This window comes from Flavobacterium sp. ZB4R12 (assembly GCF_048276375.1).
GTDB classification, from domain to species: Bacteria; Bacteroidota; Bacteroidia; order Flavobacteriales; family Flavobacteriaceae; genus Flavobacterium; species Flavobacterium gawalongense.
Genome location: NZ_JBLNKS010000009.1, coordinates 115343 through 160012, shown reverse-complemented (window position 1 = coordinate 160012; position 44670 = coordinate 115343). Strand labels below are relative to the sequence as shown.

Here is a 44670-nt window from a genome sequence, read left to right as displayed (position 1 = left end):
ACTATCTGCCGACGTTCCATATTAGAAATTTCTATCGGCCTTTTAAATCCTAAAATAACTTTACTTGTTCTCATTTAATTGTCGTTTAAATGTGTAAACCTATTTTAGGACAAGACAAACAGTTTGATTCACCGAGTAAAAAAATCCGTGCAAATCGGTATAATCTGTACAATCTGTGGGCTAATATTTATGCTTTATAAATGTACAAACGACGAAAATTGTATTCGAAATGATTTTAGTCCGCATTACGGATAGTCATATTATTTTTTAAAGAAAAAAGAAAAAGGATGCCGTTGCAAATGAAATTCATTGAACTCCTATTAAAATAAAAGTCAAGTGAAATAATCGGGGCTAAGCTAATGGAGAAATTTGGGGATTTTTGAGGAAATTGTTTTGCTCTTTTTATAATTCCGACGAAGTAATAATCTAAACCATCATCAACAATCTTTTTCCGTGCCATAAAACACTTGGATTGATAAGCACAATGCAAAATACACCAGCCACAATAAGGAATTTCAACACATTATGGAGTAAAAGGAATTGCGCTTTGGTAGTTGATCTCCACAAGTAAAGTAAGAAGAAAATTAAAATTATTAGACAGGAATAAAAATAGATATCCATATAACCGACATCGTAAATTTCGATTAAAACGTAAACTGGCAATACAGTTAGAATTGTCAATGCTGTAATGGTTTTTTTTGAAATTTCTTCACCATAAACAATCGGAATCGTTTTGTAATCATTAACTAAATCGCCTTTTAGGTTCTCCAAATCTTTGATCATTTCTCGAATCAACAGCAATAAAAACAGAAAGGATGCGTGCGCAAAGATTACTCCGAGCTGTCTTTTGTAATTTTCGATTTCTTCAAATGGAATCTTATTGTAGAAATACAACAGTATCGCAAAAAAAGGTAAAACAGCCAGTAAAGCCGCTGTCAAGTTTCCTATTATTGGATATTTTTTTATTTTATGGGAATAAAACCAAATGGAAAATATATACCCTGAAAAGAATAAAAACACACGCCAAGAGACGAACATAGCCATTAAAGCCACAATGAAATTGAGCGAGAAATACACAGTCAACTTTGTTTTTTGACTCACCAATCGGTCCAGCATCGACTTATTGGGGCGATTGATTAAATCTTTTCGACTGTCATAAAAATTATTGATGATATAACCTGAAGCTATCGTAATTGAAGAAGCAAAAACAAGTATAAATAAATTGAAATCCAGTAGGATATCCAATGCTCTTTTTTCGGGTGCCAGAATAAATATCGCCGAAAGGTATTGCGCCAAAATAATGATTGGAATGTTATACCCTCTAACTACAGAGAACAAACTTGCAATTTTCATTATAAGAAGTTTGTGCTGCCTGCTTAACATTATGGGAGTTTAAGGTTTAAAGTTTAAGGTTTAAGGTTTTTAAAACTGATAAACTACCTCTAGTTTATAATCTTTCAAGGAAACTCTGGCTTTTTCTAAATCTTCAGTAAAGCCCAAGATGTATCCGCCACCGCCAGAACCACATAATTTTAAGTAGTAGTCATTGCTGTCAATTCCTTGTTGCCAGATTCCGTGAAATTGTTCCGGAATCATAGGTTTAAAGTTATTCAAAACTACTTTTGATAATTTTTTGGTATTCATAAACAATGATTTCATATCACCACCAAGGAAGTTTTCTACACAAGCATCGGTATGTTTTACGAATTGATTTTTAAGCATGGCACGGAAACCTTTGTCTTTCAGGTTTTCCATGAAAATATTCACCATAGGAGCCGTTTCGCCTACAATACCTGAGTCTAACAAGAATACAGCGCCTTTTCCGTCAAAACTTTGATTAGGAATTCCGGTTGCTTGAATATTATCTTTAGAATTGATAAGAATTGGAATACTCAAATAGCTGTTTAAAGGATCCAAACCAGAACTTTTTCCGTGGAAAAAACTCTCCATTTGAGAAAATATATTTTTTAATTGCAGTAATTTTTCACGAGTCAAATTCTCCAGAACCGTGATTTTATTTTGTGCATATTTATCATAAATAGCTGCTACAAGTGCGCCACTGCTTCCTACGCCATAACCTTGTGGAATGCTGGAATCAAAGTACATTCCTGTTTCAACATCATTTTTTAAAGTAGCTAAATCAAAAGTAACTAAGTTGGGTTGCTCATTTTGTAACGTTTCCAGATAGGTAACAAAACGTCTCAAATTTCCATTTGATTTTATGGCTTCTTCAGATGGATTTTCATCTCTTTTAAGTGCGCCATTATAAAAATTATAAGGAATAGACAACCCTTTTGAGTCACGAATAATTCCGTATTCTCCAAAGAGTAATATTTTTGAGTAGAATAAAGGTCCTTTCATATTAGATTGTAAATTAACAATTTGGGGTTGATAATTATATATTGTAACAAATGAATTTTTTATAAATCAACTTTGTCTCCACGATTTGCCTCTTGAATTTCAAGATTAATTTCTTCTTGTTGTTCAGGAGATAATTCTTTCCAGACATCTTTTTTTTGTGACTTGAAAATGTTTTTTACAGCTTCAATTAGGGCCGTGTCGTCAGTTTCTAACAACAATTTTATCAATTCTAATTTCTCTGATTGAATGTCCATAATTTCAGCTCTTTAAAACTTAAAGGTAGGAAAAAAACAAATTAACTCAACACAGCTCCTTTTCCAATTTCGTCACAAATGTACTGACCATTTTGACAATAGCCAACTAATTCGTCCTTAATAAATTGTAAAACGGTAACCGCTACATTTTCAGGATATAAAACGTGAACATTTGCCCCCGCATCCAGCGTGAAACAAACAGGAATTTTAGACTCATTTCTAAATTTCCAAATCGCATTAATGATTTCCAACGTATTTGGTTTCATCAATATAAAATAAGGCATTGAGGCCATCATCATTGCATGTAAAGTCAAGGCTTCGCTCTCCACAATTTTGATGAATTCTTCTAGATTCCCGTTTTCAAAAATAGTTATCAGTTGGTCTAAATTTTCATGCGCTTGCGCAAATCGCCTTTCGGCAAAAGGATGGTTGTGCATCAAATCGTGTCCAATAGTGCTGGAAACTTGTTTTTCGCCTTTGTCAACCAACAAAATGGTATCTTGAAAATTCTTGAAATTAGCATGAATAGCATTTGGAAATTCGACACCAAATAAATCTGAACTTCCGGAGATATTCGCATGATTTCCCCAAACTACAACACTTCCTTTTACACTTCTACAAGCACTTCCGGAACCTAAACGGGCTAAAAATGATGCTTTTTGAAAAAAGTATTCTTCAGTCATTTCTGGGTTTAATGTTTTTTCCAAACTCATTAAATTCATCGCCAAAGCTGCCATTCCTGATGCTGATGAGGCAATTCCTGAACTGTGCGGAAATGTATTTTGAGTGTCAATGGTAAAATGGTAGTCTTTCAAAAAAGGCAAATACACTTCGATTCGTTCCAGAAATTTTTGAATTTTTGGTTTGAAATCTTCTTTTGGTTTTCCTTCAAAAAGCAAATCAAATGAGAATGCACCATTATTTTGTTTTTTGGCGAAAGCCAATTTGGTATTGGTTTTACAATTATTCAATGTGAAACTAACCGAAGGATTCGCAGGGATTTGGTTGTCCTTTTTTCCCCAATATTTCACGAGTGCAATATTACTGGGCGCGCTCCATTGGAAATTTCCTTTTTCAACTGAATGTGTATATTTTGATGGAATAAAATCGTTTGCTGAAATCATGAACTTAAAAATTTACGCAAAGATACTTTTTTTGGTTTATTTGTTTATTTGTTTGTGCGGTTAATCGTTAGAAAGATTTAAGTAAATTTGGACGATAAAAAAATTACCATATAAGTTATATCAGTCCATTTAAGGGTTTGTTTAATAAAGGATTTATTAAACTTATATTTTCTTAAATCGCTTATATGGTTAAAAAAGATATATTGTTTAGAAATTTTTAAAAATATAAAAATGAACAAGATTACCCGAATATTAGCTGTTGTTGTTACCTGTCTTGCTATTGGTTATTTTTCTGGGGAGGTGACTCGTTCTGCAATTACCACTTGGTATCCTACTTTGGTCAAACCAAGTTTTAATCCACCCAATTGGATTTTTGCACCCGTTTGGAGCATGTTGTATGTAATGATGGGCGTTGCTGCAGGATTAGTTTGGGGCCGAATAGAAGTTGAAAAAGAAGCCGTAAAAAAAGCATTGGTTTTCTTTGCAATACAGCTCGCACTAAATGCGCTGTGGTCGTATTTGTTTTTTGGATTGCACAACCCAATGTTAGCCGGTTTAGAAATTATAGTATTGTGGTTGATGATATTTGAAACGTACATTCAATTTGCCAAAATCAATAAAATTGCGGGCTATTTATTCATTCCGTATTTGGCTTGGGTAAGTTTTGCCGCGGTTTTAAATGGAAGTATTTGGTGGTTGAATAGATAGTTGGCGGTTTTCAGTCTCAGTTTTCATTTTATGATTAAAAACTAATTTTTAAAGTCTCATAACTTCTTAAATTCAATATTCTTGGTAGATAAAAAATCCATCATCGATAAAACATTACTGTTTTCTATTAGTGTTTTCGATTTTGGGTCAGCATCACAAAACTGGAGGAAAAGAGGTATTTCTTCTGGTTTTAATTTTAAAGTTTCGATATAAAACTTCTGATCACAAGTGCTTTTAGCCAATGCTGTAAATTCAATTTTTGGGGAACTTTTTTTGACTTCTTCTTTTTCTTTTCGGAATAAATCTAAAATCATACCGGCCACCCGGAAGAAATCCACTCCGTTTTCAATACTGCCATTGTACACCCCCGTTTTTAAACTTCTTGCTGCTTTTTCTAAAGCTAATTTATCCAACTTTCCTTGCTCGTACGCTTTGTCAGTGTTTAATTTTATTGACGGCATTTTTGTAATTAATACTTCTTTTAATTGTTCTGGTTTAAGGATTAACGAAATTATCAGGTTGTTTTTATCAATGGTCTTTTGATCTAATACTATTTTTTTGATGTCATGATTTTTTGAAATAAAAATGAGTTCGTCGCCCGCTTTTACCAAAATAGAAAATTCCCCAGCTGCGTTTGTAATGGTGACTTTTTTGGAACTAAAATTAGCAATCTCAACTTTTTCCACTGGAAATTGTTCGTGTAAAACTTTCCCGCTGATTAATTTTTCGGTTTGTGAGAAACCAGATTGAAGTACAAAAAACAGTATGGAAACAAAAAAGTAGATTTTAATCATTGGTAATGTTTGGTTACCAAAAGTATATAAAATGAAAATGAAATTTCTGTTTTTTGTTGGCTTTTTTTCTTAATGCAAAAATTAGTTTTAAAGGAGTACTTTTTGTCAAAATTTTTTTGATTCGATTTTTTTTGATTCGATTTTTTTGAGTTTTTCTCTAAGAGCAGTATTTTCATTTTTTAATGACTCAATGTATTCTATAATAAAATTTGGTAAGTTAAAGGAATAAACGTTAGCGGAGTTGTTCACTTTTGTGCTTTGATTGCTTGTTTCATAAAGATCTTCCTTTTTTACCCCTAATTCTTTGGCTATTTTTGTCCATTCCGTATCCGAAATTTTCTTGAGCCCTTTTTCCCTTCGGCTGTAGCTAGATTGATCCATGCCAATTAATTCTGCTAGTTCTTCTTGCGAAAATCCTTTACTTAAACGCACCTCTAATAATTTATTTTCGGACATTTTGTTTTTTTTTCTTACAAATAAAACAAAATAAAATTTTAATAACAATACCCACTTTTAGTGATATTTTCAATATTGGTAGATGTCCATATTTCTATAAAAAACGGGACTTTTTTGCACGAAATTTTTATGCGTTTAATTCGCATAAAAATGCATTAGAATTATTTTGTTTGTGTGCTATTTTTGATGAAAATTATCTTACATTCTTGCTTTTGCAAAAAATCAAGTGCACGTGGTTGATTGAAAAGAGGATTGTTTTGAAAGTTTTTAATTGAGTAACAAAATATTTATTAATCATCTAAAAACAGAAAGATGAAAAAAATTAGTTTAAAAAACGTTGAGAATGTTTTATCAAGAAAAGAAATGAAAACTGTTGGTGGTGGATACAGTAGATTGTATTGTGCTGTACATTCTGTTAGAGTTGTAATTCAAGGGATCATAACTCATGAGGGTCTTGATTATGATGATTGCAGAAATGGATTAGTATCGCACTAATAATTTTAAAAGTCATAAAATAAGACGTCTTATTGAATGGAATATTAACTAAAAGCGGTAGTCTTTTGAGACTGCCGCTTTTCTAAAAGAATGATTTTTAAAATGATAAATTTCATTAAGTCGATTGTATTATTGTTTCCTTTACTTTTGAGTGGACAAAATGTTACAGTTAAAATTGTAGGGGATTTAGATAAAAAACCTCTGATGGGTATACAAATTCTTTCAGAGACGGGGAGCTTTATTTCTGAATCAAATTCAAATGGGGGCTTTGATTATAACTTAGCTTTGTTAAAAGATGAAGGTGTAAAAAATGTAGTTTTTTATGATTCAAATTATTTACCCGTTGAATATAAAATTGATGAAATTCCATCAATCATCTATTTAAAAAAGATAAAATCGTATGAGTTGGAGTCTGTACTTGTTACCAATCCACATTCTAAAAAGTATTTTATTTTAAAGGGTTATTGCAGAAGTTGGAAATTAGTAAACAACAAATTAGTTAAATATGGTGATGGGTTAATAGATTATAGAATCCCTTATTCAAAAAGGGACGAGAATGTCGAGTACAATATAAAGAATTATGTTTCTGCTTATAGAACATTTATGATAGATAGCATTAAACCAAAATCGCGAATAGTTAGTATCTCCATACATGACCGTTTTTTGGATTGTTATTTACCAAAGAGCGATATTTTAAAGAGCGCACCTCACTATTATAAATCTGTTAAAGAAAAAGATAGTTTGTATGTGGTTTTACATGAAGGGGAAAAGACAGGATATGCCATATATGATAAAAATGATTTACCAGCTGAAATTAATGTTAGTGAAAGCTTTGAAAAAGAGGAGGAAATTAAACTCTTGATTTGGAAAATTTCAGGTAAATTTAAAAATATTGAAAAATGGACTGGGGAAGGTAATACAAGACATCCCTCTTATTTATTTAGTAGCAAAAAAATAATGGTGAAAACAAAATTTGAAGGTAAATTTAATAATGTCGAAACTGTCACTGAACTTTTTATTGATGACTTTGTTTATAACGACGAGAAGCCTCTGGTATATAAATCGTATATTGATAAGGATCGAAGTTTCTATAATTCAAACTATTGGGACGAACAATTAGTAAAACATCCTTTACTTAGTGAAATCAAAGCTCAGTTGACAAATGTTAATGAAAATAAAAATAATTATTAATGCAAATGATTGAGAATTTTAATTTTATTTTTCAATATTTGGGAAAGAAAAAAATAATCATTGATAAATCTGAATTTGAATTTCAGATGCATTCGCATCCAGACTACCCAAGTATATTAGCGATTTCAGATACTTTAAGTTTTTATAATATTGAAAACGGAGTGATTCAAGTCGAAACTTCAGAAATAGATTTATTACCTGACTGTTTTGTTGCTCTTCTAGACAACGAAAAAAGTAATCAAGAGTTCTGTTTTATTGAAAAAAAAGATAATGCTTATTTTTATACAATTGACAAGAAAGCTATTGAAATATCTAAATCAGAATTAGAATCCCGATGGGGTAACGTAGTGTTGCTGGTAGAAAAACCAGAAATAGAAAACGTTATACATACAAATAAAGATAAATTCTATTGGGTTTTACCATTGTTGTGTTTGGGGTTGTTTTTGCTAACACTCTTGCAATTTCAGGAAAACACACAAACAAAATTTTTTTTTGTATTTCCAACGATTGGTCTTTTGTTTTCAGTTACAGCATTAAAGGACTTGTTCGGGACAAAAAGCGAGTTACTCAATAATTTTTGCAAAATCTCAGTATCTACAAATTGTAACACTGTAGTTGGCTCCAATAAATGGAAGGTTTTTGAATTTATTAATTTTAGTGATTTGAGTATTGTGTTTTTCAGTTCTCAATTTTTGGGACTATTAATATTCTTATTCGCTGGCGGTGCAAATACTTATTTTTCGATTCAAAAAATATTGCTTTGTGGAGCAATTCCTGTTCTTTTACTTTCGTTGTATTATCAAAATTTTGTAGAAAAAAAATGGTGTCCTATTTGTTTGGTTATTATAGTGATAATAATGATTGAGTTAGGTTACGGTGTTGTCTTTCAAAATTACATCTTTACTATTTCGAATAAATCATTAATTATTTATGGATTCATTTTTTTGTTAGTAACGGTAATCTGGTCTTCATTAAAAAATTTACTAAGACAACAAAAAGATTTAAAAGAATTTCAGATAAAAGGGATTCGTTTTATGAGAAATTATGAGATTTTCAAAAATACATTATTAACTTCTACTAAAACAGATTATAAAGTAATATATTTTGGAAATATTATTTTAGGAAACGTTGATGCAAGTTTGAAAATAATTATTGTTTCAAGCCCTTTCTGTAGACATTGTGTCGATGTTCATGCCATTATTGAAGAAATATTAGAAAAATATCAAAACAAAGTATGTTTTGATATTCGTTTCAATTTTAATAGTGAACAAAACGATGACAAATCGAAAAGAGTACATCAAGAATTAGTTCGTATATATTATGACAAAGGGCAATATGCTTTTATAAAAGCATTACACGATTGGTTTAAAAATAAAGACGAAGATAAACTAAATTCTACTGGTACATCGCAATTGAACGAATTGAAAATAAATGAAATACTTGATGAACAATATAACTGGAACCAAGAAAATAACATACTATTTACTCCAGAAATTATTATTAATCAGTATGTATTCCCTAAACAATACGATAGAAAGGAGTTAATCTATTTTATAAATGATTTACTCGAAGACGAAGATTTTCAATAAACTACAGCTAAATAACAAAAAATAAACTTTTGAAAAATTTTCCCAATTATATACAAGCTGATTACAAAGATTGTGGACCAACTTGCTTAAAAATTATAGCAAAAAGTTATGGTAAATTGTTAAATATAAAAGAATTAAGAATTTTATCTGAAACTACAAGAGAGGGCAGTAATTTATTGAATCTTTCTGATGCGGCTGAAAAAATCGGCTTTAGAACTCTTGGCATAAGAACATCATTAGAAAAACTAGAAGAAGTTCCTTTACCTTGTATTTTGCATTGGAATAAAGAGCATTATATAGTGCTTTACGATATAAAAAAAGAAAAATATTTTGTTTCGGATCCTGGTCATGGATTGATAGATTATACTAAAGAAGAATTTATTAAATACTGGATAGGCAATAATGCCAATGAAACCACTGAAGAAGGCATTGCGTTGTTGTTTGAACCCTCTCCAAAATTTTATCAGTCAGAATTTGACAAAGAGGATAAAAAATCTTTTGGTTTTTCTTTATTATTCAAATATATCTTACCTTATAAATCATTTTTGACTCAATTAATTGTTGGATTAATAGCAGGTAGTCTGCTACAGTTAATCTTCCCTTTTCTAACTCAAAGTATTGTAGATGTTGGGATACAAAATCAAAACATTCATTTTGTATATCTAATTCTATTTGCACAGCTATTTCTTTTTGTTGGTAAAACCGCATTGGAATTAATAAGAAGTTGGATATTATTGCATCTTTCTACTCGGATAAATATCTCATTAATTTCTGATTTTTTTATCAAATTGATGAATTTACCCATTTCGTTTTTTGATGTGAGAATGACAGGTGATATTATGCAACGTATCAATGATCATCATAGAATTGAAAAGATACTTACTACTTCTTCATTGAGCGTTTTATTTTCTCTAATCAATATGTTTATAATGGGTGGCGTTTTGGCTTATTATAACTTAAAAATATTTGCTGTATTCTTTATTGGCAGTTTTTTATATTTTTTATGGGTAACTTTATTTTTAAAACGTAGAGAGAAACTGGATTATAAGCGTTTTGCAGAAGTAAGTCAAGAACAAAGTAAGGTTATTGAACTCATCAATGGAATGCAAGAAATAAAATTGCACAATGCTGAAAAACAAAAACGTTGGGGTTGGGAATATGTGCAGGCACGATTGTTTAAAGTCTCAATGAAAGGTCTAGTTTTAGAACAAACTCAAAATATAGGTTCAAATTTTATTAATGAGATAAAGAATATTATAATCCTTTTTCTGTCAGCGAAACTGGTTATCGATGGACAAATTACTTTAGGAATGATGATGGCAATTAGTAGTATTGTGGGCAGTTTGAATGGACCCATTTTACAACTTATTAATTTTATTCGTGAAGCTCAGGATGCCAAAATATCATTAGCCAGATTGTCGGAAATACACGAGAAAGAAGATGAAACTGAACAAGAGGAAACACAAACGCACGAAATTCCTAGTGATAGTGATATTGTGATAAAAGATTTGAGTTTTAGATATATTGGTTCTGATGTGAATGTTTTAGAAAATTTAAACTTAACAATACCTGCTAATAAAGTTACTGCTATTGTTGGTACTAGCGGAAGCGGTAAAACAACTTTGATGAAGTTGTTGCTTAAATTTTATGAGCCAAATAGTGGTGAGATAATCCTTAAAAATAATGAGATTGCTTCGTCCCTCGCAATGACAGCTCAAAAAACGTGGCGCTTGCACGTGGGAACTGTGATGCAAGAAGGTTATATTTTTAATGATACCATTGCCAATAATATTGCGATTGGGGTTGATATTGTCAATAAAGAACGTTTGGTTTATGCTGCCGTTGTGGCTAATATTAAAAATTTTATTCAAGATTATCCGTTAAGTTATAATACCAAAATTGGAATGGAAGGTGTTGGAATGAGTACTGGACAAAAACAGCGTTTACTGATAGCAAGAGCAGTTTATAAAAATCCTGAAATGTTATTTTTTGATGAAGCAACTTCTGCGCTTGATGCCAATAATGAAAAAGAGATTATGCAGAAATTGGATGTCTTCTTTAAAAATAAAACTGTTGTTGTTATTGCCCATAGATTGAGTACGGTTATGAATGCTGACCAAATAGTTGTTCTTGAAAAAGGCAAAATAGTTGAAATGGGAAGTCATTCAGCATTGGTTGAACAAAGAGGAAATTATTTTGAATTGGTTAGAAATCAACTACAACTTGGTAATTAATTTGTTGATTTTAGATTTAAGAAGTAAAAGAAGAAACAATGACTGAAAATGTAGTAATAGAATTAAGAAGTGAAGAAGTACAAGAAATCCTTACAAGAGTCCCTCATTGGATGATTCGTTGGGGTTCGGTTGTGGTTTTATTGATTTTAGTATCGTTATTTTTTGTTTCTTGGATGGTTAAATATCCGGATGTTATTTTAACACAAATTATTATTACAACTAATATTCCGCCTGAAAAATTAGTTGCAAAAGTATCTGGTAAAATTGAAGTAATTTTGATAAAAGACAGGATGCTTGTTTCTAAAAATACTCCATTAGCAGTTATAGAAAACGCCTCAAATCACAATGATGTGTTCTTGTTAAAAAGCATAGTAGATACAATCAATATAGACAAAAATAAATTCCCATTTGATAAATTAAAATTGGCTCAACTTGGTGAAATCGAAAGCTCGTTTGCCGTTTTTCAAAAAGAAAGTATTGCAGATGATTTAAATGCTAAATTACAGCCTTATCAAGTGGAAGGTACTGCTCAAAGCTATGAAGCTATTCAGTTAAAAGAGCGATTGAATTTATTAGAATCTCAAAAAAATAGTAGTCAAAATGAATTGGCATTACAAAAAATAGATTTGGAGCGGTATCAAGGTTTATTCAATAAAGGAATAATTGCTGCGCAAGAAATAGAAAAACACAATTTAACGTATCTTCAAGTTGATAAAAGTTACAGAAGTTTGTTAAGCACTATTTCACAATTAAAATCATCGCTTAATGAATTAAACAGAAATAGTAAAACCACTCAAATTAACGAAAGTAAGGAAAATGTAAACTTGGAGCGCAATGTAATTCAAGCTTTTTATCAACTCAAAAAAGCGATTAAAGATTGGGAGTTAAATTACGTTTTACGCTCTTCTATTGATGGGAAAGTTAGTTTTTTGCAACTTTGGGCGGAAAATCAAACTGTAAATGCTGGAGACAATGTGTTTGCTGTTATTCCTACAAACGAAAGTGGTTATATTGGTAAGGTAAAAGCTCCTGCGCAAAATTCGGGAAAAATAAAAATGGCTCAAACGGTCAATATACGATTGGCAAATTATCCCGATAGAGAATTTGGAATTATTAAAGGAAAAGTAAATGCTATTTCCTTAACACCTGACAAAGAGGGCAATTTATTGATTAATGTTTCGTTACCTGATGGCTTGGAAACTTCCTATAAAAAACAAATTATTTTTCAACAAGAAATGCCTGGCACTGCTGATATCGTAACCGAGGATTTACGATTGATTGAAAGATTACTGTATCAATTCAGGGATATTTTCAGAAGATGAGTTTGACTAAACTGCACTCGCCACAATAAACCCACTCGTCCAAGCATTTTGGAAGTTAAATCCTCCCGTAATAGCATCAATATTGACAATTTCGCCGGCAAAATATAGATTTTCATGCAATTTGCTTTCCATGGTTTTGAAGTTAATTTCCTTTAAATCAATTCCTCCCGCAGTTACAAATTCTTCCTTAAACGTACTTTTTCCATTCACTTGAAAAGTGCCATTTGTCAACTGATTCGCTAAATTTTGCAATTGAATTTTTGATAAATCAGCCCATTTGGTTTCCGATTCAATTCCTGAAGCGAGTACCAAACTTTCCCATAATCGGTTAGTTAATTCGAAAGGGGATTTCTTAGAGACCGATTTTTTAGCATGTTCTTGTTTTAATTCTTTTAGGATTTTTTCGGCATCTGTTGCGTCTACATCATTTAACCAATTGACGAAAATAGTAAACTGATAATTTTTGTCATGCAAGATTCGGGCACCCCAAGCGGAGAGTTTTAAAATCGCCGGGCCGCTCATTCCACAATGGGTAATCAATAAAGGCCCAATTGACGTGAGCTTGGTGTCTTTTACCTTAACGGTAACCTGAGCTGTAACTCCGGGTAATTCTTTTATTCGGGCATCTTTGATGTTGAAAGTGAATAGAGAAGGAACCGGACTGACTACAGCGTGTCCAAAAGTTTGTAACATTTCCCAGATTTTTGGGTTGCTTCCAGTAGCTAAAATTAGTTTTTCGGTAAGATAATTTTCATTTTGGGTTTCGATTTTCCATAAATTATCCTTTTTGAAAATGGATTGTACACTTTGTCCAGTTAGAACAGCAATTCCCAGTTTTTGTGTTGCTTTTAGGAAACAATCAATAATGGTTTGTGATGAATTCGAAACCGGAAACATGCGTCCGTCAGCTTCAATTTTCAACTCTACGCCGTGTTTCTCGAACCACTCAATCGTATCGCCAGAACAAAACTGATGAAAAGGACCACGTAATTCTTTTTCGCCACGCGGATAAAACTTCACTAATTCATTAGGTTCAAAACAAGCGTGTGTCACGTTGCATCTTCCGCCACCGGAAATACGAACTTTATTCAGTACTTCTGTACCACGTTCCAGAATGGCTACTTTTAACTTCGGATTTTTTTCTGCAATATTAATCGCTGTAAAAAAACCTGCTGCGCCACCGCCTACTATTATTATATCGAAATTTTGGTTCATATTCTATTTGGAAAATCAGTGATGATTCCGTTTACGTTGAATGTTTTTATTTTTTGAATGTCTTCTGATTCATTGATGGTCCAAGGGAAAACTTGCAATCCTTTTTCCTGTATTTGCGCTGTATTTTCTTTTGTCAATAAATGAAAATGCGGGTGAATGGATTTAGCCTGAATAAATTTGGCGAAAGCCATCGCTAATTCTAAATCGGTTTCCGTTAAAACGCCAATTGGAATTTTATCATTTAAAAAAGCGACTTGCTGCAATGCATTCCAATCGAAACTGGACACTAAAAAACGGTCATACTTCCAGTTTTTTTTAACGACATACTTCTCAATAAGCGAAACCACTTTTTCTGCCGCTTCATAACTTTTGAGTTCAATATTGATAAAACAGTCCTGGTTTACCAAATCAAATACTTCCTTCAGCGTTGGAATTTGCTGCACCGGTTCTGCTAAAAGCCTCGGGTCATGTTTGCCATCTATTCGAAAAGCCTTCAATTCCCGCAAAGATAATGTATTTACAAAACCTTTTCCATTGGTGGTTCTGTCAATGGTTTCATCATGGATAACCATTAATTCCCCATCAGCACTCAAATGCACGTCGAGTTCAATCCCGTCTACTTGCATTTCTAATGCTTTTTGGAAAGAAATTAATGTGTTCTCAGGTTCATAACCTTTAGCGCCACGATGTCCAATTTTGAGCATTGTTGTTTATTTTTTGTAAAGGTAAACATAAAAAAACGCCTTCATTTCTAAAGACGTTTGGATTATTATGTTTCCTTGAATAAATATACCTGCAAGGTTTTGGAAACCTTGCAGGATAAAAAGGAGTCGTTTAATTTTTCGTTCTCGTCTCCCTCTCCTTCGGAGAGTCCCGAGGCTTCGGGATCGGGAGGGGAGAGGATTTCTATTTTTTCAGTTCCAATAAAACAATATCAAATTCGGAATCGATTGTCACTTTTCCATTGATGACGATATTTTCTTTTCCGGAATATGCATCTTTTAATGGTGTACCGTCTGCAAAAAATGAACCTACAGAAAGTTCTTTTTTGCCAATCGCTAAATCCAATGCAACAACTACTGCATCTGAATAATCTCCTTTTGTAAAAGTTCTGGAAAAAGCATATGGTTGAACCGAAATTTGCTTGTGAATTCCTGCTCCAATGGAAGGATGTTTTTTTCTAAACTGTCCTAATTTTTGCCAATGCAACAGTATTTTTTGTGTTTCAGGATTCGACTTGATATCATCCCAATTCATAAATGAACGTAATGTAGCATCGCCTTGAGTTCCTTCAACTACTAATGAACGCGCAGATTCATCACCATAATAGACTTGAGAAAGTCCAGGACTTAACAGCAATTTTGTACCTGCTTCTTTGCTTTTTGTTCTTTTAGCATCAAAAGGTCCGCCGTCATCATGTGAAGACAAATAGTTCAAAACACTGTATCCTTTCAGTTCATTGTTGAGTTTGTCAGAATATTTCGAGAATATAAATTCATAGTCTTTTTGCGCATCCCATTTGAATTCGAAATTGATCATGTTGTTGAAACCATTTTCATAATAGTTTATTTTTTTGTCTCCAAAATCAAAATTTTGTCCACCACTGATGCCATAATTGTATACTTCGGCAATAGTATAAAAGGGATTGTTATCCAGAACTTTGGTTGGATTGTTTTTCTTCCAAGTTTCAAAAGCATAATTACATTGGGTTTTGAAATCGGACCAAACCGTTTCGTCAGTATGTTTTACGGTATCTCCTCTGTAGCCGTCAATTCCATAATCAGCGATATAATCCGTCAACCATTTGATAATGTAATATTTAGGTGCTCTTGGATAACCGGTACGAGCAAAAAACGCATCCAATTCTTTGATTTCTTGTTCGTAGCGTCCTTCTTTTTTCCATTTTTCGATTAAAAAAGGTGGTAATTCCACGTTTTGATTGCTCTCTGTTTTTACATCCGGAAGATTGGCCACCAACGTGCAGGCAGTTGTATTTTTGAAAGATTTATAATCGCAAGTTGGTCCCGTTCTCACCCAGTCATTTGACCAAACCATATCCTCAGTTGTTACCGGTCCGGTATGATTGATAACGCCATCAAGAATGATTCTAATTCCGTGGGCATGCGCTTTCTCGACTAATGCAGCCAAATCTTCTTTTGTTCCAAAGTTAGGGTCTAAATTTGTCCAATCTCTTGCCCAATACCCATGAAATCCATAGCTTAATCCCGTTCCTTCGTCTACGCCATCGTGAATTTGTTCCACTATCGGTGTAAACCAAATCGCATTGATTCCTAGTTTGTCAAAATAGCCGTCATCAATTTTTTTCGAAATTCCTTTGATGTCGCCACCTTCAAAACCACGAAGTTTTCCTGTTGTTTTTGTTCGGTTTAAGGTAACATCATTTGAAGTATCACCATTATTGAAACGGTCTGTCATTAGAAAATACACATTAGCTCCTTCCCAAACAAATAGGGTTTTATTACTCTCAGAAATAGTTTTTGTACTGGAGCAGCTGGTAAAAATTGTCATTACTGCTATTAAAAGCGGAATTAAATGTTTTTTCATTTATTAGAATTTAATGATTGTTTTTTCGGTAGTTGTTTTTTGAAACACATAAGAAATATAAGTTCATTTAAGTTTTGGGGTGTTAATTATTCGTTACAGTACCTTATGTTTTCTTAGATGTCTTATGGGATTTAAATTACTTCAATTCTAAAATTATAACTGATTTAGGTTCAATTATTATTTCGTTTGTAATATCAAATGTTAATTCTGAAATCACATCCTTTCCCGTTTTGTAATCTTTGATGTTTTCTTTAAAACGATGTGTATTTATGGTATGGGTTTCATTACTGTTGTTCATTAAAACCATCACCGTTTCATTAGTATTGTATCTAAAATAAGCATAGACATTGTTTTCAGGGATGTAATGGGTCGTCTTCCCATAATGAATAACCGATTTTATTTTTCTCCAATTAAATAATTTAGAAGTATAATTAAAATAGTCACTTTGTCCCGGAGTTCTCCCTTCACTTATAAAAGCATTGTTTTTATCACCTTCCCAGCCACCTGGAAAGTCTTGACGAATATCGGCATCGCCTTTACCTTTGTCACCAGTCATACCAATTTCACTTCCATAATACAATTGTGGAATTCCGCGCACCGTTGCTATCAAAGCCATTGCCATTTTGTATTTTCTGATATCATTCCCATAAGTCTGATTAAAACGATTGGTATCATGATTTTCAACAAAAACCAAGAGATTATTGATATTTGGGTAGAGAAAATCATTCGTGAAATTGTCATACAGTTTTATAATGCCTTTGTCCCAAGAAGCTTCGTCTTCATTAAAAGCTTTGCTGGTTGCCTCATGTAATGTAAAATCCATCACACTCGGTAAATAGGAGTTGTAATTTTGTATTTTGCTTATTGGACTGTCTTTTTGCCAAAACGCCATTTGTGCCTGGCTGTGCATCCAAATTTCGCCTACAATATTAAAATTGGGATATTCATCGGTTATGGATTTAGTCCATTTTGCGATTCCTTTTGGATCTGAATAATTATAAGTGTCTACTCTAAAGCCATCCAAATCAGCGTATTCTATCCACCAAATTGCATTTTGAATAAGATATTTTAAGGCTAAAGGATTGGTTAAATTTAAATCAGGCATTGATGGAACAAACCAGCCATTTACACAGGTTTCCGTATCAATTTTAGATGCATTAGTATCGTGAATAACGGTTCTTTTATGATTGGTTTGCGTGTAGTTTTCAAATTGATTAATCCATTCGCGAGTGGGCAAATCTTTAATCATCCAATGTTCGATACCCCAATGATTGGTGACGTAATCCATCACTAATTTCATGTCCCTTTTATGCATTTCTGAAGCCAATCGAACATAATCTTCATTGGTTCCATAACGCGGATCTATTTTATACACATCAGATTGACCGTACGTATGATAGGAAAAAGCAGCGTCATTATCTTCGCAAAGTGGCGTACTCCAAATGGTTGTTGCCCCGAGTGAGGAAATGTAATCCAAGTTTTTTATAATTCCTTCAATGTCGCCACCATGTCTTCCTCCAGGCAATTCGCGATTGTATTTTTCTGTAGTAATTTCACCACTGTCATTATTCCTGTTTCCATTTGCAAAACGATCCGGCATCAGTAAATACATCATGTCCGAGGAATCGAAACTTTTGCGTTGCGCTGAATTTTCTCTTCTTTTCTTTAAACTGTATTTTTGTGTGAATGTCTCTTTATTGTTGCTTTTAAAAGTAAAAACCAGATCAGTTGCCGTAACTTTTTTGGTGTCAATAGTAACAAAAATGTAATTAGGATTTTCTGTTCTCTTAACGTTGGTAATTTTTATGCCATCAGATACTGAAACTTGATATTGTGCAATGTCTTTTCCGTAAAACAATATTTGCAATTCGGGATTTTTCATACCTGCATACCAAAAAGGCGGTTCAATTCTGTCAATTTGAGCATTTAAAGTTAAAGACATAAAAAAAAGGAATAAGGTTGTTTTTTTTAGAAAGCTCCTATTTATGAACGGTAAAGAAATAATTTTATTCATTATGAAATACGTTTTATTAGCATTAAATTTTTTAGCAACATTAACATAGAGGCGATGTGCTTTAAAAGAAATTATTGATTTTAACAATTTTTGATAAAGTAGATCTAGATTTAAGAACTGTTATCAATTAAACAATCCCAATGTTTATTGGGATTGTTTGTAAGCCCAGCAAGGCTTCGGATCAAATGATAGAATTAACTACAAGTTCTAACAATTAATTTTTTTAAACAGTAACTAAATTTTCAGCCGTAACAATTACGTCCTTGCCATTCACTACTATTGCTAATTCTTTGTTGCCATCTATTGAAAATGTTGTTTCATTATGATTAATGGCAACTTTTAGAATTTGATTTCTAAAATTGATTTTAAAGGAATAACCGTTCCATTCTTTTGGAATTTTTGGAGAAAAATGAAGTTTATCTTCTTTGATTCTCATTCCGCCAAAACCTTCTACGATACTCATCCAAGTTCCAGCCATCGAAGTAATATGACAGCCTTCTTCAACTTCTTTATTATAATCATCCAAGTCTAAGCGAGAAGTTCTCAAATAGAACGTATAGGCCATATCCATTTTGTCTAGTAAAGCGGCTTGAATGGAATGTACGCAAGGCGAAAGTGAACTTTCATGAACCGTAAAGGATTCGTAAAATTCAAAATTGTTTTTAAGTTCTTCTTTCGAAAAATGATCTTCAAAGAAATAAAAACATTGTAAAACATCGGCTTGTTTAATATAAGGAGAACGTAGAATTCTGTCCCATGACCATTTTTGGTTGATTGGTCTTTGGCTTTTGTCTAAATCAGCTACTCTAACTAAATCTTTATCTAAGAATCCATCTTGCTGTAAGTAAACATTCTGTTCTTCAGAAAAAGGAAAGTACATATTATCCGAGACTTTTTTCCAGGATTGTAATTCGGAATCCGTGATTTTTACTTTCTCGGTAATTCTTTTGTGGTCCGAAGGATATTCTAACGATACTTTTTGAATTTGTTCGTAGGTATATTCCAAACACCATTTTGCAATATAATTGGTGTAGAAATTATTGTTTACGTTGTTTTCATATTCGTTTGGACCGGTAACACCAAGAATTACATATTGGTTTAAATTAGTCGAAAAGTTGGCTCTTTGATGCCAAAAACGAGCAATACCTATTAATACTTCCAGTCCTTTTTCAGGAATATAGCTGTAATCACCTGTATATCTGTAAAAGTTATAAATGGCAAAGGCAATGGCTCCGTTTCTATGAATTTCTTCAAAAGTAATTTCCCATTCATTATGGCATTCTTCCCCATTCATTGTTACCATTGGATACAAAGCAGCACCGTTAGTAAATCCTAATTTGGCTGCATTTTCAATGGCTTTGTCCAATTGATTGTAGCGGTACGTCAATAAATTTCGTGCCACTTCCTGATCTTTGGTCGCCATATAAAACGGAATGCAATACGCTTCAGTATCCCAATAAGTTGATCCCCCGTATTTTTCACCGGTAAATCCTTTTGGTCCAATATTCAATCGGCTGTCTTTCCCTAAATAGGTTTGATTTAATTGAAAAATATTGAAACGAATTCCTTGTTGTGCTTTTACATCGCCATCAATTGTAATATCTGACATTTCCCAAATTTTAGCCCAAGCGTCAATTTGATCTTGTAACATTTGATTGTATCCTTTTGCTAATGCTGATTGGATTACTTTTTCGGCAGCGGTAATTGTGTTTTCATGATTTAAGGAAACGGTATAACCTCCAATTTTTTGGATACTTGATTTTTCACCTTTAGCGATAATAACGCCATATGAAAATTGAATTTTATCGGAAAAAGCATCGATAGAAGAAGGAGAAACGTGGATGTTTTCGCCATTTGTCCAAATGCTATTTTGCATAAAAGTAGTCACCTTGAAGTGCGTTTTGAACGTTTGAGCCGTTACAAAAGCTTCGTTTCCTGATTTTTTAACATCAAGTGGTTCCCAGAATTTTTCTTCCCAGTTGGCATCTTCATTGGTTACACCAGCATCAATATAAGGTTTGTAAATTATTTTTGAATCTTTGTTTAAAGGTGTAATTTCGTAATTAATAACCCCAACTTCGTCTAAAATGATAGAAAGGAAACGACGGATATTCACCGAAACTTCTGTTCCGTTTTTCAAAGTGGCTTCAAAAGAACGATTATACCAGCCTTCTTTCATGTTCAATTCACGGCGAAAATTTTTAACAACTGTACAGGTATTCAAATCAAGTTTTTCCCCGTTTATTTCTATATCTATTCCAATCCAGTTTGGTGCATTCAAGACTTTGGCAAAATATTCCGGATACCCATTTTTCCACCAACCCACTTTGGTTTTGTCTGGATAATATATTCCGGCAATATAACTTCCCTGAAACGTTTCTCCAGTATAATTTTCTTCAAAATTAGCACGTTGTCCCATGGCACCGTTACCAATACTGAACAGACTTTCAGATGATTTTACGCTCTCTACATCAAATCCTTCTTCTATGATACACCAATTGTCTGGTTTTATATAATCTTGGTTCATTCTTTTCTAATTTAAAAATTCAATGATTTAAAAATTTAAAGATTGTTCTGATTCGTATACAATCTTGTCCTTTTTTTACTTTTTTGAATCTTGTTTCTTTATTTTTTTGACTCTATTCTTTAATTAAATCTTCTATGAAGCTCGTGTCTATTGCTGTGAAATCTTTAAAGATGTATTTTGCTTCATGTAGAATGGCTGTTGAGCCAATTCCTATACTAGTCATTTTTCCAATATTGGCTGCTTGAACTCCTGCAACTGAATCTTCAAAAACAATGGCATCTTCTGGATTTATATTTAATAATTTAGCAGCAATCAGGAAAACTTCCGGATCCGGTTTTGCGTTTGTCACATCATTACCATCTACAATAGCATCAAAATAGGATAGTATTCCTGTTTTTTCTAAAATTGGTCTGGCATTTTTGCTGGCAGAACCCAAGGCTATTGATTGATTTTTGTCTTTCAAAAACTTCAAAATTTGAAAAACGCCTGGAAGAATTTCACTTTCATCCATGTCAACTAAATAGGATAAATAATCCTCATTTTTTTGAACTAACCATCTGTCTTTATCTTCTTGTGAAGCTTCCACTTTTCCTAATTCTAATATAATATCCAAAGAGCGCACACGGCTAACTCCTTTTAATAATTCATTATGTTCAAGTGTAAATCCAATATTTAATTCATTTGCGATTTTTTGCCAAGCTAAATAATGGTATTTAGCCGTGTCTACAATCACTCCGTCCAAGTCGAATATAAATGCTTTTTTATTCATTGATTATTGTTTTATTACGTCATCAACATCCTGTACTTTAACTACTAAAACAGCAGCAATCAAGAAGCTGATTCCACTAGTGACTAATGCAAATATGGCATTGTCATTGTATAAATATTTAACTAATGGTCCGCCAATTAAGGCATTGATAATTTGAGGGATAACGATAAAGAAGTTAAAAATACCCATATAAACTCCCATTTTCATTGGAGATATTGATCCGGCTAATATGGCATAAGGCATAGATAAAATACTCGCCCAAGCAATACCAACGCCTATCATGGATAGGACTAACCAGTTTTCATTGGGTACGAAATAGATAGAAATCAGTCCAATACCACCAATAATTAGTGAGATAGAATGCGTAAGTTTTCTTCCGAATTTTTTTGCGATATAGGGTAAAGCAAAAGCATAGAAAGCAGAAACCAAATTGTAAATACCAAATAGTACGCCAACCCAGTCTCCTGCATTTTGATACGCTTCACTTTTGCTATCGTTAATAGGTAAGCCATAAATGTGATGGGCTATGGCAGGAGTTGTAAAAACCCACATTCCAAAAAGACCAAACCAAGAGAAAAATTGTACCCAACTTAATTGTCTCATTGTTGTTGGCATTTTTCTAAAATCGTCAAAAATGTCTAATAAACTCGATTCTTTTTGATTGGTATCAGAAACTCTAGTCTCTTGATGTGCCATTTCATCTTCAAATTGTGCTAATTCTTCAGGAGCGTATTCTTTAGTAGTAAAAATGGGAACAAGAATAGAGCCCACAAGAATGATTGCTCCAATGACAAAAGATAAAATCAAATGCATAGGAACTCCACCATCTTCGTTTCTGTTAGTAACTCCAAACCAATTAGTCAGGACATACGGTAGCCAAGAGCCAATAACGGCACCAAAACCAATTAAAGCCGTTTGTACACTAAATCCTAGCGTTCTCTGATCTGTTCTTAAATTGTCGCCTACTAATGCCCTGAAGGGTTCCATAGCAATATTGAAAGAAGCATCCATAATCATTAACATTCCTGCACCAACCCATAAAGCAGGTAGAAACGCAATAAAAATTTCGGCTTGTGGCATTAATATTAAACCAATCGAGGCTAATAAAGCACCGACTAAAAAGAAAGGTTTTCTTCTCCCAAATTTACCCCAAGTTTTGTCACTGTAGTGTCCTATAATAGGTTGTACAATAAGTCCCATTAAAGGGGCAATTATCCAAAACCAGGATAGTTCGTGGACATCGGCACCAAAAATTTGAAGAATTCTGCTGGCATTAGCATTTTGAAGGGCGAATCCCATCTGTATTCCCAAGAAACCGAAACTCATGTTCCAAATTTCCCAGAAACTTAATCTACGCTTTTCCATTATCGTAATTTAAAAATTAATACGATAAGCGCTATGCTTATCAAAACTTGTCTTATTTTCGAAGTAAAAGTAAAAGCTTTGAGGGGGTAAATATAAAAATTTATTTTAATCTTTTACTTTTTAGAATCAAATTATGGTAAACATTTTTAACTACAAGGTTGTAGTAATGAATAAATTACATAATAATGTTAATTCGTAGATTCTCTTTCTATTAAATGTGTTTCAATTACTTCAGTTTTATAATTTTCTGCTTCATCATCCTCATGTTCTGCTTCTAATCTGTCAATGAGCATTTTTGCGGCTTTATTTCCCATTTTTATTCCGCTTTGGCTTACGGTTGTAATAGTTGGGGTGGAATACTTAGAAATAATTCCGTCTGTAAAAGCAATGACAGACAAGTCTTTAGGGACATTTAATCCTATTTTATTAGCAGTTTTAATTATGGTTACTGCAAAAAGTTCATTTACTGCAAAAACTGCGTCAATGGCCTTGTCTTCAAGTAATTTGCCAATGGTAATTTCGCAGGTGTCTACATCTTCTATTTTAATAATTAAATTTTCATTAAAGGGGATGTCGTTGTCTAGTAAGGCTTTGATGTAGCCATCAGTTCTTAGTTTTCCTACGCTTACATAATCAACAGTCGTAACAAGGGCGATTTTTTTCTTTCCTTTGTCAATCAAATTTTGAACAGCTTCATAAGCGGCTAATTTATCGTCTATAATTACTTTGTCACACAATACTTCGTTAGTTACTCTGTCAAACATTACGACAGGCATTCCTTGGTCGATAACTTCCGTAATATGATGAAAATCACCCTTGAATTGGGTTTCTTTTGAAAGCGACATAATGAATCCATCGATGCTTCCGTTAGCAAGCATTTCCATGTTAAGTACTTCTTTATCAAAGGAATCGTCAGATAAACAAATAATGACACTATACCCATTTTCATTAGCCACCTGTTCTATTCCATTAATAACTGTTGAAAAGAAATGATGGACAATTTCCGGAATAATAATTCCAATAGTTTTTGTTTTTCTGTTTTTTAAACTAAGTGCAATATTGTTGGGTTTGTAGTTGTAAAATTTTGCAAATGCCTGCACTTTTAATCTGGTTTCTTCTCCAATTTCTAAACTATTTCTTAGGGATTTTGAAACGGTTGAAATCGATACATCAAGCTCTTTTGCAATTTGTTTAAGGGTGACCTTTCTTTTCATGATAATAGTATTGTAATATTCAATTCATAATAAAGATAAGATTATTTTTTATTTATTGTATTTTTTCTCATTAAAATCAATATAAAACACAAAGTTTTCAACACTATCACGTTTTCGTAACGTGATTTGAATTGGGCTTTGTCGGTGGTTTCAATATTTACCTAAATTTGAAATTCGAAGTAAAATTAAAACTTAAAAAAACAACCAAAACTAAAATTAATTTAAACAAAAAGTATGAAAACAATTTATAAAAAGTTGTTATTTTTATTACTGTTACTGCCTTTTAGTATTCTGGCTCAGAATACTCTTAATGGGATTGTTCTTGACAAAGTATCAGGACAACCAATTCCGGGAGTAAATGTAAATGTTCAAGGCGCCACAAATGGTGTTTCAACAGATTTTGATGGTAAATATCAGTTATCAAATGTTAAGAAAGGCGATAAAGTCGTTTTTTCTTATATTGGATACAAAAATGCTGTAGTGAACTATGATTCTCAAAAATCATTAACTGTTTCTTTAGGAGAAGATGAAAATCAATTGAAAGAAGTCGTAATTCAAGTGGGTTACGGTACCGTTAAGAAGAAAGATGCGACAGGTGCAGTGACTGTATTGACAGCAAAAGATTTTAATAAAGGACCGGTAACTTCTGCGGATCAAATGATTCAAGGTAAAGTGGCTGGTTTGCAAATCATTAATGGAGGTGGTTCTCCAGGTGAAGGCGCGACAATAAGAATCAGAAGTGGTTCTTCATTGTCTGCAAATAACGACCCTTTGTATGTTATAGATGGTGTTCCAGTTGCGGCTGGAGGTGTAGAGGGTAGTAGAAACCCATTGTCAACAATCAATCAAAATAACATTGAATCCATTTCGGTATTGAAAGATGCTTCGGCAACTGCGATTTACGGTTCTCGTGCTTCGAATGGGGTGATCATTATTACTACCAAAAAAGGAAAAGCAGGTGATTTACAAGTGAATTACAATGGAAACCTCCAAGTTTCTGAAATTACTAACAAAGTAGATGCATTGACATCTACTCAGTTTAGAGATTTTATTACTGCAAATGGAAATACTGCTCAACAGGCTTTGGTTGGCGCTGCTGATACGGACTGGCAAAATGAAATATACAGAACAGCTATTGGTACAGATCATAATATTGCATTAAGCGGTGGTTCTGATAATGTAGTGTACAGAGCATCTGTAGGGTATGCGAATTTGAATGGTATCTTGAAAAGAGACAACATGGAGAGAACGACTTTAGGTGTTGGTGTAACGGGAAATTTCTTGGATAAGCATTTAAAAATTGAATTGAATAACAATACCTCTCTTATAAACAGTAATTACAGTAATCGTGATGCTATTGGTTCGGCTATTCGTTTTGATCCAACTCAAGCAGTAAGAAATGCTGATGGCACTTTTTTTCAATGGTACACCTCTCCAACTGAAATCAATCAACTAGCGGGTTTAAACCCAGTGGCTATGATTGATCAGGTTAACAAAACAGGTAATGCTTACAGAAGTATTGGAAATATTCAAACCGAGTACAAAATGCATTTTTTACCTGAATTGAAAGCAGTGGCTAATTTTGGTTACGATCAATTGAGGGGTAATTACAATGAGGTTACCGCTGCTGATTATCGTAATGGATTGAAAGGTTCTGGATTTAATAATACTGTTGAAAGAACGCAATCACGTTTTAATAAATTAATGGATTTATTCTTGAATTACAACAAAAAAGTAGAATCTATTAATACCCAATTTGATGTAACAGGTGGTTATTCGTATCAAGATTTTAGAGAGTCACTTTATGTTGCAAATTATAATTTCGAAAGTAAAAACACTACTGTTGATCCTAATTTCCCGACACGTATCAACTTGCAATCTTTCTTTGCGAGAACAAACATCAGTATTGCGGATAAGTATTTATTGACTTTGTCTTACAGACGTGATGGTACTTCAAGATTTACAGAATCTAATCGTTGGGCAAATTTCCCTGCGGTAGCTTTAGCTTGGAAACTAAATGAAGAAAATTTCTTGAAAGATGTAGCTAGTATTTCTACATTAAAAATTCGTGGTGGTTGGGGTATTACTGGACAACAGGATATTGGAGTAAGTTATCCTTCTATTCCTTTGTATTTAGCATCTAATACTGCTGCTCAATACCAGTTTGGAAGTGATTTTTACACTACCTACAGACCACAGCCATATAATAGTAATTTGAAATGGGAACAAACCACAACTGTTAATGCAGGTTTGGATTTTGGATTTGTGAACAATAGAATTAATGGTAGTGTTGATTTGTACAAGAGAACTACCGAAGATTTATTATTGTACACGCAAAATCCTTCTTTCTTCGGATTTTCAAACTTTGATAATTATAACGTAGGAACAATCGAAAATGAAGGGATTGAAATTGCTGCGGAAGTTATTCCTGTTCGTACTGAAGATTTTGAATGGAGAATAGGTGGAAACGTAACGTTCCAAGATTCTAAAATCACTAAGTTGACTACTACGCAACCTAATACACCAGGTATTAATATCGGAGGTTATGAAGGAGCTACAGGAAACACGATTCAAAATCACCAAGTAGGTTATTCACCAAGTTCTTTTTATGTTTATGAGCAAGCGTATGGTGTGGATGGAAAACCATTAGATGGTGTGTATATCGACAGAAATAAAGATGGACTTATTACACAACAAGATAAATATCGTTTTCATAAACCTGCAGCTGATGTTTTTTACGGATTTAATACAAGTATAACCTATAAAAACTTTGATATGGGAATGAACTGGAGAGGATCTTGGGGTAATTACAATTACAATAACGTAGATTCTAGCAAAGGTTCTTTCAATAACATTTTGATAAGAAATACAGATTTGTCAAACGGTGTTGAAAATGTTTTGGAAACAGGTTTTAGATCAAATGACACAAAACGTTTTGAATCCGATTATTACATTCAAGAGGCCTCTTTTGTTAGGTTAGACAATGTAAGTGTTGGGTATACTTTCAATCAAAAAGAGAATGCCTCTTCATTAGTTAAATTGACAGTATCAGCTCAAAATGTTTTGGTAATTACTAAATATGAAGGGTTAGATCCGGAAAAAGCGGATGGTATAGATGGTAATTTATATCCACGACCAATTACTTTCACGTTAGGTTTAAACGTTAATTTCTAATACAAATAACAAGAAAAATGAAAAAGACACAAATAAAATTATTGGGTATTTCTTTGTTACTGTTGGTGATGTTATTCCCATCGTGTACAGATGATTTGAACCAAGCCCCAGAAAGCTCAGTTGCGGTTCCAGGCGATGAATTTTTTAGTACTCCAGAATCGTATAAACAAAATCTGGCTAAATTATACGCAGGATTTGCTACCTCAGGTCAAACAGCTGCAGGTTCTCCTGATATCTCCGGAATTGATGAAGGAGAAAGCCAGTATATCAGAGGATTTTGGTTAATGCAGGAATTGACTACTGATGAGGCAGTTATTGGATGGAATGATGGAACAATAAAAGATTTACATTCGCAAACATGGACTTCTTTGGACCGTTTTATTACAGCCACATTTGCACGTTTCTCTTTTCAGATTGTAAACTGCAATGAGTTTTTAAGACAAACTACGGATGAGAAATTAGCGACAAGAGGTCTTGATGCTGCTTTGATAGCTGAAATTAAAACCTACAGAGCAGAAGCACGTTTCATAAGAGCATTAACATATTGGCATTTAATTGATATGTTTGGCGGAGGTTCTTTGGTTACTGAAAATTCTCCAAGTACTTTTTATTATCCTGAATATGCTACAAGAGCAGAATTGTACAAATTTGTTGATGAGGAATTAACAGCAATTATTCCAGAATTGAAAGCACCAAAATCAAATGAGGCGTATCGTGTGGATCAGGCTGCTGCCTGGATGCTACAAGCTAAATTGTACATGAATGCTAAAGTATACATTGGTACTGATAACTATGCGGGAGCGCTACCATTAATTACGAAAGTAATCGGTTCTAGCTATTCTTTGCATACGAATTACAACCAATTGTTTTTTGCAGATAATGATAAAAATGGTGCTCAAAACGAATTTATTTTTGCAATTGCTTTTGATGGTCTTCACACACAAACGTATGGTGGAACTACTTTCTTAACGCATGCGCCAGTTGGTGGTACTATGAAAGCAGCTGAATTTGGAATCAATGGTGGTTGGGCCGGAATCAGAACGACATCGGCATTTGTAGACAAGTTTAGTGAAAATACTACAGATGCAAGAGGACAATTTTATACTGATGGACAAACGAAAGAAATCGTGGAAATTGGTACATTCACTGATGGGTATGCTATTCAAAAATTTAGAAATGTAGATGTAAATGGAGTTCAGGGTTCAGATAAAGCTGGTAACTTCTCTGATTCAGATTTTCCAATTTTCCGTTTAGCCGATGCGTATTTAATGTATGCAGAATGTGCCGTAGTTGGTAAAGTAGGGGATCTTGCAACAGCTAGAACCTATGTAAATGCTTTGAGAACAAGAGCAAATGCTTCAACTATAGCTTCTCTTAACGCTGATGCAGCAGGTGCAAACTTGATTCTTGACGAAAGAGCGAGAGAATTACACTGGGAAGGACACAGAAGAACGGATTTAATTCGTTTTGGTAAATTTTCAGGTGGTAGTTATTTATGGCCTTGGAAAGGAAATGTGGCTGGAGGATCTCCAACACAATCGTACAGAGATTTATTCCCTATTCCTGCTACAGCTTTAGCATCAAACAATAAATTACAACAAAACCCTGGATATTAATAATATTAAAAATAAATAAAAAATGAAAAATATAACTAAATCAATAATTGCTTTATTCGCGGTTCTTGCCTTGTCTTGTAGCGTGGAAGATGTAGAAGATAGACCGGTAATTCAAGGAGTTGATACTCCTGAATTAGTTGCGCCTGAAAATGATAAATCATACGTATTGCTTGAAGAAAATGCTGATGACGTTGCAGAACGTTTTGTTTGGACTGCAGCCACTTATGGTGGAGATGTAGAGATTGGATATAAACTTTTGATAGATGTTAAAGGTGGTGATTTTACAAATGCAATTGAATTAGGAGGAACTTCTGGTGCAACTCAAATTGAAGTTACTGTAAGAACTTTAAATCAGGCGGTAATTGAATTAGGCGGTATACCTGATGAATTAGGTTCTTATGATGTAAAAGTGATGTCAAGTCTAACAGGAGTTGAAAAAATGATTTCTGAAACTCCATTAACTATTTTGCTTAATGCTTACACAGGATTAATTCCTTACGAGTTTACTGATTGGTATTTTGTAGGTGATGCTACTGCTGCAGGATGGAACAATAACAATAAAAACCAACCTTTATTTAGAAGCGGAACAAATCCTAATTTATATAAATTTACAGGATTTTTTAAAGCTGGAGCATTTAAATTAATTTCTACACCTGGACAATGGGCACCAATGTATGGTAAAGGTGATGGGGATGCTATTGTAGCTAGACCTACAGAAGCTGATCCAGATCCAGCATCTTTTAGTATTGCAACTGATGGATATTATACTTTCACAATGAATACAGAAACATTAAAGTATACTTTAGAAGCTTATAATGCATCTGCTGCTGCAACTTTCACTACAGTTGGTATTATTGGAAGTAGCACTCCATTAGGATGGGATGCTTCAACTGCATTGACTCAATCTGCATTTAACTCACATGTTTGGTCATTGGATTTGTTACCATTAAATGATGGTAAAGCTAAATTTAGAGCAAATAATGCATGGGATGTGAACTGGGGTGGTGATACTGCTTTCTCTGGATTTACAAACAATGGTGCAAGTGGAGGGGATCTACCGGTTGTAAAATCAAAATATAAAATCTATTTCAATGATTTAGATGGTAGTTATTTAATGATACCTAATCAGGAATAATTTATTATAACAAAGAAGGGGCTATCTTTGTGATAGCCCTTTTTTTATAAAATAAAAAGCCATGAAAAAAACTATACTTTTATTTTTGTTTTTCCTTTCAATTGCTGCAGTTGCACAGCAACAAACGGTTACGTACAGTATTAGTCCAGCCACTTTTGAGGAAACGACGGCAATCACTATTACTATCAATGGGAATAGTATAAATGAAGCGACTTGGGGAGTAACAGGAAATGCATTATATATGTGGGGATGGGCTTTTGACATAAATGACACCACTCAAAAAGGAACACCTCTTAATGGTTCTTGGACGGCTTCTGACGAAGCAAGTAGATTTACCTATAATTTGGCTAATGATACTTATACAAAAACGATTACACCTACAACCTATTACAGCACAACAGGAATAGGGAAAATAGGATTTTTGATAAAAGCCAAAGATGGAACTGGGGATAAAAAATCGCAGGATATCCTTGCAGAAGTTGGTGCTTTTCAAGTTAATTTAACAGCTCCTTTACAAAACAGTTCCTCTATTATTACCTCAGGAGGGAGTTTAAGTATTGCAGCTAATAATACCAATGGAGTAGCTGCTTACAATCTAAAATCGAATGGTGTAAGTATTAATACAAACGGAAGTACATCCGGCTACTCTTTTACTCATACAAATATTACAGGCAATCAAAACTATGAATTGGAAGTTACTCAAGGAACTACAGTTATTACTAAAAAATTCAGTGCCATTGTAAATCCGGGAACTGTAAGTGCTACTATGCCTGCAGGTTTGTTGGACGGAATCAATTACAATACTGGTGACGCGACAAAAGTAACACTGGTGCTGGATGCCCCGCTAAAAGACTTTGTCTATGTAGCAGGAACTTTCAACAGTTGGCAGCCTACGGCTTCTTATTCGATGAAAAAAGACCCTGTGTCAGGTAAGTTTTGGTTGGAATTGACAGGTTTAGTTTCGGGTACAAATTACACCTATCAATATTGGGTGGTTGATGCAACGCCTATCGCTAATACACCTTCTTTGGTAAAGACGGCGGATCCTTATTCTACTTTGGTTTTGTCTCCTTATGATGATCCGTATATTCCAGCTTCTACATATCCGAATCTTCCGGTATATCCCGTTGGACAGGAAAGAGAAGTAACCGTTTTACAAACTGGACAAACGCCTTACGCATGGAGTAGTGCAACGACTAATTTTATTAAACCAGCCAAAGAAAAACTAGTAGTTTATGAACTTTTGGTTCGAGATTTTGATGCTAATAGAAGCTATCAAGACTTGATTAATAAAATCGATTATTTCAAAAACCTGAAAGTGAACGCCATTCATTTAATGCCTGTCATGGAATTTGAAGGCAACGAAAGTTGGGGGTATAACACCTCCTTTCATATGGCTTTGGATAAATTTTATGGGACTTCGGAAAAATTAAAAGAACTCATTGATTTATGCCATCAAAACGGGATTGCCGTGATTTTGGATGTCGCTTTGAATCATGCCTTTGGACGAAATCCTATGAACCGAATGTGGATGAATGACCCTGATGGCGATGGTTGGGGAAGCCCTTCATATGAAAACCCTTACTTTAATACGGTTGCGAAACATTCCTATAGTGTCGGGGAGGATTTTAATCATCAACAACCCAGAACTCAATATTACGTTCATCGCGTAATCAAACATTGGATTGAAGAATATAAAATTGATGGATTTCGTTGGGATTTGACCAAAGGATTTACACAAAATTGCACTTCTGGGGATGATGCCTGTACGAATGCCTATCAGGCCGACCGGGTTGCCATTTTGAAAGACTATGCCGATTATTCCTGGGGTTTGGATCCGACACATTACACTATTTTCGAACATTTGGGAACAAATACTGAAGAACAGGAGTGGGCCAATTATAGAATCTTTGAAACGCCAAGCAAAGGGGTGATGATGTGGGGAAAAATGACGGATCAATACAATAATTTGACGATGGGTTATGCCAGCAATATTTATAATATGACTAGCACTAGCCGTGGATTTACCGCAAACAGATTGATGGGTTATGCCGAAAGTCATGATGAAGAACGACTGATGTACAAAAATTTACAATTTGGGAATAGTACGAATGCCTCCCATAACGTGAAAACATTGAATGTTGCCCTGTCGCGAATGTCTGCTTTAGGGGCTGTTTCATTGTTGGTTCCTGGGCCTAAGATGATTTGGCATTTTGGTGAATTAGGAATGGAGAACTCCATTTACAGCTGTAATAATGGAACCGTTAACGACAATTCTACCACAATATCGGGTGATTGCAAACTGGACACCAAACCACAGCCGCAATGGACAAACAACTGGCTTGGCGATGCCAATAGAAATAAGGTCTATACCGATTGGACAAAAATAATCGCTCTGAAAACAACAGATCCCGTGTTTTTAGGAACGGCAACCATAAACAACACCAGTTCGTTGTATCCAAATATTAAAATTGCCAATAGCGCTTTATTACCAACGCAGCTCAAAGATGTTTTGATACTGGCCAACTTTGATGTGACAACACAAAATGTGGCCACTGGTTTTCCGTACACCGGAATTTGGTATAATTTGATGGATGATACGTCCATTAATGTTACCAATGTTAGTGCAACGATTGCCATTCCGGCCGGGGGGTATAAAATATATGGAAATAAAAAATCCTTATTAGCCGATAAAGATTTTACCTTGCCGTCAAATAATTTTACTATTGAATCAAAAGGCGAATCTTGTGTAAATGAAAATAATGGGGAAATAACTATCAATGCCACTATAACTCATCCCTATGTGGCCACTATAAATAATAAAACTTACGATTTTATCAATAATAGCTTGTCAGTCTCCAATTTAGCTCCTGGTATTTATAATGGATCTATTTCTGTTCTGGGAGAAACTTTTGAACAAGGCTTCACGATTGTTATTCCAAAAGGGACAACCGTTACGGGAAAATCAAGTGTTGTTTCGAACAAGGTTGCTGTTGAAATAGTTGAAGGTACGGCCCCCTATAAAATTTTTGTAAATGGGAATGCGCAATTTGAAACCCCTTCTCCCACTTTTTCAGTAGAGATTAAAAAAGGGGATTTGTTGGAAGTAAAAACAGCTAAACCATGTGAGGGAATTTATTCAAAAGGAATAGATGATTTAATAGGGTTCGTTTCATCCTATCCAAATCCTACAGCCGGAAGATTTGAAATCACATTGCCTATCTCCAGAAAAGAAGTTGTTATAGATTTGTACACCTTAAGCTCTCAATTAATTTCAAGAGGAACCTATTCTGTTGTAAACGGAAAAGTTCAGCTAAACTTGGAAAACGAATCTGCAGGAATTTATATTGCAAAAGTCTATTTGGACACCCCTGTATATCTGAAAATCATAAAAAAATAAAAATGAAAATGAAAAAGTTTATATATGTAGCTGTCATTGGGTTTTTGTCAATTTCTTGTGGAGGAGGCGATGATCCAGTGCCTACGCCTAAAAACGAAGCGCCCACAGTACCAACATTAGTTGCTCCGGCAAATAATAAATTATGTGTAGATAATTTGGTTAGTTTTCAATGGAATGTGTCTACAGATTCTAATAATGATCCCATAACCTATCAAACCCAAATAGCAAAAGACAATCAATTTTTGCAAATTGTAAAGACATTGGAAGGCCCCGCTAACTCTCAAAATATCTCATTAGAGAAGGGTGTAGCTTACTATTGGAGAGTTAAAGCAACGGATAATGAAAATTTATCAAGTGATTATTCCTCCATATACAATTTTTATACACAAGGAGAAGCAGTAGTAAATCATTTGCCTTTTTCTCCAGAACTTGTGCAGCCTGTTTTAAACGCCGTATTAAATACAGCAACAGCAACATTGAAATGGAATGCAAGTGATGTTGATGTAAATGATACCCTTGTTTTTGATGTGTATTTTGGGACAGACAATCCGCCTATATCAAAAGTAAGTGAAAACTTGGTAACCAATACTCTAGACGTACCATTAGCTGCTTCAAAAGAATATTATTGGAAAGTCGTAGTTAAAGATGATAAAGGAGGAGAAACGATAGGTCAAACATGGAAGTTTAAAACAAATTGAGAATTTTTTTAGCTTTGACTTTGTTAAAAAAGTACTTAAAGAACAACTGTACGCCTTCAGATCTATCTCGTGAAAGTGCATAACGAAAACAATCCGGTAAAAGTGATGAAGTTTGTGAAAAAATAAAACATTTAGTAAGGGAAAAAGGCTGTCAAGAAAGGAGGCCACTGAAAAACATCGCTTATTTTGATTAGCGTCGTTTTTTAGACAATAAAAAAACGCTTGTAACAGGATTTTTAAACATCCCTTACAAGCGTTTTTCTTTTTGTAACTGTTTTTTATTGTAGGTTGTGTCAGCCGATTTTTGACTGATAGAGGTTCATTTTGCATAATGCGCGTGTAGCTTGCATTTCCTACATTAATTTCAGTATTCTTTTTAAGTTGACTGCAAAAATTGCTATTGCTCCTTGCATTTGCATATTGGTAATGCCATACGATATTGCTCTATCATAACCATGTACATTTTTTAATTCACTGTTTTTCGCTTCTATTTTGTATCGGTGTTTTGCTTTTTCTTTGCAATAGTCAGTGTCTTGAAAGCTGATTTGTTCTTGGTGTAAGTCTGATTTTATCGATACAGAATATGTTTTTGTCTTGGCTCCGTCTTTATAACAACCCTCTTTTAAAGGACAAGACTTGCATTTTTCGACATCAAAATAGTAGGTTTGTACTTGATTCGTTCCAATGTTTTTTTTACCCTGAAGAGCCTTTCGTATAGCCATATGACCTGCAGGACAAACAAACATATCGGCATCTTTATTGTAATCAAATTTATCTTCGTCTTTTCTAAATCCTTGTGTTATGGAAGGATTTAGACGCGCTACTACTTTAATGTTTTGCTCACTTGTGAGTTTAAGATTTTCTTTCCCTGAATAGGCTGCATCGCCAATAATTGTATCTACATCAATTCCATTTTCTTGACTAATTTCTAAAAGTTTAGGTAATTCTGGTCCATCTCCTTTTTCTCCTGATGTTACTACAGCTGCTGTAATGATACGTTCTTCAGTCATTGCTAAATGAGTCTTATATCCAAAGAAGGAACTATCAGCGGATTTATGACCCGTTTTAGCATCTGTATCTTTTGATAACGTAAAATTTTCCTGAGTGTCTTCTATCGTTTCTTTTAGCAAGTTTAATTTTTCTTTCACGGCAGGTATGGAACATAAAGATTGTTCTTTTTCTAGCCGTTTCTCCAACTCTTTACAATAGGCCAATTCCTTTTCCAATTCATTGGTGTTGTTCTTCTCTGGCATGCGTTCTTTCCATTGGTCATCAAATAAATAAACCGTTTTTCGTAGTAGTTTGGAACGTTCACGCAATACTTCAATTGCCGAAAATGGATTTGATCTCGATAAAGTATGTGTGGCATCAACTATAATAGACTTGGAGCGTATGATGCCCTTTTCAACGGCTATAGATACCGTTTTACCAATCAATAGATTTAGTAAGTCGGTGTCTTTCAAACGGAGTTTTCTAAATTTTGTCAACGAACTAGAATTTATGACATCTTCTTCTGGTGCCATTTCCAAAAAATACTTAAAGGACATATCAAAACGGGAACGCTCCACTACATCAACATCTGAAACGGTATAAATCGTTTTCAGAAGCAAATACTTGAACATACGCACAGGACTTTCTGCTGTGCGACCATTATTTGTACAGTATTTATTTAGCAACTCATCGTAGATAAATGAAAAATCTATCAATTCATTGATTTTCCTTAGCATATTATCCTTGGGAACAATTAAATCATATAACGAAGAATACGGACTGAACTGAATTTTTTGTTGCTGAACTAACATCTAAAAGGCCTTATGGTTACAGTTAAAAATACGAAAAAAAGGAGCAGAAAACTTTGATTTCTACTCCTTTTTATTAACAATATATTCTTAAAAAGACTTTTCAGTGGCCTCCAAGAAAGACAGCCTTTTTTATAGCTAAAAACTAAAATTTAAATTTTGCCGTCTTTGATTTCTTCCACAATTTCGGGATTCAACAATGTTGAGGTGTCTCCAAAATTCGAATAATCTCCTTCTGCTATTTTGCGTAGAATTCTACGCATGATTTTTCCGGAACGGGTTTTTGGTAAACCAGAAACAAATTGAATTTTATCCAACTTGGCTATTGGTCCAATGTGATTGGAAATTTGTTGATTAATCTCTTTGGTTAGATTTTCTCTATCACGATATTCCCCAGTTTCTTTCAGTATTACAAAGCCATACAAGGCATTTCCTTTGATATCATGAGGGAAACCTACAATCGCACTTTCAGCAACTGCGGGATGTTCATTAATCGCATCTTCTATAGGTGCAGTTCCTAGATTGTGCCCAGAAACAATAACTACATCATCTACACGACCTGTAATTCTGTAATACCCTACTTCATCACGCAAAGCACCGTCACCAGTGAAATATTTCCCTGGAAAGGTAGAAAAGTAAGTGTCTTTATATCGTTGATGATCTCCCCAAATGGTTCTGGCAATTCCAGGCCAAGGGAATTTAATACATAAACTTCCGGTAACTTGATTGCCTTCTATTTCATTGCGTTTTTCATCCATCAGCACGGGCTGAATTCCGGGTAATGGTAAAGAAGCATAGGTTGGTTTTGTTGGGGTCACAAAAGCAATTGGTGAAATCATAATTCCTCCTGTTTCGGTTTGCCACCAAGTATCCACAACCGGACATCTTTTATCTCCAACATGGTCATTGTACCAGTGCCAAGCTTCTTCGTTGATGGGTTCTCCTACAGAGCCAATTACTTTGAGAGACTTTAAAGGATATTTTTGCACATATGCTAAGCTTTCTTTTGCCAAAGCACGAATAGCCGTTGGTGCGGTATAGAATTGTGTTACTTTGTGTTTTTCGATTACTTCCCAAAAACGACTAAAATCAGGATAGGAGGGAACGCCTTCAAAAATAACTGTTGTCGCACCATTCAATAATGGACCATAAAGAATATAAGAATGTCCGGTAATCCAGCCAATATCAGCCGTACACCAAAAAACGTCATTTTCTTCATAATTGAATACATTCTTGAAAGTATAGGCGGTATACACCATATAACCTGCAGTGGTATGTACCATTCCTTTTGGTTTTCCGGTAGAACCAGAGGTGTAAAGGATAAATAATGGGTCTTCAGCATCCATGATTTCAGCTACATTATTATCAGAAGCTTCTTCTAAAAGGGGTTGCAACCATTGGTCACGACCTGCTTTCATATTTACGGAAGTATTGGTTCTTTTTACTACCAAAACGTTTGAAATACCAGGACAGTTTGCTAACGATTCGTCAATGATTCCTTTTAAATCAATGGTTTTGTTACCGCGATAACCACCATCTGAAGTGATGACCATTTTACAATCGCTATCATTAATTCTGGTGGCTACAGCTGAGGCCGAAAATCCTGCAAAAACAACCGAATGGATGGCTCCAATTCTGGCACAAGCCAAAGTGGTTATGGCCAATTCAGGAATCATTGGTAAATAAATACAAACACGATCTCCTTTTTTTATGCCTTGTTCGCGCAACACATTTGCCATTTTGCAAACACGTTGGTGTAATTCATTATAGGAAATATGTAACGCTTCTTCCTTTGGATCGTTAGGTTCAAAAATAATAGCGGTCTTATCGCCTTTTTTGATAAGATGCCTGTCAATACAGTTTTTAGTCATATTTACTTTAGCTTCAGTAAACCATTTTATTTCAGCTTCGGCCATATTAAAATCGACAACTTTGTCCCATTGTTGGTACCAAGTGAAATTTTCGGAAGCAATTTTGTCCCAGAATTTTCTAGGCTCACGGACTGATTTTTTATATTCTTTAAAGTATTCTTCTAAATTGTTAATTTTATAGCGACTCATATTTTAGATAATTTAGTTATTCTTGTTTTTTATTATAAATGCCAATTTCATATTTCTTTAGTACCGCGGTGATTTCGCCAACAATGTTTTCATCGTCAATTGTTGATGGAATTTGAAAATCGTCACCATCTGCAATGCTGCGCATTAGTTTTCGGAGCGTTTTACCCGAACGTGTTTTGGGTAATCGTTCTATAATTACTACATTTCTCAAGGAAGCTACAGCGCCAATTTTTTGACGTACTAATTTTATTACTTCTTGTTCCAACTGGAAATGCTCTATATCCTCATTTAATTTGGTTACAACCAAAGCCAAAGGAATTTGCCCTTTCAAAGCATCATTTATTCCAATAACGGCGCACTCAGCAACCGATTGATGGGAGGCAACAATTTCCTCCATTTCGGCTGTAGAAAGACGATGTCCGGCAACATTGATGACATCGTCAACTCTACCGGTAATGAAAATATAATCTTCATCATCTTTAAAACCACCATCACCAGAGAAATAATACCCGGGGAATTTATCCAAATAACCTGCTTTAAATCTGGGATTGTCATTCCATAAATCAATCAAAGTTCCGGGAGGTAAAGGCAGTTTTAGCACTACATACCCTTCTTCATTTGGGCCTAATTCGGTTCCGTCTTCACCAAAATTTTTAATGTCATACCCACAAACCGCTTTTCCTACGGAACCGGGTTTTATAGGCAACTGTTCAACGCCCATCATATTCGCAATCATTGGCCAGCCTGATTCTGTTTGCCACCAATGATCGATTGCAGGAACGGGAATGTGTTCTAAATACCATTCTAATGTAGCGACATCACAACGTTCTCCCGCCAGAAATTGAGTTTTCATCGAACTCAAATCGTATTGTTTTATAAAATCGCCGTCAGGATCTTCTTTTTTGATAGCACGAATTGCTGTAGGAGCCGTGAACATTGCATTTACTTTATGCTCGTCGATGATTCTCCAAAACGTACTTGCATCAGGAGTTCTGATTGGTTTTCCTTCGAAAATAATCGTGGCGTTTCTATTAATTAAAGGTCCATAAACGATAAAACTATGTCCAACAACCCAGCCCACATCCGATGCTGCCCAAAAAACCTCATCTTCTTTTACATTATAAATATGCGTCATGGAGAATTTCAGCGCAACGGCACAACCGCCCGTATCTCTCACAACTCCTTTTGGTTTTCCTGTTGTTCCTGATGTGTAAAGAATATATAGTGGATGCGTTGTATTTACAGGAACACAAGCGGTTTCTTCAGAACCGTAAACCAAAGCATCGTAATCAACATCATATTTTTTAAACGGAACTCTAGCACCTAATTTTCTATTGAAAACGATTACTTTTTTGGGTCTGTGTGAAGCCAGTTCAATTGCTTCATCCACTAATGGTTTGTATGCGATTAAGCGATCAATTTCGATTCCTGAAGAGGCAGTTATAATCACTCGGGGTTTGCAATCATCAATTCGAATGGCGAGTTCATGCGGTGCAAAACCTCCAAAAACTACAGAATGTGTCACTCCAATCCTTGCACAAGCCAACATTGCAAAGGCAGCTTGCGGAATCATTGGCATATAAATAATTGCGGTATCCCCTTTTTTTAAACCTAATGATTGCATCCCTCCCGCGAGTTTTGCCACTTCGGTTTTTACTTCAGAAAAAGTATATTTTTTTACCGTTTGTGTAACTGGCGAATCATAAATTAAGGTCACTTGATCTCCAAAACCATCTTGAATGTGCTTGTCTAATGCCAAATAACAAACGTTCAATTCTCCATCTTTGTACCAAAGCGGATATCCATTTTCGTCTTTCGACAAAATCGTTTCCGGTTTACTGTACCACTCAATTGCATTGGCCTGTTCTGCCCAAAATTCTTCGGGATGATTGATACTTTTGGTATAAAAATCTTTGTAATTCATGATATTGGAAATTCTAAATTATTGAATTAAATCCTGTACTTGTTCTACTAATTTTTTTAATGAAAAGGGCTTGATCACATATAAATTTGCACCCAATGAAAGTCCTTTTTCAATGTCTTTTTCTTTGTTTTTTGCCGAAAGAAAAATGACTTTGCAATGCTGTAACCGCTCGTCTTTTTTTATTTGTTCCAATGTGGCAAATCCGTCAACCATGGGCATCATGACATCTAGAATAATTACATCCGGAAGTTGTTTCTTCAGAATGTCTAATGCTTCTTGTCCGTCACGAGCTATAAAAACTTCGAAATTGTTCTTTTTGAATGTGTATTCCAGAGACATAACAATATTTGGTTCGTCATCTACAATTAAAATTTTTTTCATCTTTAACGATTTTCAGTTGTGTTGTAATTGGGTAATGTAAAAATAAAAGTGGCTCCGGCTCCTTCGGTGCTTTCGGCCCAAATTTTCCCCTTATGATGTTCAATAATCTGTTTGCAAATGGCGAGCCCCAAACCACTTCCAATTGGTTTTTTTACATTCTGATTTCTAGATTGATAGAATTTATCAAAAATGGCTTCAAAATCTTCTGCTTTAATCCCTTTGCCATTATTATGAATGCTGACTTCCACAACATCTTTGTTTTCAATAATGGAAATAGTTATTTTTCCATTTGTTTCGGAACAGAATTTTATGGCATTCGACAATAAATTATGAATCACCTGAATGATTCGTTCTTCATCATAAAAGGCTTTTATTTCTTTGGATGCGTTATTAAATTCGATACTTATTTTTTTGTTTTTTATTAATTGTTGGACTGAATCCAAGGTTTTTTTTATGGTTTTTGAAATGTTGTTTTTAGACAGATAAATTTTTTGTTTTCCTGTTTCGAATTTCTCTAAATCCAGTATTTTGTCAATCAGACGATTCAAACGATCTGATTCGGAAATGATATTTTGCAAAAACTGTTTTCTCAACTCTTCCGGAATATCATCATCGTCATGAAGGATTTCGCTTGCGGCACGAATCGCAGTAATTGGCGTTCTTAACTCATGTGTAACGGTGTCCAGAAATTCGTCTTTTTGAATGTCTTTGTTGACTAATTCCTGATTGGCATTTTTTAGCTGTTCGGATATTTTTTTTAATTCATTCGAAGTGTCCGTCAGCTTTTTGTTGATAATGATGTTTTCTTTGGATTCCTCCAAAATTCGAAGCACTTCGGGCAAGCTGATTTTGTCTTCTTTGATTACGCTAGATATTAAAATTTTGGCGGAAGCCGTACCAATATGTCCCGTCAATAAATTCTCGGCAAATTTTATAAATCGTGCATCGGCAGTAGTGATGTTTTTATCGATATTGTATTTTAAATTGAAAATAGTCAGCGCTCGTTTTGTTCTTTCTTCTCCAAGAAATCGCTGTAAAACTTTCTGAATGTCTGAGATGTATGCAGTTCCTTTCCATACAAAAGCATTTTCGTGATTGGTAATGTATGTGTCAATATCCACAAACATTTCGGCATAATTGCGTTCTCTGTAATTTCCTCTGAAACTTACGGAGATGGCTGCATAACTCATTACATTAAATAATAAACTCCAGAAAACGGCATGCGGAATAGGCTCTAAATAATCCAATCCAAAAAGTTGAAAAGGCTTTAGCAATTCAATTCCCCAAGGTCCTTCCTGAATAAATAGACTTGTTGATTTTGTAATTCCAATGGCATAGGGAATTAAAAGCGTATAGAAACAAATTAAAAAACCAAGAATAATTCCCGCTATAGCACCATTTTTAGATCCTCTTTTCCAAAATATAGCACCAAAAAAGGAGGGAGCCAGTTGGGCTATAACTACAAAAGAGACTAATCCAATGGAAACCAAAGAATAATCCAGAATGAAAATTCGGTATATGGCATACGCCAAAATAATAAGAGAAAAAATCCCTATTTTCCTGCTGTTTACAATTCGTTTGCTATTCTTTTCTTGCGAAATATTTTGGAGGGGACCAATGAAACCATAAGGGATCAATAGGTTATTACTCAACATGGTTGCGAGTGCGATTGACGATACGATAATCATCGAAATGGCGGCCGAAAATCCACCAAGAAATACTAAAACGGTCAATAAATTATTGTTGAAAAACTGAGGAATCAATAATGAATAAGTGTCTGAATTGAGTCCTTTTCCTTCAAAAAGGATGTTTCCTCCCCAAGCGATTGGGAAAACAAAAATATTAAAAAGTAATAAGTACAATGGAAAAAGCCAAATGGCTGTTCGGATATGTGTTTCTTTATTGTTTTCAACAATGGCAGTATGAAATTGTCTTGGCAACAGAAAAATAGCAAACATTGATAAAACGCAAAGAAAGAACCAGTTAATTCCATTAGTAATGCCGCCTATTGAATTCTTCTTGTCAAAATTTTCAAGGACAGAAGCCTTTTGGTAAATGTCATCAAATCCGTCAAAAACAAAATAGGTTACATAAATACCAACGATTAAAAAGAAAACTAATTTTAATATAGATTCCATTGCCACAGCGGTTACAATACCGCGTCTTTTTTCGGAAGCATCTACATACCGCGTCCCGTAATAAGAGGCAAATAATGCCAGAGCGATACAAACATAAGTTGTGGTGTCCGTGAAAATATTATCACTCGATTGGGTTTTGCTAACAATATGAAAGGTATCTGAAATCGATTTTAGCTGTAAAGAAATATAGGGTACAATCCCAAAAACACAAATCATGGTCACTAATGCACCTAGAAATCTGCTGTTCCCATATCGTAAAGAAATAAAATCAGCGATACTGGATATTTTGTTTACTCTCGAAATTCGGATAATCCTCTTGAGGATAATCATCCAGGTCGGAACAATTATTATTGGACCTAAATAAATAGGGATGTAGCTTAAACCTGAATTTGCCGCAAGGCCTATACTGCCGTAATACGTCCAAGCGGTGCAATAAACCGCCAATGAAAAGGAATAGATATACGGATTATTCGTCCATTTTGAATGACTCCTTTTTTCTGCCCAATACGCTATGTAAAAAAGAATTAATACATAGAGTGCTAAAATCAATAAAAGTCCTACACTATTCATAATATCTTTTTATGATTAGGTAAGTGATAGCAATTGAAAAGAACCATGCCGAAAAAATATAGATGTATATAATTGGAAATCCAAAAAGGGGTTTTGAACTATCAAATAACAGCAAAAGCGGAATGTTCAACGCTAATAGCATTAGCATTGAAAGAATAACCAACTTTTGTTCATGTCTCTTTTTCATTGTAATAAAAATAAGCAATCTCTACAAATAAATGTAGAGACTGTATATTGCAAAAATGGATTTAAATATTAATTTTTTTCATCATAGTCACCCATTAAGGAAAAATACCCAAATGCGCCTAATCCTAAAACTATTAGGGGTGTAAGTATAAAAAGGATGATAATTCCGAATACTAAATCCTCTTGTTTCCCTGACATAAATTTTGGTAATCCAAAAGTGAAGATGCAAAAATAGGCTGCAGCAACTGCTAATGCTATCCAAACTAATCCTAAAACTCTTTTTATCTGATTCATGGCTATATTTTTAAATGTGAGTATTTTTATCTTTGTTTTTTATGTAAATCATTCCAACTACAAAGGAGACTGAAGCAATAACTATAGGATACCAAAGTCCTTCGAGATAAAATTCGGACTGGCCAGCATCTTTAGCGTTGGTCACGAAATAGGTTGATATGGCAGGAAGCAATCCTCCAAAAATTCCGTTTCCTACGTGGTATGGTAATGACATGGAAGTGTATCTAATTTTTACAGGGAACATTTCTACAAGGAAAGCCGCAATTGGACCATAAACCATTGTAACAAATATAACTTGAATGAACACTAAAAAGATTAAAGACCATTGATCACTAGAGTTGATTTTAATTGTTGTTTTAGTTTCTACTTTTGCTTTTCCATCAACAATCATTGCATTTCCGTTTTCTAAAGATACGGTTTTTACTTCCAGCAAAGTGGTTCCATCCGCATACTCTTTATTTGTGGTATAGATAGAATCCATGATTTGTTTTTTGTTCTCTTTCAATTCAGCTAGTATAGTAGATTTTTCTACAACTTCGGTTTTGTTTTTTACAGAAGTAGTCTCGTACATGCTTTTGTAAATAGGTCTGTAAAGTAAAATAGCGCATAACATTCCGCCCATCATAATGTATTTTCTTCCCACTTTGTCACTTAACCAACCAAATACAATGAAAAATGGTGTTCCAAGTATTAATGCAATTCCCAATAAGGTATCCACCTGTGAAGAGTCAATAGCCATCACAGTTTTTAAAAAACTCATCGCGTAAAATTGACCCGTATACCAAACAACCCCTTGTCCCATAGTAGCTCCAAATAAAGCCAATAATACAAATTTCAAGTTATAACGATTTCCAAAACTCTCTTTCAATGGATTGGTGCTTGTTTTTCCTTCAGATTTAGCTTTAGCAAAAACTGGAGACTCTTCCATGTTTTTTCTAATCAGATAAGAAACGAATACCATAATGATGGAAACCCAAAATGGGACTCTCCATCCCCATTCGTCAAATTGTTCTGGAGTAAGAATGTTTCTTGTTGCTAAAATAACCATTAAGGAGATGAATAATCCAACAGTGGCTGTTGTTTGTATCCAAGAAGTCC

General features: G+C 34.2%; 32 protein-coding genes (1 of these 32 running past the window's edge). 11 read left to right on the top strand and 21 right to left on the bottom strand.

The features are described 5' to 3' along the window. Window positions 1-426: 426 nt before the first annotated feature. From ACNO7W_RS08525 to ACNO7W_RS08510, 4 genes are read right to left on the bottom strand one after another with little or no spacing between them, the layout of a single operon-like run. Complete coding sequence (locus ACNO7W_RS08525) at window positions 427-1383, bottom strand: geranylgeranylglycerol-phosphate geranylgeranyltransferase (RefSeq protein ID WP_417937792.1); 957 nt, start codon at window positions 1381-1383, stop codon at window positions 427-429. A gap of 39 nt (window positions 1384-1422) precedes the next feature. Then, the gene (locus ACNO7W_RS08520; RefSeq protein ID WP_143386912.1) at window positions 1423-2361 is read right to left on the bottom strand and encodes a mevalonate kinase; all 939 of its coding nucleotides are present in this window, start codon (window positions 2359-2361) and stop codon (window positions 1423-1425) included. 59 nt (window positions 2362-2420) lie between these two features. Further along, entirely contained in the window at window positions 2421-2615 is a 195-nt protein-coding gene (locus tag ACNO7W_RS08515; protein ID WP_143386911.1) for a hypothetical protein, read from the bottom strand. A gap of 41 nt (window positions 2616-2656) precedes the next feature. Next, window positions 2657-3739, bottom strand: a complete 1083-nt coding sequence (locus ACNO7W_RS08510; protein ID WP_417937791.1) for a diphosphomevalonate/mevalonate 3,5-bisphosphate decarboxylase family protein — start codon at window positions 3737-3739, stop codon at window positions 2657-2659. Between the two features lie 231 nt (window positions 3740-3970). On the opposite strand from ACNO7W_RS08510, the gene ACNO7W_RS08505 reads away from it, so the two are divergent. Next, entirely contained in the window at window positions 3971-4447 is a 477-nt protein-coding gene (locus ACNO7W_RS08505; protein ID WP_417937790.1) for a TspO/MBR family protein, read from the top strand. Window positions 4448-4503: 56 nt separating this feature from the next. On the opposite strand, the gene ACNO7W_RS08500 is transcribed toward ACNO7W_RS08505, so the two are convergent. Both ACNO7W_RS08500 and ACNO7W_RS08495 read right to left on the bottom strand, forming a co-directional pair. Then, on the bottom strand, window positions 4504-5241 hold the full coding sequence (locus tag ACNO7W_RS08500; RefSeq protein WP_417937789.1) for a hypothetical protein: 738 nt from the start codon (window positions 5239-5241) through the stop codon (window positions 4504-4506). A gap of 105 nt (window positions 5242-5346) precedes the next feature. Continuing rightward, the gene (locus ACNO7W_RS08495; protein WP_417937788.1) at window positions 5347-5697 is read right to left on the bottom strand and encodes a helix-turn-helix transcriptional regulator; all 351 of its coding nucleotides are present in this window, start codon (window positions 5695-5697) and stop codon (window positions 5347-5349) included. A 312-nt stretch (window positions 5698-6009) separates the two neighbouring features. Between ACNO7W_RS08495 and ACNO7W_RS08490 the strand changes: the two genes are divergently transcribed. The 5 genes from ACNO7W_RS08490 (at window position 6010) to ACNO7W_RS08470 (ending at window position 12528) form a co-directional block, all read left to right on the top strand. Further along, complete coding sequence (locus ACNO7W_RS08490) at window positions 6010-6192, top strand: hypothetical protein (protein WP_417937787.1); 183 nt, start codon at window positions 6010-6012, stop codon at window positions 6190-6192. 102 nt (window positions 6193-6294) lie between these two features. Further along, window positions 6295-7383, top strand: a complete 1089-nt coding sequence (locus ACNO7W_RS08485) for a hypothetical protein (RefSeq protein ID WP_417937786.1) — start codon at window positions 6295-6297, stop codon at window positions 7381-7383. Next, window positions 7383-8972, top strand: coding sequence for a thioredoxin domain-containing protein (locus ACNO7W_RS08480; protein ID WP_417937785.1), 1590 nt, complete (start codon window positions 7383-7385; stop codon window positions 8970-8972). The genes ACNO7W_RS08485 and ACNO7W_RS08480 overlap by 1 nt, the downstream gene beginning before the upstream one ends. A 29-nt stretch (window positions 8973-9001) precedes the next feature. Continuing rightward, window positions 9002-11206 (top strand): peptidase domain-containing ABC transporter, encoded by a 2205-nt coding sequence (locus tag ACNO7W_RS08475; RefSeq protein WP_417937784.1) that lies wholly within the window; start codon window positions 9002-9004, stop codon window positions 11204-11206. A gap of 38 nt (window positions 11207-11244) precedes the next feature. Further along, window positions 11245-12528: an HlyD family secretion protein gene (locus ACNO7W_RS08470; RefSeq protein WP_417937783.1), complete on the top strand. Its 1284-nt coding sequence runs from the start codon at window positions 11245-11247 to the stop codon at window positions 12526-12528. Between the two features lie 6 nt (window positions 12529-12534). Here the strand turns inward: ACNO7W_RS08470 and ACNO7W_RS08465 are convergent, their stop codons facing one another. From ACNO7W_RS08465 to ACNO7W_RS08430, 8 genes are all read right to left on the bottom strand, one after another. Then, window positions 12535-13743 (bottom strand): NAD(P)/FAD-dependent oxidoreductase, encoded by a 1209-nt coding sequence (locus ACNO7W_RS08465; protein ID WP_417937782.1) that lies wholly within the window; start codon window positions 13741-13743, stop codon window positions 12535-12537. Then, window positions 13740-14447, bottom strand: a complete 708-nt coding sequence (locus tag ACNO7W_RS08460) for a glycerophosphodiester phosphodiesterase (RefSeq protein ID WP_417937781.1) — start codon at window positions 14445-14447, stop codon at window positions 13740-13742. The genes ACNO7W_RS08465 and ACNO7W_RS08460 overlap by 4 nt, the downstream gene beginning before the upstream one ends. A 202-nt stretch (window positions 14448-14649) precedes the next feature. Further along, window positions 14650-16308 carry an alpha-amylase family glycosyl hydrolase gene (locus ACNO7W_RS08455; RefSeq protein WP_417937780.1) on the bottom strand — a complete coding sequence of 553 codons (1659 nt, stop codon included), beginning with the start codon at window positions 16306-16308 and terminating at the stop codon, window positions 14650-14652. Window positions 16309-16444: 136 nt separating this feature from the next. Beyond that, window positions 16445-18250, bottom strand: a complete 1806-nt coding sequence (locus ACNO7W_RS08450) for a glycoside hydrolase family 13 protein (RefSeq protein WP_417937779.1) — start codon at window positions 18248-18250, stop codon at window positions 16445-16447. 295 nt (window positions 18251-18545) lie between these two features. Then, on the bottom strand, window positions 18546-20849 hold the full coding sequence (locus ACNO7W_RS08445) for a glycoside hydrolase family 65 protein (RefSeq protein WP_417937778.1): 2304 nt from the start codon (window positions 20847-20849) through the stop codon (window positions 18546-18548). A gap of 112 nt (window positions 20850-20961) precedes the next feature. After that, complete coding sequence (gene pgmB, locus ACNO7W_RS08440; protein ID WP_417937777.1) at window positions 20962-21618, bottom strand: beta-phosphoglucomutase; 657 nt, start codon at window positions 21616-21618, stop codon at window positions 20962-20964. Window positions 21619-21621: 3 nt separating this feature from the next. After that, window positions 21622-22983, bottom strand: a complete 1362-nt coding sequence (locus tag ACNO7W_RS08435; protein WP_417937776.1) for an MFS transporter — start codon at window positions 22981-22983, stop codon at window positions 21622-21624. Window positions 22984-23171: 188 nt separating this feature from the next. Beyond that, the gene (locus tag ACNO7W_RS08430) at window positions 23172-24197 is read right to left on the bottom strand and encodes a LacI family DNA-binding transcriptional regulator (protein ID WP_417937775.1); all 1026 of its coding nucleotides are present in this window, start codon (window positions 24195-24197) and stop codon (window positions 23172-23174) included. A 234-nt stretch (window positions 24198-24431) separates the two neighbouring features. Between ACNO7W_RS08430 and ACNO7W_RS08425 the strand changes: the two genes are divergently transcribed. The 5 genes from ACNO7W_RS08425 (at window position 24432) to ACNO7W_RS08405 (ending at window position 34220) form a co-directional block, all read left to right on the top strand. Then, the gene (locus tag ACNO7W_RS08425) at window positions 24432-27371 is read left to right on the top strand and encodes a SusC/RagA family TonB-linked outer membrane protein (protein WP_417937774.1); all 2940 of its coding nucleotides are present in this window, start codon (window positions 24432-24434) and stop codon (window positions 27369-27371) included. 17 nt (window positions 27372-27388) lie between these two features. Further along, window positions 27389-28987 carry a RagB/SusD family nutrient uptake outer membrane protein gene (locus ACNO7W_RS08420; RefSeq protein ID WP_417937773.1) on the top strand — a complete coding sequence of 533 codons (1599 nt, stop codon included), beginning with the start codon at window positions 27389-27391 and terminating at the stop codon, window positions 28985-28987. A gap of 22 nt (window positions 28988-29009) precedes the next feature. After that, on the top strand, window positions 29010-30122 hold the full coding sequence (locus ACNO7W_RS08415) for a SusE domain-containing protein (RefSeq protein ID WP_417937772.1): 1113 nt from the start codon (window positions 29010-29012) through the stop codon (window positions 30120-30122). Window positions 30123-30183: 61 nt separating this feature from the next. After that, complete coding sequence (locus ACNO7W_RS08410) at window positions 30184-33522, top strand: alpha-amylase family glycosyl hydrolase (RefSeq protein ID WP_417937771.1); 3339 nt, start codon at window positions 30184-30186, stop codon at window positions 33520-33522. An 8-nt stretch (window positions 33523-33530) separates the two neighbouring features. After that, entirely contained in the window at window positions 33531-34220 is a 690-nt protein-coding gene (locus tag ACNO7W_RS08405; protein WP_417937770.1) for a hypothetical protein, read from the top strand. A gap of 353 nt (window positions 34221-34573) precedes the next feature. On the opposite strand, the gene ACNO7W_RS08400 is transcribed toward ACNO7W_RS08405, so the two are convergent. The 7 genes from ACNO7W_RS08400 to ACNO7W_RS08370 form a co-directional block, all read right to left on the bottom strand. Further along, window positions 34574-36022 (bottom strand): IS1182 family transposase, encoded by a 1449-nt coding sequence (locus ACNO7W_RS08400; protein WP_417937769.1) that lies wholly within the window; start codon window positions 36020-36022, stop codon window positions 34574-34576. A 149-nt stretch (window positions 36023-36171) separates the two neighbouring features. Then, on the bottom strand, window positions 36172-38079 hold the full coding sequence (gene acs / locus ACNO7W_RS08395) for an acetate--CoA ligase (protein WP_417937768.1): 1908 nt from the start codon (window positions 38077-38079) through the stop codon (window positions 36172-36174). A gap of 16 nt (window positions 38080-38095) precedes the next feature. Beyond that, complete coding sequence (locus tag ACNO7W_RS08390) at window positions 38096-40003, bottom strand: AMP-binding protein (protein ID WP_417937767.1); 1908 nt, start codon at window positions 40001-40003, stop codon at window positions 38096-38098. A gap of 18 nt (window positions 40004-40021) precedes the next feature. After that, window positions 40022-40384: a response regulator transcription factor gene (locus tag ACNO7W_RS08385; RefSeq protein WP_417937765.1), complete on the bottom strand. Its 363-nt coding sequence runs from the start codon at window positions 40382-40384 to the stop codon at window positions 40022-40024. 2 nt (window positions 40385-40386) lie between these two features. Then, window positions 40387-43092 carry an ATP-binding protein gene (locus tag ACNO7W_RS08380; protein WP_417937764.1) on the bottom strand — a complete coding sequence of 902 codons (2706 nt, stop codon included), beginning with the start codon at window positions 43090-43092 and terminating at the stop codon, window positions 40387-40389. 255 nt (window positions 43093-43347) lie between these two features. Then, entirely contained in the window at window positions 43348-43572 is a 225-nt protein-coding gene (locus ACNO7W_RS08375; RefSeq protein ID WP_417937763.1) for a DUF6814 family protein, read from the bottom strand. Window positions 43573-43582: 10 nt separating this feature from the next. Beyond that, on the bottom strand, window positions 43583-44670 hold the 3' portion of the coding sequence (locus ACNO7W_RS08370) for an MFS transporter (protein ID WP_417937762.1). Its footprint extends 448 nt past the window's final position; only the last 1088 of its 1536 coding nucleotides appear in the window; its start codon lies off the right edge, out of view; its stop codon occupies window positions 43583-43585.

Bases quoted from the DNA above. Each gene is read 5' to 3' on its own strand.
- ACNO7W_RS08525 (WP_417937792.1), bottom strand. From the start codon at position 1,383: ATGTTAAGCAGGCAGCACAAACTTCTTATAATGAAAATTGCAAGTTTG.
- ACNO7W_RS08520 (WP_143386912.1), bottom strand. From the start codon at position 2,361: ATGAAAGGACCTTTATTCTACTCAAAAATATTACTCTTTGGAGAATAC.
- ACNO7W_RS08515 (WP_143386911.1), bottom strand. From the start codon at position 2,615: ATGGACATTCAATCAGAGAAATTAGAATTGATAAAATTGTTGTTAGAA.
- ACNO7W_RS08510 (WP_417937791.1), bottom strand. From the start codon at position 3,739: ATGATTTCAGCAAACGATTTTATTCCATCAAAATATACACATTCAGTT.
- ACNO7W_RS08505 (WP_417937790.1), top strand. From the start codon at position 3,971: ATGAACAAGATTACCCGAATATTAGCTGTTGTTGTTACCTGTCTTGCT.
- ACNO7W_RS08500 (WP_417937789.1), bottom strand. From the start codon at position 5,241: ATGATTAAAATCTACTTTTTTGTTTCCATACTGTTTTTTGTACTTCAA.
- ACNO7W_RS08495 (WP_417937788.1), bottom strand. From the start codon at position 5,697: ATGTCCGAAAATAAATTATTAGAGGTGCGTTTAAGTAAAGGATTTTCG.
- ACNO7W_RS08490 (WP_417937787.1), top strand. From the start codon at position 6,010: ATGAAAAAAATTAGTTTAAAAAACGTTGAGAATGTTTTATCAAGAAAA.
- ACNO7W_RS08485 (WP_417937786.1), top strand. From the start codon at position 6,295: ATGATAAATTTCATTAAGTCGATTGTATTATTGTTTCCTTTACTTTTG.
- ACNO7W_RS08480 (WP_417937785.1), top strand. From the start codon at position 7,383: ATGCAAATGATTGAGAATTTTAATTTTATTTTTCAATATTTGGGAAAG.
- ACNO7W_RS08470 (WP_417937783.1), top strand. From the start codon at position 11,245: ATGACTGAAAATGTAGTAATAGAATTAAGAAGTGAAGAAGTACAAGAA.
- ACNO7W_RS08465 (WP_417937782.1), bottom strand. From the start codon at position 13,743: ATGAACCAAAATTTCGATATAATAATAGTAGGCGGTGGCGCAGCAGGT.
- ACNO7W_RS08460 (WP_417937781.1), bottom strand. From the start codon at position 14,447: ATGCTCAAAATTGGACATCGTGGCGCTAAAGGTTATGAACCTGAGAAC.
- ACNO7W_RS08455 (WP_417937780.1), bottom strand. From the start codon at position 16,308: ATGAAAAAACATTTAATTCCGCTTTTAATAGCAGTAATGACAATTTTT.
- ACNO7W_RS08450 (WP_417937779.1), bottom strand. From the start codon at position 18,250: ATGTCTTTAACTTTAAATGCTCAAATTGACAGAATTGAACCGCCTTTT.
- ACNO7W_RS08445 (WP_417937778.1), bottom strand. From the start codon at position 20,849: ATGAACCAAGATTATATAAAACCAGACAATTGGTGTATCATAGAAGAA.
- pgmB (WP_417937777.1), bottom strand. From the start codon at position 21,618: ATGAATAAAAAAGCATTTATATTCGACTTGGACGGAGTGATTGTAGAC.
- ACNO7W_RS08435 (WP_417937776.1), bottom strand. From the start codon at position 22,983: ATGGAAAAGCGTAGATTAAGTTTCTGGGAAATTTGGAACATGAGTTTC.
- ACNO7W_RS08430 (WP_417937775.1), bottom strand. From the start codon at position 24,197: ATGAAAAGAAAGGTCACCCTTAAACAAATTGCAAAAGAGCTTGATGTA.
- ACNO7W_RS08425 (WP_417937774.1), top strand. From the start codon at position 24,432: ATGAAAACAATTTATAAAAAGTTGTTATTTTTATTACTGTTACTGCCT.
- ACNO7W_RS08420 (WP_417937773.1), top strand. From the start codon at position 27,389: ATGAAAAAGACACAAATAAAATTATTGGGTATTTCTTTGTTACTGTTG.
- ACNO7W_RS08415 (WP_417937772.1), top strand. From the start codon at position 29,010: ATGAAAAATATAACTAAATCAATAATTGCTTTATTCGCGGTTCTTGCC.
- ACNO7W_RS08410 (WP_417937771.1), top strand. From the start codon at position 30,184: ATGAAAAAAACTATACTTTTATTTTTGTTTTTCCTTTCAATTGCTGCA.
- ACNO7W_RS08405 (WP_417937770.1), top strand. From the start codon at position 33,531: ATGAAAAAGTTTATATATGTAGCTGTCATTGGGTTTTTGTCAATTTCT.
- ACNO7W_RS08400 (WP_417937769.1), bottom strand. From the start codon at position 36,022: ATGTTAGTTCAGCAACAAAAAATTCAGTTCAGTCCGTATTCTTCGTTA.
- acs (WP_417937768.1), bottom strand. From the start codon at position 38,079: ATGAGTCGCTATAAAATTAACAATTTAGAAGAATACTTTAAAGAATAT.
- ACNO7W_RS08390 (WP_417937767.1), bottom strand. From the start codon at position 40,003: ATGAATTACAAAGATTTTTATACCAAAAGTATCAATCATCCCGAAGAA.
- ACNO7W_RS08385 (WP_417937765.1), bottom strand. From the start codon at position 40,384: ATGAAAAAAATTTTAATTGTAGATGACGAACCAAATATTGTTATGTCT.
- ACNO7W_RS08380 (WP_417937764.1), bottom strand. From the start codon at position 43,092: ATGAATAGTGTAGGACTTTTATTGATTTTAGCACTCTATGTATTAATT.
- ACNO7W_RS08375 (WP_417937763.1), bottom strand. From the start codon at position 43,572: ATGAATCAGATAAAAAGAGTTTTAGGATTAGTTTGGATAGCATTAGCA.